Genomic DNA, 53,761 nt, shown 5'->3' with positions numbered 1-53,761 from the left:
AGAGTTGCGATCAAAAACCATTGTCACCTGTGGTGGCACATTGGATGGAAAGCAGGGATGAACGGCCGTGCGGGCGGACCCGGTTCAGCTGACAGACAAGGCGTTGAAAGCGTGGATGCAGCGACTGCTCAAACGGGCTGAGCGCGTGGGAGCGACTGGAGAGATTCCTGTCGCAGCTGTTCTTCTCGATGAAGCAGGACGGTGCATTGGCCACGGTTCCAATCGCAGAGAAACCCACATCGACCCCCTTGGTCATGCGGAATTGATGGCGTTACGTCAGGGCGCCTGGGTCCTCGGTGACTGGCGCATGAACCACTGCACCCTGTTAGTGACTCTGGAGCCATGCCCGATGTGTGCCGGTGCTCTCGTGCAAGCCAGAGTTGGACAGGTGATTTTCGCTGCCAAAGACCGCAAGCGCGGTGGGCTTGGCAGCACGATCAACCTCGCTGACCATGAAAGCGCCCACCACCACATGCACGTGATTGGGGGAGTCATGGAAGAGGAAGCCTCTGCGCTCTTGGCGGGCTGGTTCAGGCAGCGACGCAGGATCCTTCGCGGAAACGAGGAAGCTCAGACTCAAACAAATTGAGGAGCCGATCCACATTCTCTGGAGTGGAGTTGTAACCCATCAAACCGATTCTCCAGATCTTTCCTGCCAAAACACCAAGACCACCGCCAACTTCGATGCCATGGGTATTGAGCAGATGAGAGGAGAAAGCCTTTCCATCCACATCGTCGGGGATCTTCACGGTTGAGAGGGTAGGCAGCCGTAGTTCCTCAGGTACATGCATTTCAAGCCCAAGGGATTGCAGTCCATTCCAGAGCGCTTCGGCATTGCGGCGATGCCGTGACCAGGCATTCTCCAGCCCTTCCTCAGCCAGCAGGCGTAGGGCTTCACGCATTCCGAAGTTCATGTTCACTGGAGCTGTGTGGTGATAAACCCTGTCACTTCCCCAGTACTGATTCAGCAAGGAAACATCCAGATACCAATTGGGAACCTTGTCCTTGCGTGCAGCAAGTTTGGCTTCCGCGCGGGTGCCCATGGTGAAGGGTCCCAAACCAGGAGGGCAGCTCAGGCCTTTCTGACTGCAGCTGTAAGCCATATCAACCTTCCACTCATCCAGATAGAGGGGAACACCACCGAGTGAGGTGACTGTGTCGAGGAGAAGCAGACAGTCGTGCTGACGGCAGAGATCACCAACTCCATCCATGGGTTGGCAGACGCCTGTGGAGGTTTCGGCATGAACCATCGCCAGGATCGCAGGCTTGTGATGCTCCAGGGCGGCGGCCAACTCATCAAGAGTGAACGCCTCGCCCCATGGCTTTTCGATCACCCGAACATCGGCCCTGTAACGGCCTGCCATGTCGGCAAGACGATTTCCGAAATACCCCTTAACCGCTACTAAGACCCGATCTCCGGGCTCGACCGTGTTTGCCAGGGTGGCTTCCATCGCCGCGCTCCCCGTGCCACTCATGGGCAAGGTGAGCCGATTGTCCGTCTGCCAGGCGTAGCGGAGCAACTCCTGAACCTCACCCATCAGATCGACATAGAGAGGATCCAGATGACCGATCGGAGTTCTCGCCAGTGCAGATAGAACTGTTGGATGGGCGTTTGAGGGACCGGGACCCAGCAAGAGGCGGTCAGGGGTATTGATAGGGCCAACGGATCGGCGATGGCGCGATTCGACCTGGGGAAGAGAGTGCGTCATCGGCAGGCCGGAAACCATCATTCAATGGCGGAAGCCTACGCAGCGAGAGGGCCGATTTGAGCGAGAAAGCACCGTTCCGATGCCGCTTGAAACGAACGGAAATTCCTTGAAGGAATCAGCGTTGGCGAACGTCGCTTGCAGCCAGCCCTGCAGCCATGTGCTCAAAAGGCGAACGAGCCAATCCAAGGCAATTCGACGGAACTCCTTCCGAGAGGAGACGCTCACAGAGAACATCAGCGAGGAGAACCATGCTTCTCACCGTCGGACCGGTCGGTACTCCCAGACTTTTATAGGTATCGTCAAGCCCGTTTAGGACCCGCTCGTTCAGGATCGTGCTGTCGCCAGCGATCAAGGCATAACTGGCGTAACGCAGGAAATAATCCATGTCACGAAGACACGCCGCCAGACGCCGTGTGGTGTAAGCGTTTCCACCGGGGAGTAGCAATTCCGGATCCCCTTGAAACAGTCGCTGACTGGCTTCACGGACAAGATCTGCCGCTTCCCTGTTGATCAACTCAACAGCCTTCAGCCTGATGGTGGATTCATCGAGATAAGCCTCAATCCGGTCGATGGCAGAACGATCGAGGTAGCGGCCAAGCTGGTCGTAACGACCAATCAATCCGGTGATGGCATCGCGCATGCAGAACCCTGGCCACGTTGGCCGGAAGCTAACACCACCATCGACGCAAAACCCCTTCCAGCGCGTGGGATCCCGGGAACTTGACAGAAACGGTTACCAAGGGAGCACCAAGCCCTCATGAATAGTGACAAGAGAAAAAATGTACTGACGGATACAAAACGGGTGCACATCGATCCCTACGTTCAAATTGCTATCCAAAGAACCACTGACGCCAATGGCTACGACCGCCCAGGATGTGCTCCGTCAGATCAAGGATGAAGGCATTGAACTCATTGATCTCAAGTTCACCGACCTCCACGGCAAGTGGCAGCACCTGACCATCTGTTCCGATCTTCTGGAAGCTGAGTCCTTCAACGAGGGACTTGCCTTTGACGGATCCTCAATTCGCGGATGGAAGAGCATTGACGCGTCCGACATGGCGATGGTGCCAGACCCATCAACGGCCTGGATCGATCCGTTTTACAGCCACAAGACTCTCAGCTTGATCTGTTCGATTCAGGATCCGCGAACCGGCGACGCTTACGATCGCTGCCCGCGTGCTCTCGCTCAGAAGGCACTGGCCTACTTATCAGGCAGCGGTCTCGCTGACACGGCCTTTTTCGGACCTGAGCCTGAATTCTTCCTGTTCGATGACGTGCGATACAGCTCCAGCGAAGGAGGAAGCTTTTACAGCGTTGACACCATCGAAGCCGCCTGGAACTCCGGACGGCTCGAAGAAGGCGGAAACCTTGGCTACAAGATCCAGTTAAAAGAGGGATATTTCCCCGTTTCACCCAACGACACAGCGCAGGACATCCGTTCTGAAATGCTGCTCGTGATGGCCCAACTTGGGATCCCCATCGAAAAGCATCACCATGAAGTTGCCGGTGCAGGGCAGCACGAACTAGGCATGAAATTCGCCGAGCTGATCCAGGCGGCGGACAACACCATGACCTACAAATATGTCGTTCGCAATGTGGCGAAGAAGTACGGCAAAACCGCCACATTCATGCCCAAGCCAGTGTTCAACGACAACGGCAGTGGCATGCACGTGCACCAGAGCCTCTGGAAAGGAGGCCAACCGCTGTTCTTCGGCGAAGGCACTGAGGCCAACCTGTCCCAAACCGCCCGCTGGTATATCGGCGGGATCCTCAAACACGCGCCTTCATTCCTCGCATTCACCAACCCCACCACCAACAGCTACAAGCGCCTGGTGCCGGGCTTCGAAGCACCAGTCAATCTCGTGTACTCCGAAGGCAATCGCTCAGCTGCGGTGCGTATCCCTCTGACTGGACCCAATCCCAAGGCCAAGCGCCTTGAGTTCCGCTCCGGAGACGCACTGGCCAACCCTTATCTGGCTTTCGCCGCCATGATGATGGCCGGCATTGATGGCATCAAAAATCAGATTGATCCGGGCGCTCCCACGAATGTGGACCTCTTCGAGCTGTCCGCAGAACGCCTGAGTGAGATTGACACGGTTCCAGCCTCACTGAATGGTGCTTTGGAAGCGCTCAATGCTGATCATCACTACCTCATGGAAGGTGGTGTGTTCACCAAAGACTTCATTGATAACTGGATCGATTTGAAGTACGAGGAGGTGCAGCAGCTTCGCCAGCGTCCGCACCCCCACGAATTCACCATGTACTACGACGCCTGAATCCAGGCATCAGCGGTGTCGCAACTGAGCCATGGCGCTGTCGCGGAGATGCCTTTCGTGCATCCTGCGACGCGCCAACAGCTCTTGCTGAGCAGCGGCACTGCGCTGATCCAGCCCTTGGAGCCCCCCACGTTGCACATGGGCAGCTTCTTCACGGGCAATCACGTGAGCATGGTGATCGGCCCACGCCAAATACTCCGCAGCTGCTCGTTGACGACGCTCCAGCACATTGCCGGAGTACTGAATGACCGGAGATGTTGCTTGCGCTTGCTGCATCATCGCTAAGCCCCTTTGTGGATGATTCAATTCTGTAGCAACCGCTACTTATTTTCCTTCTTCTTCACAAATTGTTCTGTGGAAACGCAAGCCACGGCCACAGTGAGCTCAAGGATCGACTGGAATGATTCGGTTTGATCAGGCCAAGTCATGGCGCCCAGCATCACCGAAATCGCGTATCGGACCCTTCAGCAGGGACGAAGCCTCGCGGGGTTGGTGCATAAGGAACTGAGCACCAAGGTGATGGAGGCTGTGGCTCCGGATGTCGTGCCGCAGACCCAGCCGGTTCCAGCGGAGATGATGAATGCCCTGAGGAAGTCACTCGATGCCCTGCAGGACCGTGACTGGAAGGATGCTGAGGCAGGGATCTATCCACAATCCCTTCTCTTTGACATCCCCTGGTTGGAATGGGCTGAACGCTATCCCCGGGTGTGGCTAGACCTTCCTTCCAACTGGTCCAGACGTCGGGCCAGAGACGTGCAAGATCTTCCGGATCTTTCCAATCGCGAGCTCTATCCCGAGTACTACCTCCAGAACTTTCACCACCAAACCGATGGGTACCTTTCAGACCACTCGGCAGAGCTCTATGACCTCCAGGTCGACATCCTGTTCAATGGCGCCGCCGATGCGATGCGCCGCAGGATCATTCCTTTCCTTCAAGCCGGTCTGAAGCACTTTTCCAACCGCAACCCAGGGAGTCTGCGCATCCTCGATGTCGCCACCGGGACAGGACGAACCCTTCATCAGATCAGAGCGGCCCTCCCTGCATGCACGCTGATCGGGGTCGACCTCTCCGAGGCCTACCTGCGTCAGGCCAATCGTTGGTTGAATCAAAGCCGCAGCAGCCTTGTTCAGCTTGTGCAAGGGAATGCCGAACGCATGCCCTTCGATGAGGGCGGCTTTCAAGCCCTCACCTGTGTGTTTCTGATGCACGAACTGCCCGCTGAGGCCAGGCAGGCCGTCCTTCAAGACTGTTACAGGCTTCTAGAACCAGGAGGGGTCCTGGTACTCGCCGACTCGGTTCAGCTGAAAGATTCCCCCCAGTTCGACGTAGCCATGGACAATTTCCGTCGCGTGTTTCACGAGCCTTACTACCGCGATTACATCAGTGACGACATTGATCAGCGGCTTCTGGACGCAGGATTCTGCAATCTGCAGGCAGAGTCGCACTTCATGACGCGGGTGTGGTGCGCAACCAAGCCGGACTGCGGCACGAAGTGATTCCCTGACAGACAGTCTTGCAAGGGTGGTATGACCCCATAAGGTGCAATCAATTGTGTGACCACTGATGACGAATCCTTTCCGGATCCGCTGGTTGCAGGGCTGGACCTTTCAGTTGGTGTTGATGGAGGGCAAAGTTCAGGTAGAAGCGCATGGCTTCGGAATCTGTCTGCGTACTGCCGTTCACCCAGGCGAAAGTCCCCGTTCAGCGGCAGATCGACTAGTCCTCGCAGAAGATCGTCGTCGTCGGGCCCTTCACCAGGCCTGGATCAAGGGGAACACGCTCACGAACACCAGCGGCACTGATGTTCCTCCCCTGGATGGTGCAATCCCAGAACCCCCCGATTCCCTGGTTGTCGTGCAGCAGTCTCTCGTTGCTGTCTGAATCAACTTCGGCTTAACCACCATCCGACCAGGAGTCCAGGCCCACTCCATCGCAGGGCCTTCCAGAGGAGTTGACCTCGTTCTCGATCGACAAGCCAACGAAATCCCTCTGGGTCGGCGTCAACGCATTGCTGAATCAGTTGACGCTGCTGCCTCCGACGCCTGGATTTGAGATCTGAGCCTTCCCATTGTCTGGGCTGCAGACCTGCAAGCCGGCTCAAATGATGAAGAGCTCGTTGCTGAAACCGGTGAAGCTTGGTCACCGCTGTCACGCGTCGCCCATTCAGACTAGAAAGATCTCTACGCACGGATCGGCGTGACAGTGAATCCCTGGCCTGACGGTGCCGTGGAGCAAGCCAAGGCTCTGCATCAATCACTCAGCATTGGAGACCGCGATTGGCACCGGCTGAAATCCAATCCGGATCGACGGGGAGCAGAGCTGCTTGCTGCGGCACTGACTCAGCTCCTCCAGACAGGCGATCGCGGCGATGTGGAAGCACTGACCGAACAGGCGCTGGGATGGATCAGACGAGAACTGAAAGATCCCGGGTGCCCACACCGTTGACCACAGCAGATGATCGTCCAGGTCGACGACATGCGAGCTGAACACGGTTACCGCGCGAGCTCCAGCGGATGTCATCAAAACACTGATGCATCAGGAACAGTCCCCGACCATGATTCGCATCCAATTGCTCAGGCAGGCAGGCGATACGCGCGGGGCCTGGAAGCCCATCGCCCTCATCTTGGATCTGCCAGATCAACCAGTTGGGAGTGAGAATCCTGCGGATGCGCAGACATTTGTCAGGGTCACCTGCATTGCCATGACGCACGGCATTCACAATGGCCTCCTGCAATCCCAGCTGCAACCTGCAAGAGGTTTCCTGGCAATCAACAGGATCGAGAAGCAGCTCCAGCAGAGGGCTTAACTGCAGCGTTGAAGGGAGGATGAAATCAGCCCACCGAAAGACAGGCAGATAGCGGCTGAACATTCGGACTGATCCATCCTTCTTCGACCATAACGAGGGATGAAGACCATGCCAAACACCAAGGAGGCTGGAGGCCTCCCCAGAATTCAAACTCTGGGCTGAAGTCCAGGATGAGACAGCAATGCATCCATCAGACGGACACCGCGAAGCTGATTGATCAATGGCATGTGCCCTTCCGGTGCATCCATGGACCACTGGAAAGCGCCTGGATACCGGGTCCAGGTGCCGTCAAGTTTCCAGCCAATTCTCGGCCAAAGCCTGTCATATCGACCATCCAAAGCCTTCAGCAGTCGCGCCTGAACCGTGAATCCGAAGCGGCCCTGTGAGTAGGCGATCCAGAGCCGATCCAGAGTGGTCAGGTCGAGTCCTTCCATGGGTGGCACCTCGCTGAAATACACGTACCCCCGCTTCACGGCCTGATCTCCTGCAAGCTCACGCAGCACGCAACTGGTCAGACGATCGGCTTCTTCGAAGTCCTCATCAAGCAACGCTCGCTGCATTGGGCCGTAGTCGATTCCTCGAGCCGATGGGGCTTGAAACCAGCCACCCGATTCAACTCCGGGAATTCGGGCGAGAGCGTCAGGTTGGTGACGGCGAAGAACTTGGAGGATCCACCCGGCGGCCCAGTCATCCCCACTGGGTTCATAGGGCTTCAGAGCATCTGTTGCAACGTCAGCCAAGGCATCGGCAGCCTTCTCCAGCGCAGCAGCTGTCGCGCGACGCTGCCGGGCCGAGCCGTTCGCGAAGCGGTCGAGGAGCTTGTCGATGCTGAGATCTTGAGCTGGAGTTCTTCCGGAGAGCATGACGTCCTGCCGGCTCGGCAGGGTCGACGTTGGCCCACTATGTCAGGCATGGGCATCACGACAGCAGTCAGTGTCGAGGCATTCCGCGAAGCGGCAGGTCCGCTGGTCGACGTTCGCACCCCCAGGGAGTTCGCTCAAGGTCATTGGCCCGGAGCCATCAACATTCCTCTCTTCACGGATGAGCAGCGCCACGACGTCGGGCTCACGTACAAGCAGCAGGGTCGCCATGCTGCGATCCAACTCGGTTTAACCCTTTGCGGCCCTCGCCTAGGGGATCTGTCGGACTCCCTCACCCGAACCGCTGGGGGAGCAGCGCAACCCTTACGCCTCTACTGCTGGCGAGGCGGGATGCGATCCAACAGCATGGCCTGGCTGGCGGGCTTGAGTGATCATCCGGTCTGCCTGCTTGAAGGCGGATACAAACGTTATCGGCAGTGGGTGCTTCAGAGCTTTGATGCTCCCTGGCCCCTCAAGGTGCTCGGAGGACGCACAGGCACCGGCAAGACAGACCTGCTTCTGGAGCTGGAAGGTCAAAACGTGGCAGTGGTGGACCTGGAAGGCCTTGCCCATCACCGCGGAAGCAGTTTCGGCAATCTCGGACTGCCTGAGCAACCAAGCACGGAGCATTACGAGAATCAACTGGCCGAGACGCTTGAAGGACATGCGCGCCGGAGAGCCTCTGAAATCTGGCTCGAGGCCGAAAGTGCCCAGGTTGGCCGCTGCAGAATTCCTGGGGCCCTGTTTCAGCAAATGCAGTTAGCCCCTGTTCTTGAAATCCGCCGCAGTGATCAGGAGCGGATCAACCGTCTCGTGGATGTGTACGCCGTGCACGACGCAACCGCCTTGCGGGAAGCGACCGAACGAATCCAGCGGCGGTTGGGGCCTCAGCGCACACGGGTCGCCCTTGAAGCCATCGATCAGCAGCGCTGGGACGATGCCTGCTTGGCAATGCTCGCTTACTACGACGGTTGCTATGACCGGGAGCTGGAACGCAAGCCAGCATCTTCAACGATTGACCTTGAGGGAATCGATCCCAAAGAAGCAGCCGAACTACTGGTTGAACGAGGCGTCGTCACAGCAATGGTCTGCTCTTAAGATCGCGTCTTGCGCGGTAGTTCGATCCATGGCAGACGGCGACAAGGCAGCGATTCAGTTCTTCCGCGGTACAGATGAACCCGTTGTGCCTGATATCCGGCTCACCCGCAGCCGGGATGGACGGACCGGTCAGGCCACATTCATCTTTGAGCAACCTGAGGCTCTGGCTCCTGAAACTCTCGGCAATATTGCTGGAATGTGGATGGTGGATGAGGAAGGTGAGATGGTGACCCGAGAGGTCAATGGCAAATTCGTCAACGGCAAGCCATCGGCCTTGGAGGCCACTTACACCTGGAAAACGGAGCAGGATTTTGAACGCTTCATGCGTTTTGCTGAACGCTACGCCGAGACCAAAGGACTCGGTTATTCGCAAAACTCGAGTGACAATGAAGGCGCCGACGAAGAATCTGAAGTGTGAAGTTTCAGCATTGGCTTGGGTTAGCGGCATTGCTGATTTCCGGGCTACTGCTCTGGAGCCTGCGTGACGTTCTGATTCACCTCTTCGCAGGGGTTGTGTTGGCAATGGCTCTCTGCACCTTGGTGGGAGCCCTACGTGAGCGCTGGTCCCTGCCGAGGCCATTGGCACTTCTGGTGTGTTTGCTCGGGTTGGCGTCCGTGGTCGCCATCGCGGTGGCGGTGATTCTTCCTCCGTTCTTCAGCCAGTTTCAGCAGCTCCTGCTGCAACTTCCGGCTGCCGCCAGGGCACTGCAGCAGATCGTCACCGGATGGCTGAATTCTGCTTCATCCCTTGTTTACGGCCAGGACGCTCAACCTGCGTTCACCCCGTCGAATCTCTCCAACGGCCTCTCGGGACTCCCGAGCGGCTCGGCTCTTGCCTCTGGAGTGACCGGAAGCCTCAAAGGAGTTCTTGGGTTGGCAGGAAATGTCGGCAACGGTCTTGTTCAGCTGCTGTTCGTGATTGCCGTGACCTTGATGGTCAGCATCCAGCCGATGGCCTATCGGGAGGTGGGGATTCAGTTGGTTCCCTCGTTCTATCGACGCAGAGCGAGAAGCATCCTGCTCCAATGTGGTGAAGCGCTCAGCAGCTGGATGATCGGTGTGTTGATCAGCTCGTGCTGTGTGGCAGTGCTTGCCGGCATTGGCCTGACGCTACTCGGCGTCAAACTGGTTGTCGCGAACGCACTCCTGGCTGGTCTTCTCAACGTGATCCCAAACGTGGGACCAACTCTCAGCACGGTGTTTCCCATGTCGGTTGCCCTGGTGGATGCGCCTTGGAAAGCTCTTGCCGTCTTAGCTCTTTACGTGGTGGTTCAGAACGTCGAAAGCTACGTGATTACTCCTTCAGTGATGCAGCACCAGGTGAATCTGCTTCCGGGTCTCACGCTCACTGCCCAATTCATCTTCACGGTGCTTTTTGGCCCACTGGGTCTGCTGATGGCCCTGCCGCTCGCGGTTGTCCTTCAGGTGATCATCCGTGAAATCGTGATTCACGACCTTCTCGACCCCTGGAAAAAGAGACGGGTTAACGCATGAATCCTCGCAACCTGCTGGCTGCTCTCACCTTGGTGGTGCTGGCCCTGCTGGTGTGGCAGCTGCGTTGGGTTCTCCTCGTCCTGTTTGGTGCTGTCGTGCTTGCTGTCGCTCTGGATGTGCCGGTGCACATGTTGATCAAACGCTTCAGCATGCAACGTCCTCTGGCACTCCTTCTCGTGGTGGTGGTGCTGGCAATCGGTGGAATGGTGGTCATGCGCCTGCTTCTACCAGAGCTGATCACGCAGTTCGGGCAGCTCACGTCTCTTCTGCCAAGCCTTCTTGGGAAAGTACGCACCATCCTGTCAAGCCAGCCCCTGCTTGCGGAACTGAATCAATCCATTCCAGACCAGTTCAGCTGGGACAAGGTTCAACCCGTGGGGTTTCAGCTCCTGGGAGTCGCCGGTGGAGCTGCCAACGGCTTCATTCAGGTTTTGCTCATGAGCCTTCTTGCTGTTCTCCTCGCCCTTGATCCCGAAGCTCATCGCCGCATGGTGATCGCGGCGACTCCAAGGCCTGCACGGGACGCCATGGCTGAAGTGCTCAACCGTTGCAGGGCGGCTCTCGGAGGATGGTTGGCTGGAATGACACTTTCGGCAACAGCTGTCTTTCTTCTGACCTGGGCCGGTCTGGCCGCCCTGCAGGTTCCGCTTGCATTGTTGAGTGCCTTGGTCTGCGGCGTTCTCACTTTTGTCCCCACAATCGGCCCAACCGCTGCCACGGTTCTTCCCCTGGGAATCGCCCTGCTCATCTCTCCGACCCTGATGGTGCAGGTGCTGGTGCTGCGATTAGTGATTCAAAACCTCGAAGCCTTTCTTCTCACTCCCATCCTTTTGCGCAGAACCGTGAATCTGTTGCCCACGGTGGCACTCACGTCTCAACTCAGCCTGGGAGCACTGCTCGGACTTCCAGGCGTTCTCTTAGCGCTCCCTCTCGTCGTTGTACTTCAGGTGGGGATGGAGCAGATCGTGGTCAAACGCATCATGGACCGATGGACATAGCCATCAACAAGAGATGCCAGGGCGGAGCTACAGCTACTTCTCGCTGTAGTCCTCCAATTGGCGTTTTTGGTCGTTGAGCTGACGCAATCTCTCGACGTGTTGCTCATGCTCCCCGCTGCTCCAATGTTGAGGGAAAGCAACTCGGGCTTGAAGCTCCGAGATTTCGTTATTGAGTTCTCTCGCTGGGTCCTCTGACCATGGGGCTTCTTCACTGTGGTCCATCGCGAAGGGAAGGCCACAATCTTCATCACCCTCCGTACTGCCAGCCCGTTGCACTGAGCTCGAGTGCAGGAGCATCGCGATGGAGCAGGGAAGATTTCACTTCACCGATAAAAACCGTATGGTCGCCGTGGGCGAGCTGGCCTACCACTTGGCACTCCACTCCCCCAAGGCCATCTTTGAGAATTGGCAAACCGAGAGGCCCCAATTCATAGGGTGCTGCCTCGAAGCGTCCACCAACGGCGGATTGAGGCTTGAAGAAAACCGCAGCCAGGTCTTTCTGATCGCTGGCGAGCACGTTGAGCGAAAAACGACCTGTGCGCTGAATCATTCCGTTGCTGGTGCTGTCGGCTTTCACGGCCATCACCACGAGAGGTGGTTCAAAGGAACCCTGTGTCACCCAGCTCGCCGTGAATCCATTCACCGCATCACCCTCGGCAACGCCGCAGATAAACAGTCCATGGGGGATTTTCCGCAACAACGTTTTCTTCGCTTCAAGATCGAGAGTCATGACCGTCTCCTCGTTTTGACACCACATTAATGGGAGTATTTCTCAACTCGGAAATGGATGGGTGCACGCCTGTACCAAACTGCTAGCTTTCCGCTTCGTCTAGGAAAAATCGTTGGAGAAGCCCTCCTCGCTGATTGTATTCGCGACAGTGGCGGGAAGCGGCATGATTGGACTTCTCCTGTACGCCGGCCTTTTTTATGCCAATGCCCGGCGCTCAACGTCTGCGCCGGAGGCAAAAAAAATCCTTCCCAACTACCCCTCCAGAGAGGCGGCACAGGCCGAGTCCGAACGGTGGGTGCAAGAGGGTGGAGAATTCGTCGTAAGAACAACGCGGCGAGTTCGCCGATCCGTACCCCTGAGCAAGCAAGAACGTCTCAAGCTGACAATGCTTGCCGACGAACGCCTGCGCGCCCGGATCGAAGCGGACTACGCCAAGTGCCTGGAGAGAGCAGACAACAACCTGGCCAAAGAACTCTGCTCGTTCCAACAGACCAGCGAACAATCACAGGAGCAAGCATCCCGGGGCTATGAAGCCAAAATTCCCAACACAAAAGTGATCGAGGATGTCGATGTTGCAGAGAGCAAAGAACCTCGTCGAACGTGCACATTCGCTGAAAATTACCGTCGCTTCAATTGCATTGAACTGGACATTAAACGCAATGCAGTGATTGATGCAGCTCCGCGAAAGTCTTTAGCTACCAAAACCTATAAACAGTTTAGATACTGATGATTGAGAACACTGCATGTAGACATCAAGCGCTCTAATCAGCAGATCGTTCTTTAATGCGACCGCGTCGGTAATGGGACCAGAGAGAAGGCTGGAGCATCAGCACGATCACGGCCAGAGTGTGCTGTCGAAAGGCAAACATCAGCGCTGTCAACGTGATGTGATCCAGAAGAAGGCGGAGTTCTGTGCGTAAATCCAGGAACGCAAGGATCAATAGCAACAGCGGAACCCACTGTTGAGAGCGCTCCCTCTGGCCTGTCTTCACCTCAGGCACTGGCCTGGGCACTCGTGCGACTCGGCCAAAGGCTAAGCAACGAGGGTGCCAATGCAATGCTGGACCAGCTCCCCACCACAACGCCAAGGGCCAGAGCGACAGCAAACCAGTACAGCGTTGATCCACCAAAAAGAATCAGGGCAATCAAGGGGAGCAACGTGGTGCCACTTGTGTAGAGCGTGCGCGTCAACGTTGCGGAAACCGCTCTGTCGACTTGCACCGTGAGGTGAAGATCGCCGTCCTCCCGTTGGCGTTCACGGATGCGGTCGAACACCACCACCGTGTCGTTGACGGAATACCCAGCAATCGTGAGGAGAGCAACGGCAAACAGGCTGTCAACCTCAAGACCCGTGATCAAGCCGAGCCAGGCAAAGACACCACAAACAATCACGATGTCGTGAGCCAATGCCACCAGAGCCAAAAAGGCAAAGCGCCGGTCGTAGCGGATTGTGATGTAGATAGCAATTCCGGTGAAAGCAACCAAAAGAGAGATCAAGCTGCTGCGCAGCAACTGAACGCCGAGGCTGGGACCAATCGTGTCAACCGACTGACCTCCAGCGACAAAGGGGCCGGCAACGGGCTCCAGGGCCTGGATCACAGCCTGCCCCTGCGATGCCGTCAGAGCTGGCATACGCAGAACAACCGACTGCCCCCGATCGAGAAGCTGAACCCTGGCTGTGTCCAGATTGGGAGCCCTTCGGCCTGGTTCAACGGGGAGAGGGATGGCCGTCAGGGTGTTTTCGATGGTGCTAACGCTTAGATCAGAGCAGGCCTCTGCAGCACAACGACGTTCCAACTGAATCTTGGTCCCTCCAGTGAAATCAAGCCCAGGCCTTAACGGAGACCGAATCTGAGGGTTGGTCCAGCTCAGGACAAGACCAGCCACGCTGATCAGAAGCACCACAGCAGAGATCAACCACACCTGACGCCTGCGGCTCGTCAAAGGAAACCGAAGTGAACGGTCTTTGGGATCAGGATTAGAAATGGGCATAGCTCAGGCAGCCGACGAGGGAAGTTGCCCGGCGGGCAGAAAATTAGTGGGTCTGCGCAGACCCTGGTAACTCATCAGAAAACGCAGCAGGGTGCGTGTGCAGGTGAGGGCAGTGAACAAACTGAGAATCACACCGATGCCAAGGGTCGCCGCAAAACCTTTCACCAGTCCTGTTCCCAGGAAAAAGAGGGCACCACAGCTGATCAGGGTGGTGAGATGGCCATCAAGAATCGAAGAGATGGCTTCCTGAAAACCGGTTTCGATGGATCGAATCAGCGTGTTGCCACGGCGCAGTTCATCCTTCACCCGCTCAAAGATCAACACGTTGGCATCCACAGCCATGCCGATACTGAGGATGAAGCCAGCGATCCCCGGCAGCGTGAGGGTGACGGGGATAAGGGCATACACCGCAAGATTGAACAGGGCGTAGAGGCTCAAAGCCATCACCGCCACAACCCCGGCCAAGCGATAGGTCAACACCATGAAGAGGCCTACAAGCACAAGGCCGGACAAGGCAGCGATCAGGCTGCGACGCACGTTGTCTGCACCAAGCGTGGGACCGATGGTGCGAACTTCGAGGATCTCAACGGGAAGAGGCAAGGATCCGCCCCGAAGCTGAACCTCGAGATCTCTGGCCTCTTCAGCGGTGAAATTGCCGGTGATCGTCGCGGCTCCACCGGCGATACCAGCCGCCTTGAATTCAGGTCCAACACTGGCTTCACTGATCGGCCTTCCATCGAGAACGATGCCCAGAAGCCGATCAGTTCCGGCGATGGATTGGGTGAGCTTGGCGAAGCGATCACCTCCCTCAGCATTGAAACCGAGGGTGACCTCCCAACCTGAAGAATTCTGTCGTTGCTGACGTCCGGCAGTCACCAGATCCTTGCCGGTGAGAGCCGCTGGTTCGAAACGATCAACGATCTCAGCATTGGTGCGCTCGAGGAGCTGCTGAAGCTGCTCCTCCTCACTGTTGGCGTTACCGTCCAAGCCGAGGGCTTCCTGGACCTTGGCCAGTTCCTCGGGATTGATGGACGCGTCATCCGCTTCGGAGGCGTCCGCTTTGACAGCTAAAACACTTTTCAACTGAGCACGGAGCTGCAGAAGGCTGCGCATCTCCTCTTCAGTCCCGGGTTTCTGCGCCCTGAATTCCAGCAGAGCTGTGCTGCCGAGAACACGGGCGGCACGGCTTGGATCCGTCACCCCAGGCAGCTGCAGAAGCAGTTGGTCATTCCCGACGGTCTGGAGGGTGGATTCTGCAACACCCAGACCATTCACCCGTCGTTCCAGCACGAGCTTCACCGCATCAAGCTGTTCCGGCTTGATCGCAGTGATGGAACCGGCTGGCTGGACTTCCAGGGTGAGTTGACTGCCGCCGCGCAAATCGAGTCCGAGCTGCAGAGGAAAGCTGGAAAGAACAGACGCTGCCGCGATCGTCAGCGCAAGGATGAGGGCAAACCAGCCCTGTTGACGGGCCATCGATCAGAGCCCCTGGCGAACAATGGTCTGTGCTGCTTCAACAATCTGGTGCGGCTGAATGATCGTGAGATTTTCAAGATTGCCGTTGTAAGGCGTTGGGATGTCCTGGCTCGAAAGGCGGATCGGTCGGGCGTCAAGATCATCGAAACAATGCTCGGTGATCAGAGCGATTAACTCGGCTCCGATGCCGCCGGTCTTCATGCATTCCTCCACCACGATCACGCGATGGGTCTTGCGAATCGATCGGGCGATCGTTTCCATATCGAAGGGCTTCAGACTGATCAGGTCGATCAGCTCCACATCGATACCGTCCTCCTCAAGCTGCTCCACCGCCTTCAGGCAGTGGTGGCGCATGCGTGAGTAAGTGAGGATCGTGACATCAGCCCCTTCCTTAACAAGGTCAGCCTGATCAAGAGCGCAGGTGAAGTCTCCTTCCGGTAGTTCCTCGCTGAGGTTGTAGAGCAACACATGCTCGAAAAACAGCACGGGATTGTTGTCGCGAATCGCGGCCTTCATGAGCCCCTTGGCATTGGTCGGGGTGCTGCAGGCCACAATCTTGATGCCGGGCACGGCGTGGAAATAGGCCTCAAGACGCTGGCTGTGTTCAGCGCCAAGCTGGCGACCGACACCTCCAGGCCCCCGAACGACTGTGGGGATCGTGAAATTGCCACCGCTGGTGTAGCGAAGCATCCCCATGTTGTTGGAGATCTGATTGAAGGCCAGCAGGAGAAAACCCATGTTCATGCCTTCCACAATTGGCCGAAGCCCCGTCATGGCAGCACCGACGGCCATTCCTGTGAAACTGTTCTCGGCGATCGGTGTGTCCAACACCCGCAGTTCGCCGTACTTCTCGTAGAGATCCTTGGTGACTTTGTAGGAGCCGCCGTACTGGCCCACGTCCTCACCCATCACGCAGACATGAGGATCCCGAGCCATTTCTTCATCGATGGCTTCGCGAAGAGCGTTGAAGAGGAGCGTCCCTGCCACGGCGTTGCTGCAATCCCGGCCATGCCGGCGTCAGCGGCCAAGCTATCTCAGCCCAGGCAACTTCAGCCTCCAGCGGCAAAAGTAGCCAGCAGAAGTACGGAAAGAAGCAGTCCGGGGGACAGCAGCAAAATCAGCTGGCCAAGATCATGAAGGGTCATCAACAGACCATTTCTCTTTCGACGCTAGGCAGCGTCACCATCCGGTCTTGTGAAAAGACTGCGAAGAAAGACAAGAAGCAGGCCCAGGCCGATGAACGCGAAGCTGAAGGTGGCCAGGAAGCACATCCCTGTGAACAAGGTCTTCAATGCCGAAGCAATGCTCTGGGCGATGGCATTGCTGAACGAGGGGGGATGGGCAGCGAAATAAGCCACCATCCCTTTACTAAGTCCGAGGCTCAACCAAGCCAGCATGAGGCTGGTCAGAGAGCCTGAGAGAAAACTCAGTGGTCCCTTGCGGGGCCGGGAATCAACGGCCTGCTCGGGACTGATGGAGGGATTGGCCTGATCGGCCTTCTGGCTCTCGGTCATGACATCAGCTTGACCCCGTGGGGGATTAACGAGCAACTCCAACTCCGCAAACCCAATCCATCAAGTTGAGCCTCCACAGCCTCCTTGGCCCGATCGGCCCCACTCCGGTCGAGAAAGAGTCCGAAACTGCTCGGGCCCGAACCACTCATCGCCACCTGCAAACAGCCTTGCTGGGGTCGCAGACACTTCATCGCGTTCCGCACAGACGGCGTTAGAGGCGCAACGACGGTTTGGAGATCGTTGCGTAACGGCGGGATGTCCTGGCCAAGGGGGTGCAGCCATCGGGCGGAGCGGAGGTCCTGACGACGGCGTTCAAACGAGGCCTCGTCTTGGAGGTACTGATGGCCACGCTGGCGCCGGTACTCGCCGTAGGCCCAGGGCGTGGACACACTGACCTCGGGATCTTTCACCAGAAGAAGTCCAAGCTCGGCCTCCACAGGCGGCAGAGGCTCCAGTCGTTCGCCACGTCCAAAGCACAATTGAGTCCCACCGGCAACGCAGAACGGCATATCCGATCCCAGGTCGGCAGCCAAGCGCTCCACTTGGCTCTCAACCAGGCCCAATCCCCAGAGTTCGTTGAGTGCAACCAGCGCAGCGGCACCATCGCTCGACCCACCCGCCAAGCCAGCGCCGATGGGAATGCGTTTGCTCAGATGCATCCGCGCACCAAGTTCACTGAAGCCGGAGCGTTCCCTGAGCAGTCGAGCAGCCCGGAGGATCAGATTGTCATCACCACAGCTGAGATCTGGCTCGTCACAGGTCAGAGAGAGAGTCCCGTCCGCCGTGTTCTCGCAACGAAGCTCATCCTTGAGATCGATGCTCTGCATCACCATGGCCAGCTCATGAAAACCGTCGGCACGCAGGCCAAGCACCTCGAGGTGCAGGTTGATCTTGGCGGGCGCAGTGACGCAAACCGAAGCCGTCATGGCGAGGACGCAGCGGAGTCGGCCTGATTCAAACCCCTGGCGAGCTTCACCCAGGCGTTGGGAGCCACCTCTTGGGGACGTTGGCGTAGATCAATACCGGCCTTCAGCGTGATCTCCTCCAGTTCGCAGAGGGGCTGGGACACGCTGAGGGTGTTGCGCAGCATTTTCCTCCGCGCCAGGAATGCCTGCTTGAGCAGACATTCCACGCGACGGCACGTGACTGGGTCTGGACGCTGCTCCTGGGGAAGGGGGTCAAGGCGGATCACTTCCGAGTGCACTTTCGGAGGAGGCTGAAAACAACGTGGCGGAACTGAACACACGCTGCTGCAATGGGCAAGCAGCTGCATACGAACGCTCAGGGCGCTGAAGCTGCTCGCTCCAGGCCTCGCACGGATGCGTTCAGCCACTTCCTTTTGCACAAGCAGCACCAGGCGTTGGTAGGGAGGATCAATCGGCTGATCCAGCCGACCGATCAGGCGCTCCAGAAGGGGGCCGGTGATGTTGTAAGGGATGTTGGCCACGACCTTGGTGGCCCGCTGACCATCGGGAAGGGTCAGCGGCACCTCGAGGACATCGCCTTCGCGCAGGGAAAACTGCGGGGAGTCAGCAAAACGATCTTGGAGTCCTGCAACGAGATCTCGATCCAGCTCCACGGCGTGCACCGCAGCAGCAGTGGATGCCAGAAGCCTTTGTGTGAGTGCACCTCGCCCAGGCCCCACCTCCAGAACCCGGTCATCGCTGCCAAGCTCGGATGCGTCAAGAATTTGATCCAGCACCCGTTCATCGCGCAACCAGTGCTGCCCGAAACGCTTGCGTGGCGAGTGGCCTCCGAAGCTCATCACATCGACGTCATCCGTTCACTGTGCATCAGCAGGTCTGCGCCTCCTGACTGATCCTGGTCGGGCCTTCACAATGAACTTCTGCCGAAGGTCGACTTCTGGAAGGCTCTCAGACGCCTTTGATCTGTATCTGCGGTCCTTCTGCAGCAGGGAAAACGGTGTTTTCTGGTTTGCTGGCTGCGGCACTCCAGAACGAAGGCATTCAAGCGGTCGTGATTGGTTGCGACGACTATTACAGCGAGCATTGGATCCCAGACCCGTTGTACGGCTTCGACACGGTGGATGCCATCGACGTCGACAGCCTGATCAACGATTTGAACGCGCTGCGCTTAGGACAACTGAAACATCGCCGTCGGTACGACATGGGCACCCGTGCCGTGCTTTGGACCCCAGTCGAAGACAAGGTCGATGATGCAGTCGACGTGGTGCTTCTAGAAGGAGCCTTCGGACCTCAGCTGCTTTTTGAGGAAGTGCCCCCTGATCTGTTGATCTATGTGGAGGAATCACTTCCGATGAGAGTGCTGCGCCGTCTGCGACGGGACACCCGAGAGCGACAGAGAACGGTGATCTCTGTGCTGAGGCAAGTGCTCAGGCAGATGATTCCTGGTGAACAACGCTTCATCAAACCTCTCAAGGAAGAGGCGGATGTGGTGGTGAATCGAAGCGATGAGGGATTGGCAGAGGTGCTGACGCGGATCAGGGTCCTCTGCGCAGACAGGCGGAAGGATTGAAGCCTTGCTGCTGGGATTTCGTTGTCTCTTGGCGTTTCAACCCGTTGCACTGAGATCCGTAACACTGAGCCAACGCACCGCCCGATGGCTCGGGGGCAGTGGAACCAATGCAAGAACCACTTCCAGCTGACTCGTTGCGTATTCAGGGTTGAAGGCGAACCAACAGTTCAGGGTTCGGGCCAGGCGACGTCGCTTCTGCGTATTCAAAGCCGCTTGTCCCCAGCCATCTGGTCCGCAGCGCCGGCGCCCCTTCACCTCAACCGCCAACAAGCGGGATGTCTTCCCACTGTGTTTGCACATGAGCAGATCAATTTCCCCGTAACGGCAGCACCAACGCTGATGCAGCAGGACCCAACCACGGGTTTGCAGAAGATCCAGTGCCCGTGCCTCAGCCCAGAGGCCCGACGATGCAGTGCTCAACCTTGCCTTCATGCAATCAGGAGAGATCTGATCTGAAGCATTCCCCGCAATGTTGCAGCGCTAGAACAGCTCAGAGGCGCCAGATGCTCGTGCGAATCGCCATCAGCGGAGCCCATTCCCAGGGGAAAAGCACATTGGTCTGGGACTGGGTGAAACGCAATCCTCATTACATTCGCGAAGAAGAACCGTTTCGAGCCCTTCACAACGAGGGCTATGACATTCAATTTCGCCAGGAATGCAATCGTTTGCATAACGGCATTCAGTTGTATTACAACGCCAGCCGAGTCAATGCCTATGGATCCAGAAACGAATGCGTGATTTTCGATCGCGCACCAGTGGATTACATCGCTTACTCGCAGTACACAGCGGACTACGGCACGACTGATATCAACAATGAATTCGTTGAAGCCATGGTTCCCAGGGTGAGAGACACACTTCAAAACCTTGACCTGATCGTTTTCATACCCATCAGCGAGCGATGGCCGGTGGAGATGGAAGACGATGGCATTCGCCCTATTGATCTCCCTTACCGCAGTGAAGTTGATGCCATTTTCAAACAGATTTATCGCGACAAGCGATTCAATGTGATGCCAACGCAGAACGCTCCACAACTGATCGAACTTTGGGGGTCCCGCGAGGAGCGGCTTGAACGGCTTGAAGACGCCATCAGAAGACAGCGCGGATCGTTCACGCCTGAGGGATGACGGTCTCGATATGGGCTCCCAGGCGTGAATGTCCAAGGCCCATCCCGCTTAGTCTGGTTTTACGCCTTGATTTCAATGATGCAACGCTGTCTGCTGGCTCCAGTGCTTGCCTTGTTGCTGGTGTTCGGCCTGCTGCTTCCCTCCGCTGAGGCAGCGATGGATTACGCCAAACAGGTGCTGATCGGAGCTGATTTCGCCAACCGGGAGATGCAGGGGGTGACCTTCAACCTCACCAACCTGCGCGAGGCTGATCTCTCGGGTAGTGACCTGCAAGGAGCCAGCTTGTACGGCGCCAAGCTGCAGGACGCCAACCTCAGCCGCACCAATCTCCGCGACGCCACGCTGGATTCCGCCGTGCTCAACGGCACGGATCTCACCGATGCCGTTCTGGAAGACGCCTTCGCGTTCAACACCCGTTTCATCGATGTGACGATCAGCGGCGCTGATTTCACCAATGTGCCCCTAAGAGGGGATGTGCTCAAAACCCTCTGCGCAGCGGCTGAGGGCACCAACCCCGTGACCGGACGGGACACCCGCGACACCCTGGGCTGCTGATGAGCTTTGACCCTCGCAGCCTCGAACGACTGAAGAAACTGGGCCGGGAATTGCCGCAATCGCTGCCGACCCCCGCTGACAAGCCCAGTGAGGCCCCTCGCGCCAGCGAGCGGCTCCACAAGGTGGAAACAGAAGAGAATCCCCAGGCTCTCTTCCATGAACTGATGAACGTCAGCGGCGATGGAACCGTTCCAGAGCACCTCTTGGATCGTCTTCGCCAAGCGGAGACCAAAGCCGAGGCGGAATCCCGGCAACAGACGCGGGGAGCAGCACACAACTCACCCCAAGAGGGGGGTCTCTCTTCGGCCCCAACGCCAGCCCGCAACGCCGGCCCGGGAAAAAACACCCGTCCTCGACGCCCGGCCGTGACGCCCGGCAGCGAAGAGGAAAGCCTGTATGTGGCGTTCGGACAGCTCTTGCTCGAAGACGATGACGCCGGCTGAGGCCATGGCTACGCCGTCCGTATCCGAGAAGCCTCCTTGGCGGCCGGACTGCCCCAGAACTCAGCCCATTCACCTCGGCCCGTTCAGCAGGGTCTGCAGCTGCTTCGCAATGCTCTGCATCAGCTCTGCCCCCATCAGGATGATCCACTGATCGTGTTGCTCACCCCCAGCGCCGTCAGTACCGAGATCAGTGAGCACCGCTTTCTGGCTGAATCCATGGGAATTTCACTGGCCTCTCCAGAGGATCTGCATGGCGATCAGAACCGGCTGTTTCTCCTACAAAACGGACAAAATCTGCCCGTGCGTCCAGGAGCGCTCACTCGCGTGGCGCCCCCTGGCTCCTCGATCGTGAATCTGAACCGCGGCGGCAGCCTCAAGGACACCTGGATTCTCGACGACGCGGCATGAACATCTCCCGCTGCCGGATCATCGCTGTTGGGAAGGTGCGCAAGGGCTGGGTCCAAGAAGGGGTGGCCCTCTACCTCAAACGCCTCCAGGGCCTCCAGGTGGTGGAACTCAAAGACAGCACACCCGAGAAGGAAGCGGAGGCGATCCGCTCCACGCTGCGAGCAGATGAATGGCCGGTGATGTTGATGGAGCAAGGCACACCACTGGCTTCGATCCCTTTCGCTCAACGGCTCGAGCGTCTGGGCAATGAACGCCTGGCTTTTGTGATCGGCGGCGCCGATGGACTCACCGATGAGCTCAAAGCTGCAGCCCGCTGGCAGCTGAGCCTCTCACCAATGACTTTCCCCCATGAACTCGCTCGGCTGCTGTTGCTCGAGCAGCTGTTCCGGGCGCAGGCCATTCTTCAAGGGAGCCCATACCACCGGGCATGAGTAGTCATGAACGGTCCCCAGCAGATCCCTGGCAACTAAACAGTCCAGGGCGTCAGGGTTACCGGCTGGAATTTGGCGATACTCATCGTCCAGGCACGTCCACCCATCGCCCGTAGGCCGGCGTGGAACGCCGCGGTATCGCCACTGTTCAACCAGGCTGCTTTCAACGCTGGAAGGTCCTCGGGCAAACGCTCCATCGCCAGCTCCACCAGCAGCAGGCTCTCCACCCCGCAGGCTCGCTTCAAGGGGCCGTTTTCACTGCGTTGCCAGACGCGCAGCAACAGCTCCAGAGCCAGGCCGTGGGCCGCTTGTGTTGGCTGATCGGCAACGGCTTCATCGGCCTTGAGTGAACGACCCGCAAGGGGGAGAGCTCGGGCCCCTCCCTGTTCAATCAGGGCCAGAGCTATGAGATAGGGAGACTCAGCCATGGGTGTGTCCGCAATCCGGGCATCCTCACTGATCGGAACCGCATTGGCACCGCCTACCGGGTGTCGCTGAACTGAAGCAACGCGTGTCCTCGCCCTCCATGACAGCAACCATCCAGGATCCTCGAACCATTCTCTGTTTCGGCGATTCCAACACCTGGGGATTCAACCCGGACGGCAGCGGACGCTTTCCGCAGCCAACACGGTGGCCGAATCAGCTGGAGCGTGCTCTCAACCAAACCAGGCCCGACCTGCCTTGGCGGACCGTCGAGGAAGGACTCAATTCCCGTACATGGCTGCACGACGATGCCATCGGTACCGCGAACTACGGCGGCGACTACAGCTGCAGCGGCCGATCAGGCCTCATGACCGCTCTCCACAGCCACAAACCGATTGATGTGGTGATCCTTGCGCTGGGTTGCAATGACTGCAAGGGCTATCTCAATCTCTCCGCCGAGCAGATCACGGCAGGCGCTCGCATCCTGATCCATGACACCCGCAGAGCCCTGAACTGCGGCCCCCGCCTTGATCCGCCTACGTCTCCGCGGATCATTTTGATGACACCACCGGCCATCCGGATCACTCCCCAGTCGCTGACCTGGGGGTTCGAGGGCGCTGAGCTCAAATCCCAGGCACTGGCAGAGCACTACTGCCAACTGGCCGCTGAACTCGACGTGGCCTGTTTCGACGTGCAGCCCGTCGCCAATCCCTCCACCCTGGACGGCGTTCACTTCGATGCCCAGGCTCAGGCGCTGATTGCCGCCGGGCTTGCTGCATGCATCTGCCAGACCCTGGGGCAACACCCAAGCGCAGACAATTAGAACGCCTGTACTAACCTAGAAGTCTGATTTGCTCGTTTCGTCTCTGTGGCGTTCGATCGCTCCTTCGGCCAGTTGCCACAGCCCCTGTGTTCCCAGCGGCGTCCGCTCCACCTGCCCCTGGCCTGCGAACGGGTGGCTGCGGGCTTTCCCTCCCCCGCGGACGATTACGTGGAGGTGGGAATCGATCTCAACGACCAGCTGATCCGCCATCCCAGCAGCACATTTTTTCTGAGAGTGAGCGGTGATTCCATGACCGGCGCCGGCATTCATGACGGCGATCTGTTGGTGGTGGACCGCAGCCTCGACCCCAGGCCGGGTCGAGTGGTCGTGGCGGTGCTCGATGGCGGTTTCACACTCAAGCGACTGGCACGCCATCGCGGTCGACTACGGCTGGAGGCCGCCAATCCCGACTATCCCCCCCTGGAACTGGAGGACTGCGGCGACATGCAGATCTGGGGCGTCGCCATCCATGTGATTCACCCCCTCTAAGCACCATGAGCCGGGTCACCGCCCTGATCGATGCCAACAATTTCTATGCCTCCTGCGAACAGAGCCTCGATCCGGCCCTGCTGGGACGCCCCGTCGTGGTGCTGTCGAACAACGACGGCTGCATCGTGGCCCGCAGCGCCGAAGCCCGGGCCCTCGGCATCGCTATGGGCACCCCCTATTTCAAGGCGAAGCAGGACCTGGAAGCCCAGGGAGTGGTGGTGCGAAGCTCCAACTACGCCCTCTACGCCGACATGAGCCAGCGGCTGATGAGTCTGCTGGAAAGCCAGGTGGAAGAGCTCGAGGTGTATTCCATCGATGAAGCCTTCGCCCGCATCAGCCGTCCTGCTGATGGCGATCTACGACCCTGGGGCCGACGCATGCGGGCCCTGGCACGGCGCAATCTGGGGCTGCCGATCGCCATCGGACTGGGAGCGAGCAAAGGCCAGGCGAAGCTCGCGAACCGACTGGCGAAGGTGGAGGCCAGCCATGCCGGCCTGTTCGATCTCGGAGACTGCGGCGACGGGGATCGCTGGCTGGAGACGATCGCCATCGAGGATGTGTGGGGAATCGGCCGCAAGCTGGCCCACTGGTGCCGACTGCGAGGCGTGCGCAATGCCCGCGAGCTGCGCGACATGGCCAGCGGTCCGCTGCGGGCCAAGGCAGGCGTCGTGGGAGTACGCCTGCAACGCGAGCTGCAGGGTCACGCCTGTCTCCCCCTCGATCTCATCCCGGCACCCAAACAGGAAACCTGCGTCAGCCGCAGCTTCAGTCGGCCGGTCACCTGTGTGGAGGAGCTGCGTGAAGCCGTAGCCACCTATGTGGTGCGAGCGGCCGAGAAATTACGCCGACAGAATCAACGGGCCGCGGCCCTGAGTGTGTACACCCGCACCAGCCCGTTCGTGCCCGCCTTCTACAGCCGGAGCGCCAGCACCTCTCTCGACCTGCCAAGCAACGACACCCAGGTGCTGCTGCAGGCAGCCCTTCCCCTGGTGGAGCGCATCTTTCAACCCCATCGGCAATTGGCGAAGGCCGGAGTCCTCATGCAGCACCTGCAGGGCACCGAGCAACTGCAGCACCATCTGCTGGTGCCCTGCAGCGCTGTGGACCAGGCACGCCGGGAGGTGCTGATGCGCACCATCGACCAGCTCAACCAGCGGCATGGGCGGGGAACCATTCAGTGGGCCGCCTGCGGCCTGCATCCGGGCTGGGCGATGCGGCGTGGGCAGCTCGGCCGCGCCGCCACCACGCGCCTGAGCGATGTGCCGGTGGTCCAAGCCTGAACCTGGCGTCACCCACGGGAGAGGAACGCGCAATCACCGAGGGAGGCGACCACCTGACTGACTCCGTCTTGAAAATGACGCGCATCAATCGCACCAGTTCGGGAGAAACTGGTCTTCAACGTCTTGAGTTGTTCCACCGCTGCATCAGGGGACAGCACCTTGTCGTCTCTGACCAGCGAACAGAACGTGGCCGCCGCTCCGTAGCCAAAGCCGCTGGAGAACGCACGACGCCCGAACCAGGCAGCTGAAAACGGCAGGATCACTCCGCCGCAAAGGAGCACAGCCAGGATCACGATCCAGAATCGTCCGCCTTGCACCCAGTAGGGGACCAAATAGAGGCCATCATCAGCTGGAGAACGGTCATGGCGGGAATGATCAGGCATCAGGGAACACAGCGAACCAGGAGTGTTGTGACAAGATCTGCAGTCGCCAAAGTGATTTGAAAGTGCTGCGCAGACTTCCCATCACAGCAGCGCTTGTGCTGTTCGGACATTCAGCACTGGCTGCTCCAGTGGCAAAGAAAGAACAGGTCACGCTCAAACTGAAGAACGGAGACACGCTGAAGGGCGTGCTGGTTCCGGAGGAGACCACAGAAACCATCACCATTCTTCTGCATCCAGTGCTCGGTCGGCTGCGCATTCCGGCCACGGCTCTGATCGTCGAACCACCAGCAAAGCCATGGAGTCTGAGTGTGTCCGGAGGACTCTCTGCGAACAACACAGACAACGATCTCTCCGCAGGTGGAACCTTTCAGCTCAACACCAGCTACAGCAAAGGCGCCGACCGTGTGAGCGTGAGAGGACGTGCCACCTACGAGGTCACACGCGACAAGGGAGAGACAGCGAACACAACGGACACCAATGAAGGCGAAGGCGAACTGCGTTACACGCGAGCGTTGGGGAATCGCCTGAACGCTTATGCAACTACCACCTTCAATTACGACACGCTCAACACGATCGGAACCGACGTGTTTGTGGGATCCGCTGGCCTGGGCTACGACCTGATCAAAAACAAAACAACAACATTGAATGTGTCTGTGGGCCCCTCGGTTCAGCAGATCTGGGGAGGCCGTGGATGTGATGCAGATCCAATCTGCGGACAGACCTTTGCCGCCAGCACCGCGAGAGCGCAGCTGGAGTGGAAACCCAGTTCCATCGCGAGCGTCACTGTCACCAACAGCTACACAGGCGCCTATGTCAACGGCATCGCCACAAACAACACCTTTTCAGTGGCACTCAAGATCTTTCCGATGGGGAATCAAAGACTGTTCACGTCACTGAACGGACAGACAATCTTCAACGAACTGCAGAGCCCGAAAATCAACAACAGCGTCTCCATGCAGCTGGGGGTCAAGCTGGATTGAACTCAAGCGTGCTGCAGCAGCTGCACTTCCTGGGCACGGCTGCTGTACAGAAGCACCATGTGCTCCCCATGGCCATTGAGCCCTGTCTGCTCCCGCAGCGAATCGGTACTGGCCAACGCCAGTCCACAGGTTTCGCAGAACAGCACCGGAAGCGTGCCGCCATGGCCCGACATCCGTTGCAGATCGAGGGCCTGACGGGCAGCCCGTTGTGCCTTCTCGAGACCCAAGCGCTCCACCAGGGAAGGCCAGAGACCATTGACGGGCTCACAGGTACTGAAATCAATTGAGGATCCCGTCATCAGACCGGTAATTGCTCAATGGCCACCACAATCATCTGCGGCGTCACCGGAATGGTTTCCAGGGCATCGTCGTTGTCGAGGTAGGCATCGAAAGACGCGAAACGATCGATGCGGGGGTCAGCGCCTTCGGCTGCGCAGGCCTTGATCCAGTCGTTGTCGTCGGGCTTCACCGCCACGTAAGCCTGAAGGGCTTCCTCCAGGTCACCGCCATCGCCGATGCCCTCCCCGTGCCAGATCGCCTCGAAAAATTCAGACATCTCAAACAGGAAACAGACGACGGTTGCGGTTGGCGATCGCCACCAACGAGAGCATGACCGGCACTTCCACCAGAACTCCCACCACAGTGGCTAAGGCAGCACCGGACTGCAAACCGAACAGACTGATCGCCACGGCAACAGCCAGCTCAAAGAAATTCGAAGCCCCGATCATGGCTCCCGGTGCAGCAATGGCATGCGGCTGACCCCAGAGCCGCATCCACTGCGCCGTGATCCAGAAGATCAGATAGGTCTGCAAAATCAGAGGCACGGCGATCAGCACGATGGCCAGAGGGTCCGCAAGGATCGATCCTGCCTGCACCATGAACAGGAGCAACACGGTGCCGATGAGGCACACCACGGTGAGCGGTTTAAGGCGATGCTCAAGCCTGCTGATGCGAGTCGAAGACTGCAGAAAGACCCGGGTCAGCCAACCGGCCGCCAGCGGAACCACAACAAACAATCCGACAGCCGCGATCAGGGTGTCCCAAGGGACCAGAACCTCACTCACGCCGAGCAGCAGGGCTGCAATCGGACCGAAGGCAAACACCATGATCAGGTCGTTCACCGCCACCTGCACCAGGGTGTAATTGGCGTCTCCATCGCTGAGACGGCTCCAGACGAACACCATGGCGGTGCAGGGGGCCACGCCAAGCAGGATCATGCCGGCCACGTACTGATCACCGAGTTCAGCGGGAATCCAGGGGGAGAACAGGCCGCGGATGAACAGCCAGGCCAGCGCTGTCATCGTGAGCGGCTTGATCAGCCAGTTCACCGCAACGGTGATGAGCAGACCGCGCGGTTGACGGCTGAGACCTCCGATCGCGGAGAAATCAACCGCCAGCATCATCGGGTAGATCATTCCCCAGATCAGCAGAGCGATCGGGAGGTTGATCCCTGCCACTTCAAGGGATGCGATCACCTCCGGCAGGGCAGGAACCGCTGCACCGAGTGCCACGCCCGCGCTGATCGCCAAAGCGACCCACAGACTGAGAAAGCGCTCGAAAACACCCATCAGGCTTTCAGGAGTTCGTTGAGATTGTCGCTGACGCAAGGATCTGACACTGACTCTCCCCGGCCTGCGACGCCAGCGGAACTCCGACCATGCCGACGCATGGCAGATCACACGGTTGACTCAGGCGCTCATGGCCGATGCATCCGAGTCCGCAGGAGAGATGCCGTCGCCGTAGCCAGCGCAGCGCTGTTGATCCAGATGCAGGATGTGGCGGCGTTCGCTGTAGTACAGCTCCTGAAAACGCAGGGCTTCGGCATTGAGATCGTCGAACATTGCTTGAATCCGCTGCTCCATGTCGACGGTTTGGGGCTGTTGCTGCTCACGCTCCTCATCGATCAGCACGGCAATGCAACGCTCAAGCGTCTGAAGCCGCTGCCCGGCCCAGGCCTCAAGCAGGTGGCGGCAGCGCTTGTGGCTTTTCTGACGCTCGAGCATGGCGGCCGTTCCTCGCAGCTGTTCCATCGGCCGGGACAAGGCGACCTTCTGAAGCTCGCCAGGCTCCAGCAGGGGTGTGAGGCGTGTCACAAGGCTGCTGTTTTCCAGAAGCAGTTGATCGGTGAGCAGGCGGGGCAGATCCAGATCAGCCAAGTCATCGCCTCGATCCTCACCGCGACTGATGGATTCCAAGCGCACACTGCCAAGATTTCCTTCCTCCAGCTCCGTGAGGCACGACCAGAGCAGACGGTGGTGCTGCAAGGCGAAGTCCTCGAGTTCACGCCTGCGCAGCTCCTGCCGGATCGAGCCACGGTGTGAGGGGCAATGAAGGTACAGGCGCAGGATCTCCGCTTCACAACGCTCTCGCTGACTCGCTTCCCCCGATTTCTCATGACGGGCTGAGCGTCCATGCCAGCGCTGTCCCTGAACCTGCTGACGCAGGTCTTCCTCCAGCTGAAGAGCCAAGCGCCCCTGACCGCCGCTGAGGCGCTCGGACACTTGCTGGATGTAATGGGTGCGAATCGCCGACTGAGGAAGCTTGCCCAGCAGTTCCACTAGGGCGGAAACGGAACGCTGGAACTGGTCGGCCTTGCTGAGATCTCGTCCCTCCAGCACCTGCTCGATCTGCCAGTCGAGCCAGAGAGGCGCCTGATCCAGAAGGGCCCTGTAGTCACCGGCGCCATGGTCCTTGAGGAATTCATCGGGATCCTTTCCAGAAGGAAGGTGAAGAACACGCAGCTCAAGTTGTCCCTGAAGGGCCAGCTGTTCCACCTCGCCGATGGCGCGATTGGCGGCGCGAACGCCGGCACCATCAGCATCGAAGTTCAGCACGATGCGCTTGCCATCGCAGCAGCGGCACAACTGGGTGATCTGCTGGCTGCTCAAGGCCGTCCCCAGGGAAGCCACGGCGTTGGTCACGCCCGCAGCATGCAGGGCGATCACGTCGAAGTAACCCTCCACCACAACGGCACGGTCGTCTTTGCGGATTGCGGATGCCGCCCGATCAAGGCCATACAAGTGCTTGCCCTTCTCAAACACCTCGGTTTCCGGAGAGTTGAGGTATTTGGGTTCGGTGCCATCAAGACTGCGGCCGCCGAAACCGATCACCCGGCCCTGACGGTCCTTGATCGGCACCATCACTCGATGCCTGAAACGGTCATAGAAGCCATTGCCGCCCTTTCTCGGCACCACCAGACCTGCGGCTTCGAGATGCTCAGGATCCAGACCCTCAATCTGCTGGAGGTGCTTCAGCAGACCATCCCACTGATCCGGCGCATAACCCAGTTCAAACTGCTCAAGAGTGGCGTCACTGAGTCCACGCTTGTCTTGCAAGTAGCGCAGCGCATCAGCACCGGATGCAACCTTCAGCTGGCTCCGAAACCAACCAGCGGCCAACGCCAGCACCCGATGCAACGTGTCCCGACGCGACAGCTGCTGCTTCAACCGCTCCTGCTGGGGACCATCGACGGTCTCCACAGGCAATTGATAACGACGGGCCAGATCCAGCACCACATCGCTGAAGCTCTGGCGCTGAAACTCCATCAGAAACTTGATGGAGTTTCCTCCCGCACCGCAAGAGAAGCAGTAGTAAAACTGCTTCGCCGGCGACACCGTCATCGACGGCTTGCTGTCGTCGTGGAAGGGGCAGATCCCAACAAACTCTCTGCCCTTCTTTTTGAGCACGACGTGCTCACCCACCACATCAACGATGTCGGCACGCTCCTTGACGGCCTCAATGGTTCGGGGATGCAGACGGGCACTCACCATCACCCCATTGTGGAAGACCCAGGCGCTTGCGACGAGAAATCCGCCGAGGGAAACCGTTCGTCCCTACGGGTGGCAAGGTTGTTGGAGTGGTTGCGGACGTGTTGATGCGGAGCCTGCTGGCAGCGATCCGCGGAACGCAGTCACCCCAAGAGTGGAGAGCCTGCACCTCTTTGCTGGGTGCAGCAATGGCTTTCAGCCTGATGACGGTCTGCGTGAAACACCTCGGGGGCCGTTTGCCTGTGGCGGAGATCGTGTTGATCCGATCACTGATCAGCATTGCGATCACCCTGACGATGCTTGCGCAGGTGAACGTCTCGCCCTGGGGGCATCAGAAAGGACTCCTGCTGATGCGCGGGGCGCTCGGCACCATCGCGCTGCTGCTCTTCTTCCAGGCCTTGGCGAGTTTGCCCCTCGCGGCAGCGACCCTGATTCAGTACACCTATCCCACGCTGACGGCGCTCTCAGCCTGGGCTCTGCTCAAGGAACCGATCCGCAAACGCATCGGACTGGCCATCGTGCTCGGCCTGATCGGAGTGATCCTGGTGGTCCAGCCCGAATGGATGGGTCAGTCCGTGGCAGGACTCCCGACCGTGGCAGCGCTGATCGGACTCGGTGGAGCCCTGATGACAGCCCTGGCCTATGTGAGCGTGCGTCAGCTGTCCGGGAGGGAACATCCGCTGGTGATCGTGTTTTATTTCCCGTTGGTCTCTGTGCCCGCCACACTGCCGCTGCTCGTGGGCAGGTTCGTTCTCCCGACCGGCATGGACTGGGTCTGGCTTGTCGGGGTCGGTCTCATGACCCAGATGGGGCAGATCTGGCTCACCCAGGGGCTGGCAGCCATGCCAGCGGCCCGAGCCACATCAATCAACTATGTCCAAGTCGTGTTCGCGACCCTCTGGGGTGTGCTCTTCTTCGCAGAGCCGGTTACTGGGAGCGTGATTGTTGGAGCACTGTGTGTTCTTGGAGCCACGCTGATCAGCTTGAGCGCCCGTCAGTCGATGGCGAGGGGGTAGGTGATCCAGGCCTGCGATGCGCCGTCATCAGAGCCGCTTGGAATCGCCAAACGCCAGCTTTCACCGCGTTCACCCCGTTCGAGGTACAGCTCAAAGGCGCTATCCACCTTGACAGCGTCACCGGGCAGACGCCAGTCAAAGCGACCGGTGAGATGCACGCCTTTCTGCTCACCGATGCGGATCGCGTCCTGATCTTCCAGCCGCACCCTGCTCACCTCGGGAACACCGCCAGCGTCCAGATCAAGGGAACGGGCGATGGAGGTCTGCGTGAGCTGGATCTGCTGGCCCAACGCACTCAGCAGAACGGAGCGAGGAGGTTGATCGGATGCCACGCATGCAGAGAGCCCAATGCTCATTACCAAATAAAGCAGGCCTGTTACCGCGATCCGGAGCCAGCGACGAAACGGAACGGGCATGGAGAACGGGCTGGACAGATCAGGCAGCATGGCTTCAACAGACACTCTCCCATGATCGGCTGGCTGCAGGGAGAAAGAATCCAGAGCTGGGAGCAAGGTGGTCGTCGTGGGGTGGTGATCGCCTGCGGCGGAGTCGGTTACGAGGTGCAGCTCACCTCCAGGGATCAGAGCCGACAGATGGATGGCACCTCCTGCACGTTCTGGGTGCACCAAGTGCAGCGGGAGGATGGATCCACCTTGTACGGATTCTGCGAGCAACAGGAACGCGATCTGTTCCGAACCCTTGTTGGCGTCAATGGGGTTGGTCCGCAGATGGCCCTGGCGTTACTCGATTGTTGCCGAGTTGAAGAGCTCGTGGCTGCCATCGTTGATGGCGACCTGAAACGCCTCACGCAGGCGCAAGGTGTTGGCAAACGCACCGCTGAGCGGATCGCGGTGGAACTGCGTGATCGCCTCGGTGCCTGGGCACCGTTGCAGGAACCAAGCCTGTCCCTCGTGGATCGCAGTGATGTGAAGGAGATTCCCCTCGGGGAGACATCCTTAAGGGAGCTTCAGATCACCCTCGAAACCCTTGGCTACGAAGATCTGGAAATCCGCAGAGCCATGCGTGCCGTGGCAACAGGGACCGACGTGCCCGCAGAGGATGACGGCGACGCCTGGTTACGGGCAAGCCTGAAGTGGTTAAGCCAATCGGCCTAGGGGCCCACGGCAGAGTAAATTGTTTGTTTGCACTGTCAGGGCCAGACGCCGCGCATGTCGCTCGATACCACCGAAAAGCAAGAACTGATCAACGCTCATCAGACCCACGCCACCGACACCGGATCGGCTGAGGTTCAGGTGGCCATGCTCACAGAGCGCATCTCGAAGCTGAGCAGCCACCTGCAGCAGAACATTCACGACTTCTCCTCTCGTCAGGGTCTTCTGAAGATGATCGGCCGTCGCAAGCGCCTGCTCGGCTATGTGCGTAACAAGAGCGAGAAGCGGTACACGGATCTGATCGCCAAACTGGGCATCCGCGGCTAATCCGCGGTTCCAGTTTCTTCGTGAGCCATGGCCGAACGACGCGATCCCCTGCCGTTTGAACCGCGCCGATCGGCACCCACTCCTTCGGTCAACCAGCCGATTCCCAAAGATGTGGCCAATCGGATGGCTCGGAGGGTGGCCATCGCGACCGGACTCCCTTCCTTGATGGGAATGGGCGTGTTTGTCGGAAGCTACGTGCTGGTGAGCCGAGGCATCCTTGACATCCCGCCTGGAATCACGCTGGTCACGTCCGGCTTGTTTTTTCTGCTTGGCCTTGTTGGACTGAGTTACGGCGTTTTGTCAGCGAGCTGGGAACCCCAACCCGGAACTCTGCTTGGAATCGAGCACATCAAACCCAACCTGCAGAGACTGCGCAGTTCGATCCGAGCCCAGAAGCAGAGCTGAAATCGTTCGCTTCAATCCCTCGTCTTCAGACCCAATCTCAAACCAACAGGGGGTCACTGCAACTGACCCTGAAGGAGCTGTCCAGCAGATGCTTTTGCGCAGCAGCAACATCTCGGACGCAGAATTGGGGACCTAACCGCACGTAGCGAACATCCGATCCCCGTCGGACGGCGGCGACCACCGGAACGCGCACCCCGAGTTCATCCTGATCGGGGCGGTACGCCTGCAGGCACTCCCTCAGCTTGTGCTGAACAGCCACATCACTGGCCTGATCGGCATCCAGCTCCACCATGAGGAGGCGCAAATCATCGATGGCACGGCAGTCATCCACAATCAGCTGAACACGCTCATCGCGGCGATCAACAGCAGCCCAAACCAGTAGGCGGGCTTCGACAAGCAGATGATCCGCAAGCCGCGCATAGCTCTTGGGAAAGACCACTGCCTCACAGGAGCCCGTCAGATCTTCCAGCTGAAGCACAGCCATGCGGTCACCCTTTCGCGTCGTCACCTGACGCATTTCGCTCACCATGGCAATGGCGCTCACCTTGGCCTTGTCCGCTTGCTCCTCCAGACCAGCAAGCCCGATCGGTGCCAGCAGTCGGGCCGGAGGGGTGAGCTGCTTGAGCGGATGGTCTGAAAGGTAGAAACCCACCAGATCTTTCTCGAGCTTGAGCTTTTCGCTGGGGTGATAGTCCTTCACCGGCGCAGCCTTGGGCGCCAGGCTCAGGTCAGATGGAGCATCGGAATCCCCGTCTGCAGAGCCTGCCATCAGATCGAAGAGATTGCCCTGACCACTGGCACGATCCCGGGCACGGGAATTCGCCCAGTCGAGCAGCAGATCGAGATCGGCGATCAACTGGGCACGGTTGGCCTCTGGCTCAAGGGCATCCATCGCACCGCAATGAATCAGTGATTCGAGGCTGCGGCGATTGATCACGCTGGAAGGCACGCGATCGCACAGATCAGCGAGGGATTCAAAGGGTCCATCCGCTTCTCGGGAACGAATCAGAGCACGGATCGCTCCGTCGCCGAGATTGCGTACCGCGGAGAGGCCGAACAGGATGCGTTGATCGCGGGGGGTGAAGTCGGTGCCCGATGCGTTGACATCCGGAGGCATCACCTCAATGCCCATGGCGTTGCAGTTGGAGATATAACGCTGCACCTTGTCACTGGCACCGGCATTCACGGACAGCAGCGCAGCCATGTACGCCACCGGATAGTGCGCTTTGAGATAAGCGGTCTGATAGGTCACCGCCCCATACGCCGTGGAATGACTCTTGTTGAAGCAGTATTCGGCGAAGAGCACCATCTGGTCGAAGAGTTCATCGGCCACCTTGTCGTCGACACCGCGCTCGGAGGCGCCCTTCACAAAGATGCCCCGATGTTTCTGCATCTCAGACACCTTTTTCTTGCCCATGGCCCGGCGCAGCAGGTCAGCTTCCCCCAGGGAGTAACCCGCAAGATCCTGGGCGATGCGCATGATCTGCTCCTGATACACCATGATTCCGTAGGTTTCGCTGAGAATCGGCTCCAGGGTGCTGTGAGCGAAGTCGATCGCCTCACGTCCATGCTTCCGGTTGATGAACTTGGGAATCAGTCCGGCATCGAGAGGGCCAGGGCGATACAGCGCCAGGATTGAAGAAATATCCTCCAGTGACGACGGTTTGAGATCGCGCACGATCTGACGCATCCCGGTCGACTCAAGCTGGAAAATGCCCTCCAGGTCACCGCGGGCCAGAAGATCAAAGGTCCCCTGATCCTGAGGGGGGAGCTTGTCGGGATCAATCCGTTCCCCACTGCTCTGAGCAACAAGCTCAAGGGTCTTGTCGATCATCGTGAGATTTTTGAGCCCCAGGAAATCCATTTTGAGGAGCCCCATGGACTCCACGTCTTCCATGAAGTACTGGGTGATCACCTGACCGTCGTTGTTGCGTTGCAGGGGGACCAACTCATCAAGGGGATCCGCGGCAATCACCACACCGGCAGCGTGCACACCAAAGGTCTTGTTGGTGCCCTCAATGCGCATGGCCATATCAACCCAGCGTTGAACCACAGGGTCCTTGTCGTATTTCTCCTTGAATTCGGGGTTCGGCGACTCATCGCCGATCATTGCCTTGAGCTTGGCTGGCTTTCCGCGTACCACCGGGATGAGCTTCGCGAGCCGGTCGGCGTCGCCATAGGGAATATCCAGCACCCTGGCCACATCCTTGAGCACAGCCTTCGACGTCATCCGGTTGAAGGTGATGATCTGCGCCACTTTCTCCTCGCCGTAACGGCGCGTGACGTAGTCGATCACCTCGCCCCGGCGTTCAATGCAGAAGTCGGTGTCGATATCAGGCATCGACTTGCGTTCTGGGTTCAGGAAGCGCTCAAACAGCAAGCCATTGCTCACCGGGTCGATATTGGTGATTCCAAGGGCGTAGGCCACGAGCGAGCCAGCCGCCGAGCCGCGGCCAGGACCGACTGGAATACCTTGCTCTCTGGCGAAACGGATGTAGTCCCACACCACAAGGAAGTAGGTGGGAAATCCCATCTGCTCCATGATCTGAAGTTCATGGGCGAGACGATCGGCGTAGGTCTCCTCGATCGTGTCGTTGCTGGATAATCCAAGCCGATCACGCAGACCTTGCTCGGTGACCTCATGCAGGTAGGTGACCGGCGTATGCCCCTCAGGGATTGGGAAGCGGGGCATCTGATAGCGGCCGAGGATGTCATAGTCCTCAACTTTCTCCGCCACAGACACAGTATTGGCAATGGCCTCCTGCACCACAGCAGGGTCAAGGTGATCGGCAAACAACCGGCCCATCTCCTCTTCACTCTTGAGATATTCAGTGCCTGTGTAACGAAGGCGTTTCTCGTCGCTGATCAGCTTGCCCGTGAGCACGCAGAGGAGGGCGTCATGGGCTTCCACGTCATGACGGGTCAGGTAGTGGGCATCGTTGGTGGCCACCACCTGAATACCGAGCTCCTGCGCGATCTTGACGATCTCCACATTCACAATGCGATCTTCGGGAGAGCCGTGATCCTGGATCTCAAGATAAAAATCCTCTCCGAACACCTCCTGGTACCACCGGGCCACGTCCCTGGCCACATCGGGTCTCTCACGCATGATGGCCTGAGGAATCTCTCCGCCTAGACAGGCGGTTGCCACGATCAGACCCTCGCTGTACTGCTTGAGGAGGTGCTTGTCGATGCAGGCTCGGGAGAAAATTCCCCGACCGCGCATGCCGCGCAGGTGACTGATGCTGGTCAGCTTGACGAGATTTCGATAGCCGACAGCATTTTTCGCCAACACAACCAGGTGATAACGCCGCTCCTTCTTGGGCTGTGGGTCATCAATGGACCCATTGATGACGTACATCTCATTGCCGATGATCGGCTTGATCCCCGCCCCCTTGCAGAGCTTCAGCAGCTCCACGGCTCCATACATCACACCATGGTCCGTCAGAGCCAGTGCCGGCATTCCCAGCTCTTTGGCACGCTCAACCATCTGGGGCAGCTGAGATGCGCCATCCAGGAGGCTGTAATCGCTGTGGTTGTGAAGGGGAACGAATGCCATAGGCATAGCCTAAGCGCCGGCGCAAGATGCAGGGGCAGGACCGAGTCGCCAACACCGCATCTAGCGTGAATGGATCCAATCGAACCAGCTGGCAACGTTCAGCCTGGGATGAACGCCCCCTCTGGACGGGATTTCATGACATCGGCTGCCTGTTCGTACTGGTGAGCAACCTGCAAGAGGCGCGGCTCCTCGAGCACGTTTCCAATCAGCTGCACTCCGATCGGCAGTCCTCCGTTATCAAAGCCGCAGGGGAGGCTGATCGCCGGAAGACCCGCCAGATTGGCCGGAATCGTCAGCAAATCAGATAAGTACATCGCCAGCGGATCATCCGCGTGGGCGCCGTTCTTAAAGGCCGTACCGGGAGCAGTTGGCGTCAGCAGCACATCCACTGACTGGAATGCGGCATCGAAGTCACGCCGGATCAGCGTGCGCACCTGTTGGGCCTTCTTGTAGTAAGCATCCACATAGCCCGCCGACAGCGCATAGGTGCCGATCAGGATGCGGCGCTGTACCTCACTGCCGAATCCTTCGGCACGGCTACGTGCGGTCATCGCGGCCAGCGAGGCTGCATCCTCAGCCCGGTATCCATACTTCACACCGTCGTAACGGGCGAGGTTGGCCGATGCCTCAGACGGTGCAATCACGTAGTAGGTGGCGATCCCGTCGTTGAACCGGGGACAGCTCACATCCACCAAATCCGCCCCAAGGGCCTGCAGCTGCTGCGCAGCAGCAAGAACGGATGCTTTCACCTGAGGATCCAGACCCTCCTGTTCGAAGCATTCCCTCACAAGTCCAACTTTCAGGCCTTCCACGGGACGCCCCAGTGCCGCGCAGTAATCCGGAACGGGAGCATTGAGACAGGTGGAATCGCGGGGATCCGCACCCGCCATCACCTGAAGCAGCTCCGCGGCATCGGCCACGGAATGGCTGAAGGGACCGACCTGGTCGAGGGAACTGGCGAAGGCAACGAGTCCATAGCGACTGACACGCCCATACGTCGGCTTAAGACCGACCACGCCGCAGAACGAGGCCGGCTGACGAATCGAACCGCCGGTATCGGAACCGATGGAGGCCAGACACTCGCCGGCCGCCATCGCCGCAGCGCTTCCACCGGAGCTGCCGCCAGGGACATAGTCAGGATTCCAGGGGTTCGCCGTGGGCCCGAAGGCGGATGTCTCCGTGGATCCACCCATGGCGAACTCATCGAGATTCGTCTTACCGAGCAGAACGGCTCCAGCAGCCCAGAGGCGCTCGGTCACCGTGGACTCATAGGGGGGAACGAACTGCTCCAGCATCCGACTGGAGCAAGTGGTACGAACACCACGTGTACAGAGGTTGTCCTTGATGGCCAAAGGAACCCCGGCGAGACGAGGCAAGTCCTCACCGGCGGCACGGGCTTCATCAACGCGATCGGCATCGGCCCTGGCCCGCTCCGCGGTGACCTCAAGGAAGGCATGGATTCCAGGTTCAACCGCTTCGATCCTGGCCAGATGGTGGTCGGTGAGCTCCCGTGCTGAAACCTCTCCGTTCGCCAATTGCTGACGCCATTCGGCGATCGCCATGGTCAGAACTTTCGTGCAGCTGAGACGCTATCAGCCAGTCGAAATGCCAGAGAGCCTCTCAGGACGCAGACTCAATCGTGAACGGCTCCGTACGACGACAGCGGATCAGGGATTGCTCGATGGAATCGGGTGACTCAGATTCGAGGTCTGCGAGAAATCCTGGGAGAGCTTTCTCAAGACCGGAGCGGCGGACATAAGGTCCGAACCAGTAAGTCACACTCGGATTACGGGTGTGAACTTTGGCCCACCATGCGAGTCCAAGGCCGTTGGCAAGGGAGCGCATCGGCCAAATCAGCGGGCTCATGGCGGAGCTGTGAAGACTCCGTCATTGTGCCTTGATTTAGCACGCTCGGCTTTCAAAGTTCGACACTTCCATCGAAACTGGGTGTTGGAATCTCGGTCGAGCGTTCAAGCTGAAGATCCAGCACTGTTTCGTGAGGCTTCACGACGCTGCGGGTCTTCGGTGCCGCTGGCAATCTTGGGCGCACGATCTGCGGCGAAGGGTTCTGACCACGCAGGCCTTTCATCCAGCCACGACGGGCCACCTCGTAGAGGCAAAGAGCGGTGGCAACCGACGCATTGAGACTCGGAGTGATGCCTCTGAGGGGAATGCGGATCAAGTGATCGCAATGGCGGCGCGTCAACATCGACAGTCCCTGGTCCTCCGAACCGGTCACCACCACCAATGGACCATCAAGGTCGACTTCTTCCAGCGTCTGGTCACCCTCCTCAGCCAGGCCCACCACCCGATACCCGGCATCTTTGAGAGTTTCCAACGAACGGTTGAGATTCACCACTCTCGCAACCGGGAGGTGTTCGAGGGCACCAGCTGCCACTTTGGCCACAGATCCTGTCAATCCAGCGCTTCGGCGTTGGGGAAGCACAACGCCATGAGCGCCGAGAGCTTCCGCAGAGCGGACGATGGCGCCCAGATTATGAGGATCGGTCAGACCATCCAGTGCCAGCAGCAGGGGGGCTTCTTGGAGTGCGGCACAGCCCTCGATGAGATCGGAAAGATCAAGGGTCTCAGCAGCAGCGGTCTGCAGGGCGATGCCTTGGTGGACAGCCCCTCCGGTCATCTGGGCCAGCCGGGCCCAGGTCACCTCCTCCACCAGAACACCTGAGGCTTTGGCGTCTCGAAGGAGCTGCATGAAACGCGGTGCACTCCGCATCTCACTGGTGCACCAGATCCGGTGAATGGGGCGACCGGCTTCCAGAGCTGCCTGGGTGGCATGACGGCCCCAGAGAAGATCATCAGCAACGGAATCTGCGGAGTGGGACTTGGCCTCGCCCCGGGGCTTCTCATCAAAACGACGGTCTTGGCGGTCTGATCGCAGCGATCGACTGTCTTGCGAACGGCTTCCCCTGGCTTCACCATCACGGGACCGCAGAGGCACCTCACGATTGCGTTCAGAGAGGCGACGCTCAGAGCTGCGTTGATCCCGACGCCCGCGTGCTGCAACGTCCACAGATCGGACGCCAGCTCTACTGACTGATCGCGCGTAATCACTAGACCCACCTCTGGCGGGGACGCGTCGCTTGGTATCGCCACTCCGCTCGACTCGCCAAGGAGACTCCCTTCGCTCGTCGCTGCCATCACGGCGATCACGGCGATCACGGCCCGGTCCTCGTTCATCCATCCGAGCCGAACTTCCGCGAGGACCTCCTCTGGACGGACGACCTCCCCCGGGATCTCCACCGCGTGGGGGACGGGACGGGCGGCGTTCAAAACGGGAGCTCATGGGATCGATGGTTATGACAGGGCTGATTCGGTCTCCTCAAGGCGATCCAGAAGCTGGGCAAGCCGCGTCGGATTGTGAAGATAGAGCCAGCCAACCATTGTCTCAAATCCTGTGGCCTTCCCATAGGCAGCGGGGTCGCCACCGCGCGGCCCCCTCCCGGCGCGGTTGCGGCCGCGACGGACCAGATCGCTTTCAAACTCAGTCAGCATGGGCCGAAGTCGCTCCAAGGCGAGAGCTTGCGCATCCGCCCGGACCTCGGCGACAACCGACCGGTGCAGATCAGACGCCCGTCCTGGACGTCGGCAATGGCGAAGTCGTTGATGCAGTTCCCAGACGGCATCACCGAGCCAGGCAAGCTGGAGGGGACCAAGATCAACGGATTGCGAAGGCAGAGCCTGCTGAATCCGGACCCAGTCGCTCAAGCGGCCAGCTGGGTGAAAGCCGACTCCAGATCGTTCACGAGGTGAAGGAACGCCTCAAGCCTGACCAGTTTCACAGTCTGGCTGACGCGAGCATTACCCACCACCACAAAGCTGCGTTTGGAGTCGTTGCACTGTTTGGCGAGTTGCACCAGAGCGCCCAAACCGGATGAATCAAGAAAGTCGATCTTGCTCAAATCGAGAACCGTTGAGGAAGCATTGGCCTTGAGCACATCAGCCACGTAGCTGAGGAACTGCTTCTCGGAGAAGGCATCCAGCTGTCCGGTGAAGTGAAAAACCAGACACCCACCCTTCTGTTCGAATCCGCCGCGTAGCGAAACCGTCAGTCGCTGGAGTTCAGTGATGGGAACAGACCCCCCTGGATGCATCGTGCGAAGTGTAGGGATCAACACCGGAACAGACCACGGTTCAGCGGCGATCCGACATCAGTGTCACGAATCGGGAAAAATGATGATCCGCATCATGGGGTCCAGGACTGGCTTCTGGGTGGTACTGAACACTGAAGACCGGCTGATGACGATGGGCAATCGCCGCAACTGTGCGGTCGTTGAGATTCAGATGAGTGATCTCCACCTTGTCCTGGGGAAGGCTTGAGGCATCCAGAGCGAAGCCATGGTTCTGGCTGGTGATCTCCACCTGACCGGATGTACCGCAGGGATGGTTGAGTCCGCGATGGCCGTACCCGAGCTTGAACGTCTCACCACCGAGCGCCAAGCCGAGAATCTGATGACCGAGGCAGATTCCAAACAAAGGCAGGGCTTGATGCTCAAGAAGGCCACGGGCCAGATCGATGCCATGGGTCACGGCCGCGGGGTCACCGGGCCCGTTGGACAGGAAGACCCCCTCCGGCTCATGGGCGAGCACGGTGTTCAAATCCACCGAGGCCGGGACCACCGTGACAGCGCAACCATGACTCACAAGGCGGTCGAGGATGGCCCGTTTGATCCCGAAATCAATCGCCACGACGCGATAAGGCCGTTCAGATCGGCTGGATTGCAGACGACGGTCGAACGCAACGCTGCAGGGCTTTTCCCAGGTGTAGGGGGTCTGCGTTGTCACCCGATCAGCAAGATTGAGCCCCTCCATTGAAGGAGCAGCACGAAGCTCCTCCCTCAGATCGGCTGGAGAACGTCCGGAGGAACTGATGATTCCATTCATCGCTCCTGTTTCACGCAGGTGGCGCACCAGGGCACGCGTGTCGATCCCCTGAATACCAACGACACCTTGCTGTTCCAGCCAGGCCTGCAGGCTCTGAGTGGATCGCCAGCTGCTGGAGACCGGAGAGAGCTGACGGGCGATCAACCCACGCACGTGGGCATGGTCTGCCTCCTGATCGTGATCATTCACACCGGTGTTGCCCAGCTCGGGATAGGTGAATGTGACCAGCTGTCCGGAATAGCTGGGATCCGTCATCACTTCCTGATAACCGGTCATCCCCGTGTTGAAGACCACCTCACCCACGGCACTGCCAACCGCTCCACAGGCCAGACCTTGAAACACGGTTCCATCAGCGAGCATCAGCATCGCCGGGTTCACGGATGAGGCTGTCATCATTGTTGAACCGATCCCTTCAGCAAGTCGGACACGTTCATTCTTCCTTGGCGGGGGTCAGGGCATCGCGAAGTTGTTCAAGACGACGCCAAGGGGAGCCCTGGGCAAGGGCATCGAGAGCCTGCTGGGCAGCGCGGCTGAGATCGGACTCAACACCCGCGACCCAGAGCACAAGCGCCGCATTGAACGCCACCACCTCATTCTGGGCCTGACTGCCGCGTCCCTTTAGCAGTTCCTCAAGAATGGTCTGATTGCAGAGCAGATCACCACCACGCAGGTCGTCGAGCGGTGTCTGCTGCAGACCCAGATCCTCTGGAGCAATCCATTCGGAGCGCACATGGCCGTTTTCCAGAATGCGCACAGGATTGGGACCGGCCAGGGAGGCTTCGTCCAAACCACCGGATCCGTGAACCACCACAGCCCGGTCCTGCCCCAACGAACGCAGAGCCTCAGCCATCGGGTCAAGCAGGTCATCGGTCGCAACGCCGAGCACCTGGCCATCGGGCCGCAGGGGATTCACGAGAGGACCAAGCAGGTTGAAAACCGTTCGCACGCCGAGGCTCTTGCGCAGAGGAGCGAGATTCACCAGTGCGGGATGCCAGGCAGGTGCGAACAAAAAGGTCACCCCGGTGGCTGGCAAGGCCTTCACCACTTGGTCAGCAGGAGCCTTGAGATGAAGACCCAACCCTTCGAGAACATCGGCAGAACCGACCTTGCCGCTGGCACTTCGGTTTCCGTGTTTCGCCACCGTGGCTCCGCAGGCGGCAGCTGTGAACGCCACGGCCGTGGAAATGTTGAAGGTGTCAGCACCATCGCCTCCGGTGCCGCAGGTATCGACCATGCGCAGGGATGGTCTGTCACAGGGAAGAGGACTGGCCTGGCGCAGCACGGCCGCCATGGCTCCCAGTTCGGTTCCGTCCACCCCCCTAGAGCGAAAGGCTGCGAGGAAGGCGCCGGTCTGAACGGGTGTCAGTGCTTCGGCAAGCCAGGCCTCCATCAACTCTGTCGCTTCGGCATGACCAAACACACCGCCGTCAAGCAGATGATCCAGGCGCTTGGACCAGGGATTAGGCAAAGAAACCATGAGGCAGAGCCTTCAAAACTTCAAACGATGAGCAGTGAACAGAAAAAAACCCGGGTGCAAAAGCACGCCGGGCCGGATGATGGGGATGTTTCTACTATTACTCAGGATTGAATTTGTGACCAGTTCTGCTGGCGTCTGCTCGTCGCAGCGTCACGGGCTGTCGGATTGCTGAGCATCGAATCCGGATCCCACATCCTCTGCACCCGATTGACCAGGACGGAAGCCTGAGGACCAGAGTTTGCGAGCTCGGCTGTTGAGTTCATCACGAGTGATCGCCCAGAAGGTCAGGACCCGATCGAGATCGTTGCGAAGGGAAGCGGCGCCTGGAAACATCTCGTACCGCGTGAAAAGCCGAGCCAGATCTGTGATGTCTTGAGGACCAGGGCGTTCACAGGCCAGGAGGCGATCCACCGTGTCGCGATCAATTGCTTCCAGAGGATGGTTCTGATCATCGGAATCGGAATTGGACACACCTGGCATGCGGATCGCTGCAGCCTGCCTCATGCCACTGCCTAAGTTGTTGCTTGTTCAGGATCTCCGATGGCCGCCTTCCGCCTCGATCTGATCGGCCGCTATCTGAAACCCCACCGTCGAACGGTGATTCTGGGTGCCATCGCGCTGGTGGTGGTGAACATTCTCAGTGTCACCATCCCACTGGAAGTACGTCGCGTGGTTGACGACCTTCAGAGCGACTTTGCGCTGTCGGATGTGCTGACCCAGGCCGGCTGGATCGTTCTGCTGGCGAGCTCGATGGCCGTGGTGCGGCTGTACTCCCGACAACTCGTCTTCGGGGTGGGAAGGCAGGTGGAAGTGGAGCTGCGCCAGAAGCTCTTTGACCAGATGTTGCAACAGGAGCCCGGTTGGGTTCAGAAGACCGGCAGCGGTGAGGTCATCAGCAGGGCCACGAGTGATGTGGAGAACGTTCGCCGGCTGCTTGGTTTCGCAGTGCTCAGCCTTACAAACACGGCCCTGGCGTATGCCTTCACCTTGCCGGCGATGCTGGCGATCGACCCGGGGCTCACCGTTGCTGCCATTGCTCTGTACCCCGTGATGCTGGGGTCCGTTCGTCTTTTCGGGCGGCGGATGATGCATCAGCAGCGACGACAGCAGGAGGCCCTGGCTGGGCTGAGCGAACTGATTCAGGAGGACCTTTCGGGCATCGCCGCCATCAAGATCTACAACCAGGAGGATCAGGAACTGGATGCATTCAGTTCCAGGAATCGTCGCTATCGAGATTCCGCCATCCAACTGGCCAAAACTCGCAGCACATTGTTTCCTCTGCTCGAGGGGATTTCCTCGATGTCCCTCCTCCTGCTTCTGGCTCTCGGCAGTGGCCAGCTGCAACAGGGCACCCTGTCAATCGGAGGACTCGTGGCGCTGATCCTTTACGTGGAAAGGCTCGTGTTCCCGACCGCTCTGCTGGGCTTCACCTTGAACACCTTTCAGACGGGTCAGGTGAGTCTGGAACGAGTGGAGGAACTGCTGTCGCGCAGACCCCTGATCCGCGACAGTCGCCATCCCATCACTCTTCAACAACCAGTGCGCGGCGAACTTGAGGCCCGCAACCTGCACATTCGTTACGAGGACAGCGCAAAGGACACGTTGAACGGACTCAGCTTCAGCATCAGCGCAGGAGAACTCGTGGCTGTCGTAGGGCCAGTTGGATGTGGCAAGACCACCCTGGCGAGAGCTCTGGGCCGAATGGTGGATGTGCCGGCAGGAGAACTTTTTCTCGATGGCCAAGACGTGACCAGGCTTCGCCTCGACGATCTACGCGCTCAGATCGCTCTGGTTCCCCAGGAGGGCTATCTCTTCACGAACACGTTGGCGGACAATCTCCGCTACGGGGACCCTCAGGCGTCCTTGGACAGGGTGGAATCCGCTGCAGAACAGGCGCGATTACTCGGTGATGTGAAGGGTTTCCCTGACGGCATGAATACGCTCGTCGGCGAACGGGGAATCACTCTCAGCGGCGGCCAGCGTCAGCGCACGGCCCTCGGCCGGGCCTTGCTGATGCGATGTCCTGTTCTGGTGCTGGATGACGCCCTGGCCAGCGTGGACAACAACACGGCCGCAGAGATCCTCACGTCGGTGCGACGTCAGACCCAGCGAACCGTGGTGATGATCAGCCATCAGCTCTCTGCCGCTGCCGCGTGCGATCGCATCCTCGTGCTGGAGGAGGGCCGTCTCGTTCAGGAAGGTCATCACAACCAATTGATCAAGGAACAAGGCCTCTACCGCAGTCTCTGGGAGAGGGAACAGGCCGAAGAACGACTGGAATCGGTGGCCTGACGCAAAGCTTGCGCAATGAACGGCGGACAAAGCTCCCGACCTCGGCTTAGCTGAGTTCACTGCCCTGGAATCATGACGTCAGGCACCGAAACCCCATTTCACGTTCGCTGTACCCTCACGTTTGGTGATATCTACGGCCAAATCCTGGCCTGGATGGCTGTGATCTTTGTGAGCCTCGCCTCAGGCTTAGCGCTCATGGGGTCGTCCAGACCGCTCTTTGCCTTGGTGGGTGTGGGGCTGATTCTCGTTCTAAGCCTTCCATTCCTGCTCTTCGCCTTTGTCACGACCCTGTTGAATCACATCCGCCTGGATCCAGGGACAACGACCTAATTTGGAACCTGAAACGTCGTTGCCATGCTCCCCAACTGGTTGACAGGTTCCACAGGGACTCGTGAGCAGGGCGACGGAGTTGAGCGCCACGTCGTGCTCGGGTCGCCGCTTAAAGCTCCTCTGATGGAGGATCAGGAAGAGATCATTTTCGGTTGTGGCTGTTTCTGGGGCGCCGAAAAAGGGTTCTGGAGACTTCCTGGTGTGATTTCAACCTCCGTTGGATACGCCGGCGGAGAGACGGATCATCCGAGCTATGACCAGGTTTGCAGCGGACGCACAGGACATACAGAAGTGGTGCGCGTGGTGTGGAGCTCACCCGCCATCGATGTGAGTGATCTGCTCAAGCTCTTCTGGGAATGTCATGACCCAACCCAGGGAGATCGCCAGGGCAATGACTGCGGCAGCCAGTACCGATCAGCGATCTACACCACGAATGCCCGACAGATCGAACGGGTCCAGGCAAGCCGAGAGTGGTATCAGAACGCTCTGTCGGCGGCAGGCCGCGGTGCAATCACCACGGAGATCGCCGCAGATCGTCCTTACTATTTCGCCGAGTCTTATCACCAGCAGTACCTGGCAAGGCCAGGCAGCAGGCCCTACTGCTCAGCAATGCCGACAGGCGTGACTCTGGGGGCCTTTGAAGGCGCCGAGTACCGATTACCAGCGAAGGTTTGGACGCATTACGACTGGTCGATCAGCCACTGCGTGCTGCGTGGAGACAACAGTCCAATCAACCTGAACCCGTGAACAGATCCCTTCCGGACCGCTGGGTGATCGCCATCTTGGCCGCAACGATGCTCATGGTGTTCGCCCTGGCGTTTTCGCTCCGAGCACCGTCCACGGACAGGCAGCCCTTCCTCTGGCGGGACCCTGGTCCTGGGCTCGATCGCAGTCCTAACCAGACTGGAACCCTCGCGCTCTGACGACTGAAGTCCTGTGTCTAAGCCTCCCAAACCAACAGAGAGGAGACGCCTCCATCCGCTCCCGAAGGGACTGGTTGAGCTCTACGGACTGATTGCCGTGCTGGTGGTGCTGATCCCGGAATGGATCGCTGACGGCACGATCAACCTGGGGGGACGGGGAGCAAGAGCTCCCCTGCCGATGACCTCACGAGCCTGGAGAACCTTGCCGGAATTGCAGCTCGCCTCGATGTCGCTACGGGAGCTGCGTCAACTCTCCCGAGAATTGCGCATCTGGGGGTACACGGGCGAATCAAGAGACAAGCTCAGCGCCCGTCTTCTCGCCCGCATCCGTAGGAGGATCAAAGCCGTGGATGCCTTGTGATAACTTGAATCTGACGGGGCGTAGCGCAGCTTGGTAGCGCACCACTTTGGGGTAGTGGGGGTCGTGGGTTCAAATCCCGCCGCTCCGATTTCACCGTCGAGTTGAAAGCATCGAATCCCTCTGAGGAGGGATTTTTTTATGCTCAAGCGTGGGCCATCCACCTGCAAGCGGGCATCACGCAACCGACGTTGATTGGAGACGTGCGCGGAATTGGCTTTGAGTTCAGTGTGCTGACGTTTCCCTTGACCGGCAGGCATGGCCAAGAACACCCCTCCATCGGTGAACTGGATCACTCCTTGCATCACATCAAACAGGCGAGCATTGGCTGTGATCGTGACCAGTGGCTGAAGAGACGCATAGGGATGCCGACTGACAAAGGGTCGGCTGCTGGCATGACCCCTATGTGATGGGACCGGATCATGGCCGCGATGCAAGGCAATGGGCATTGCGCTCCCGCAGCGGCCCCTGCCGACGCACCCTGCGCAGGAGCAGAAGCGGCAAGCACAGTGACAAGCCAGGGATAATCCCACCCCCTGGCAGCGGAATCAATCAACTGCACCCCGAAGAGTGCAAAGACAAAGGAGAACACCAATCCAGCCAACCAGTCAGTAGCCCTGCTCTGCATGAAGCAGCAACATCAGCAGTGGGAAAGAAGGTCCAGCCACAAACTTGAGCGATCAAATCCGTTCCAGCTAAACCGCTAAGCACTGACAAGCGCGTTGACTTATTTCTTGGGAAGGTGGGTAATCACAAGATGACGCTGGGAATCAATCTTCAGCCAACCCTCATCCTTGAGAAGGCCGATCACTCTGGTCACCGTCACGCGCGTGGTGCTTAAAGCGCTCGCCATCTCCTGATGGGTTAAACGAAGATTCAGGCGCAATCCTTCATCACAGGGCTGACCATAATCCTGGGCAAGCAGTTCCAGAAAGCTCCGAACCCGTTCCTCCACGCGACGCAAACCGAGAAGTGAGAGGAGATATTCAGATTGGCGGTATCGCAGAACAACAGCATCAAGCAGTGCCCTAGCCAACTCCGCCGATTCATGCACCTCTGCAAGGGTCACGCAAAGGAGATCACAATCCGTGAGGGTGACGGCTTCATAGGCCTCCACGGTGCTCAGAGGCTCACCAAACGGCTCATTGGGACCAGCCAGTCCGAGCAGAAGCTCGTCGCCATGAACAGAAACAGCACCCAACTTCACCATGCCTCTCACCACAAGCCAAAGGCTGTTTTTCAGCAGAGGCACCACGCTTCCAGAGGAGAGATGCACAAGGTTGCGCTTCTGAAAACTGTTTTCTAAAAGCTCACGGAAACCTTCTCGACGGCTGGAAACGGACTGAGGAGAAGAGACCATTGTTGAAGCTCTCGATACAACGAAGTGTATGGAGCACAACATCCCTAGCAGGCAAAGGGATGGGGATCAGCGCTTTAAGACTCTCCTAAAAAATCAGAAAGATAAAGGAAACATAAAAAGGAGGGGTTGCCCCCTCCTCGTTCATGCGATCAGTGAAGTTGATTCAGAGAATCAATTACCGATCTTGTTCACAGCAGCCTTGGCCTTGCTGAGGATGCCGCCCTTCAGGGGAACGAAACCGAGGCTGGGAGCCTGGTCCTGAGCCTTGTTGCTCAGCATGAAGTTGAAGGCTTCCTTGATGGCAGCGGTGTTCTTGCCGTTGCCGGTCTTGTAAGCCAGCACCCAGGTGAGGGTGGCGATGGGGTAAGCACCCTTGGCGGTGGGGTTGGGGTTCTTGCCAGCCAGGTTGGAATCCAGCTTGATGCCGTTCAGTGCAGTGGCACCGGCCTTCACAGAAGGCTTGAGGAATTCACCGGACTTGTTCTGCAGGGCTGCAGCCACAACCTTGCCCTTGATGTAGGACTGGTTGACGTAACCGATGGCGCCAACTTTGTTCTGAATGGTGCCAGCGACGCCGGAGTTGCCCTTGGCACCAACAGCGTTCTTACCGGGCCACTTGACGGACTTACCGGTGCCCAGAGTCCACTCGGAGGAGAAGGCCTGCATGGAGTTGGTGAAGGCCTTGGTGGTGCCGGAACCGTCAGAACGGTGCACCCAGGTGATGTTGCCGGGAGCACAGCCAAGCTGCTTCCAATCGGTGATCTTGCCGATCGCCACCTGAACTGCCTGCTTCTGGGTCAGCTTGAGGTTGCAACCAGGCTTGTTGTAACCGAAAGCGATGGTGCCACCCACCATGGGGATCTGCACAACACCACGCTTCACCTTGGCCATGTCCTTGGGCTTCATCGGATCGTCAGAAGCGCCGAAGTTCACGGTCTGGTCGATGAAAGCCTTACGACCGGAACCGGATCCAACCGCCTGATAATTAACCTGAGGACCACCGGCCTTGGCCAGCTCAGCGAACCAGCGCTGATAGATCTTGGCGGGGAATGATGCACCTGCACCGTTCAGACGATCAGCGGCGGATGCGGAAACGCCGGCTCCGAGAGCCAGCAAAGAGGAAACAATGAGAGCCTTCTTGGCGAAGCTCATGAGAAGCCTGGGAGAAATCGGCGTCCTAGGAGTAGCCTTCCAATACGGATTTGGTCGTTAGCAGTAGGTTAAGGGTGATCGCAAAGCCTGTTCAGGGCCGACGAGACTCATCTTTGGTCCAAGACGAGCTGCAAGAACGCGAACGGGTTGCACTCGTTTCAAAGGGGAGACGGGTCGAAACGCTGTAGCGGGTCAGCCAACGGTTCACCCGACTGCGCTGACACGAGGGAACTTCGTTCAGGAGCTGGGAAAGTTCCAAGGCTCCTAATCGTTTGAGCTCCCGTACATCAACATGCCAAAGACTTTCAGCTTCTCGAATCAGACGCGCCCAAGTTCGAACCTGCTGCCAGCGCTGCAGGCGTAAACGAACAGATTGGCGATGCGTCGACGATTTCATGCCATCAGGGTGGCCGAGGCAGCGCAACCATCGGTCAAAAAACCCGTGAGACTTCGGACTGCTGAAGCAAATCAGGATGCCCGTGGCAACGCAGCGTCCACCGGCACCACGGTGAAGGGAAGCTCCCGCTCCTCCCGCTCCGAAAGCCGCCGGGCCCAGGCCCCCTTGACGGGTTCATTCCAGCGGAACCCTGCTTCGCGGGCGAGATGGCGTTGGTCGTAGGACACCTGGGCACGCACAAGTCGACGCGGTTCCAAGGCATGGGTGATCAGCTCCTCCAGGTCGTCGCAGCGCTGAAACACCTCAGCCAAATAAATGCAATCCGTGAGAGCCCGATGCGCTGACCACACAGGAATTCCGTAGGCCAGGGCCAGGTCAATCACCGAAGGCCTGGCTTTCAGATTGCGCGCTTCAGGCCAACGGATGTCTTCAAGGGTGCAAAGCCAGGGACGCTTCGCCTCTGGCAAAGCACCGCGACCGAACCACTGGCGATCAAAGGCTGCGTTGTGAGCCACCAAATAATCCGCGCTCATCATCATTCGCTCAAACCAAGCAAGCCCATCACCCCAAGGCTGCTCAACGCGGCTGACCTCAGCTGGGATTCGATTGATCGACTCAGCAGGATTGCTGTCGACAGGCAACAGACATGACATCTGCGCCAGCACCTGACGATGGGGGACGGAAAACAGAATCGCTCCAACTTCAAGGCACTGATCACGATCGGCATCGAGCCCTGTCGTTTCCGTATCAACAATCAGCAAACGGGACGGTTGCACGTCTGGAGAGGGTTCAGTGATGGACGGCTGCTCGATTGATCGCGAAGCAGAGGAAGGTGATTGAAAACCCTGCAGCAGATCCAATTGACCGGACTCCAGAGCACTGTCAGTCATGGGAAGGGGCCGTGAGATCTCAGCGGATCCATTCTCTCGTCATCAACCCCAGCTTCCTAGGGTGAATCGAGCGCTGAACACCCATGGCTCTGCAGACCGGCGATGTGGCCCCGAGCTTTGCTCTCGAAGACCAAGACGGTCAGATGCGCCGTCTGGATGACGTGAAGGATCGGATTCTTGTGCTGTTCTTCTATCCGAAGGACGACACTCCAGGTTGTACAGCGGAAGCCTGCACGTTCCGGGATCACCACGCCAATCTCACGGCACTGGGAGCAGAAGTCTGGGGAGTGAGCGGGGATGACGCAGTGAGCCACAGGCGTTTCGCTGAACGCTACCAATTGCCGTATCCGCTTTTGAGCGACAAGACTGGAAGCCTGAAAAGGTCATTTGGTGTGCCCAAAACCTTCGGACTCCTCCCCGCAAGGGTGACCTACGTGATTGATCAGAAGGGCGTGATCAAACTCGTTTTCAACAACCTCCTCGATGGACCAGCCCATGTGAAGGAGGCGGAGTCGGTTGTGCGCACTCTGGCCGCAGGGTGAACCGTTGGCAGCGTCGTGAACAGTGTTGGTGTCTGTGGCCGAAGGACTCCGTTCGAGGTCTCGTGGACTTCATTGGTGGCAGTTATCTCGCCACCAGTCCCCAGATCAGCTACCGACGCCTCCTGGAATGGTTGGCGGATGAGGGCTATGCCATTCACGCCTGGAGTTACGTTCCGGGATTCGACCACCAGCTTCAGGCCCGCGAAGGCTGGCAGCAACTGAGGCAGTGCCGCCGGCTCCTAGAGGAGCGGCTGAACAGACCGATCACGCCGATGCGGCTGGGTCACAGTCTCGGTTGCAAACTCCATCTCCTGGCTCCGGATGATGGGCGCGGCTGCAGTGGTCTGGCAGCACTCAGTTTCAACAACTTCACAGCCGAACGGTCCATTCCCCTGCTCGGGACCCTCGCTCCAAAACTCGGTGTGGTCACCGAGTTCAGCCCAGGGCCTGTAGAAACACTCAACATGATCGAGCGTTTCTACAGGCAGGAGCGCAATCTGGTCGTGCGTTTCGGAGACGATGCCCTCGATCAAAGTGACGATCTGATTCAGGCACTCCAGCGCAGACCTGGAGACCAAAGCCGCTTTGTGCAGACCACAGGCGACCACCTCACCCCAGCGAGTGCGGGACTGCGGCAGGGACTTCTCGGCGGCTGGGCGGATGACCAAGGCCGCAGTCGACGCATCCGCCGCTTAGTCGACCTTCTGCTTACCTGGGCCTGAAATCAGGCCCGCAAACGATCCAGCACGGAGCGATCTTCCAGGGTGCTGGTGTCACCTGTCACATCCTCTCCGGCAGCCAGTGCCCTGAGAATCCGGCGCATGATCTTGCCGCTGCGCGTTTTAGGAAGGGCATCGCTGCAGCGGATTTCATCAGGGCGAGCGATCGGACCGATTTCGGTGCCCACATGAGCCCGCAACTCAGCGATCAGGGCGTCATTGGATTCGCGATCGGCCTCAAGGGTGACGAACGCCACGATGCCCTCGCCTTTCAGCTCATCAGGACGACCGACCACAGCGGCCTCCGCCACCGCAGGGTGACTAACCAGGGCTGATTCGATTTCCATGGTGCCAAGGCGATGGCCAGACACGTTGATGACATCGTCCACGCGTCCCATCACCCAGAAGTAACCATCCGCATCCCGTCGAGCACCATCACCGGCGAAGTAGATGTAGCTGCCATCCTCAGGACGGATGTACTCCCAATAGCTCTGGCGGAAGCGCTCCGGATTGCCATGCACCGTTCGCATCATCCCCGGCCAGGGACGACGCACGACCAGATATCCCCCTTCATTGGCCCCCACACTGTTGCCATCGGCGTCCACCACATCGGCCTCGATCCCGGGCAGCGGCAGGGTGGCTGAACCCGGCTTGGTGGGTGTGGCCCCAGGGAGCGGGCTGATCATCACGCCGCCTGTTTCGGTCTGCCACCAGGTGTCGATGATCGGGCAGCGACCACCACCAATCACATCTTGATACCAGATCCAGGCTTCGGGATTGATGGGTTCGCCAACGGTTCCGAGCAGTCGCAAGCTACTCATATCGAACTGGTCAGGCACGGTCCGACCGTTCTTCATGAAGGCCCGGATCGCGGTGGGAGCGGTGTAGAAAATCGTCACCCTGTGCTTCTGGATCAACTCCCAGAAAGCTCCCGGGTTGGAAGGTCGTGGCGCTCCCTCATACATCACCGTGGTGGCCCCATTCGACAGCGGGCCATACACGATGTAGCTGTGACCGGTGATCCAGCCCACATCCGCTGTGCACCAGAACACGTCGTCATCACGGAGATCAAAGATCCACTGAAACGTGAGATGAGCCCAGAGGTTGTAACCCGCCGTGGTGTGCACCACACCTTTGGGTTTGCCGGTGGATCCAGAGGTGTAAAGCACGAAGAGCCGGTCTTCACTCTCCATGGGCTCAGCCGGGCAGTCGCTGGACTGACCATCCACCAGCTCATGCCACCACTGATCACGGCCCTGCACCATGTCCACCGGCTGCTCGGTGCGCTGCACCACCAGCACGGAGGTCACCGATGGACAGGCACCATCAGCGAGAGCAGCATCAACGGCAGGTTTCAGAGAAACGGGCTTGTCCTTGCGAAAGCCACCGTCGGCGGTAATCACAGCTTTGGCCTCACCATCGATCAACCGGTCCCGAAGCGCTT

General features: G+C 58.9%; 67 protein-coding genes, 1 tRNA gene and 1 pseudogene (2 of these 69 cut by a window edge). 32 read left to right on the top strand and 37 right to left on the bottom strand.

All coding sequences use genetic code 11. The annotated features are described in order from the left end of the window. Positions 1-21, bottom strand: the 5' portion of a protein-coding gene (locus WH7805_RS02040) for an aminotransferase class V-fold PLP-dependent enzyme (protein ID WP_006041274.1). It extends 1,425 nt beyond the left edge of the window; the window shows 21 of its 1,446 coding nt (coding positions 1-21); it begins with the start codon at positions 19-21; its stop codon lies off the left edge, out of view. Between the two features lie 94 nt (positions 22-115). Here WH7805_RS02040 and WH7805_RS13700 point away from each other — a divergent pair, with 94 nt between their 5' ends. Then, positions 116-589 carry a nucleoside deaminase gene (locus WH7805_RS13700; RefSeq protein ID WP_071933723.1) on the top strand — a complete coding sequence of 158 codons (474 nt, stop codon included), beginning with the start codon at positions 116-118 and terminating at the stop codon, positions 587-589. On the opposite strand, the gene WH7805_RS02030 is transcribed toward WH7805_RS13700, so the two are convergent. Further along, entirely contained in the window at positions 531-1,727 is a 1,197-nt protein-coding gene (locus WH7805_RS02030) for an alanine--glyoxylate aminotransferase family protein (RefSeq protein ID WP_006041271.1), read from the bottom strand. The two genes, WH7805_RS13700 and WH7805_RS02030, sit on opposite strands and share 59 nt — an antisense overlap. A gap of 97 nt (positions 1,728-1,824) precedes the next feature. Beyond that, entirely contained in the window at positions 1,825-2,349 is a 525-nt protein-coding gene (locus WH7805_RS02025; protein ID WP_006041270.1) for an allophycocyanin subunit beta-18, read from the bottom strand. A gap of 214 nt (positions 2,350-2,563) precedes the next feature. On the opposite strand from WH7805_RS02025, the gene glnA reads away from it, so the two are divergent. Beyond that, complete coding sequence (gene glnA, locus WH7805_RS02020) at positions 2,564-3,985, top strand: type I glutamate--ammonia ligase (protein WP_006041269.1); 1,422 nt, start codon at positions 2,564-2,566, stop codon at positions 3,983-3,985. A gap of 9 nt (positions 3,986-3,994) precedes the next feature. Here the strand turns inward: glnA and WH7805_RS02015 are convergent, their stop codons facing one another. Beyond that, positions 3,995-4,264, bottom strand: coding sequence for a hypothetical protein (locus WH7805_RS02015; RefSeq protein WP_006041268.1), 270 nt, complete (start codon positions 4,262-4,264; stop codon positions 3,995-3,997). 147 nt (positions 4,265-4,411) lie between these two features. On the opposite strand from WH7805_RS02015, the gene WH7805_RS02010 reads away from it, so the two are divergent. From WH7805_RS02010 to WH7805_RS01995, 3 genes are all read left to right on the top strand, one after another. After that, positions 4,412-5,482: a class I SAM-dependent methyltransferase gene (locus WH7805_RS02010; protein WP_006041266.1), complete on the top strand. Its 1,071-nt coding sequence runs from the start codon at positions 4,412-4,414 to the stop codon at positions 5,480-5,482. 67 nt (positions 5,483-5,549) lie between these two features. Then, positions 5,550-5,867, top strand: coding sequence for a hypothetical protein (locus tag WH7805_RS02005; RefSeq protein WP_006041265.1), 318 nt, complete (start codon positions 5,550-5,552; stop codon positions 5,865-5,867). 315 nt (positions 5,868-6,182) lie between these two features. Continuing rightward, complete coding sequence (locus WH7805_RS01995) at positions 6,183-6,431, top strand: DUF6439 family protein (protein WP_006041263.1); 249 nt, start codon at positions 6,183-6,185, stop codon at positions 6,429-6,431. On the opposite strand, the gene WH7805_RS01990 is transcribed toward WH7805_RS01995, so the two are convergent. After that, on the bottom strand, positions 6,391-6,855 hold the full coding sequence (locus WH7805_RS01990) for an ATP-binding protein (protein ID WP_006041262.1): 465 nt from the start codon (positions 6,853-6,855) through the stop codon (positions 6,391-6,393). The genes WH7805_RS01995 and WH7805_RS01990 overlap by 41 nt on opposite strands. An 83-nt stretch (positions 6,856-6,938) precedes the next feature. After that, complete coding sequence (locus tag WH7805_RS01985) at positions 6,939-7,655, bottom strand: GUN4 domain-containing protein (protein ID WP_006041261.1); 717 nt, start codon at positions 7,653-7,655, stop codon at positions 6,939-6,941. Between the two features lie 39 nt (positions 7,656-7,694). On the opposite strand from WH7805_RS01985, the gene mnmH reads away from it, so the two are divergent. The 4 genes from mnmH to WH7805_RS01965 are packed head-to-tail and all read left to right on the top strand — an operon-like array spanning position 7,695 to position 11,242. Then, positions 7,695-8,750 carry a tRNA 2-selenouridine(34) synthase MnmH gene (gene mnmH / locus WH7805_RS01980; RefSeq protein ID WP_006041260.1) on the top strand — a complete coding sequence of 352 codons (1,056 nt, stop codon included), beginning with the start codon at positions 7,695-7,697 and terminating at the stop codon, positions 8,748-8,750. A 28-nt stretch (positions 8,751-8,778) separates the two neighbouring features. Beyond that, positions 8,779-9,168 carry a photosystem II reaction center protein Psb28 gene (psb28, locus tag WH7805_RS01975; RefSeq protein WP_006041259.1) on the top strand — a complete coding sequence of 130 codons (390 nt, stop codon included), beginning with the start codon at positions 8,779-8,781 and terminating at the stop codon, positions 9,166-9,168. After that, entirely contained in the window at positions 9,165-10,244 is a 1,080-nt protein-coding gene (locus tag WH7805_RS01970) for an AI-2E family transporter (RefSeq protein ID WP_006041258.1), read from the top strand. Before psb28 ends, WH7805_RS01970 begins: the two co-directional genes overlap by 4 nt. After that, positions 10,241-11,242: an AI-2E family transporter gene (locus tag WH7805_RS01965; protein ID WP_006041257.1), complete on the top strand. Its 1,002-nt coding sequence runs from the start codon at positions 10,241-10,243 to the stop codon at positions 11,240-11,242. Before WH7805_RS01970 ends, WH7805_RS01965 begins: the two co-directional genes overlap by 4 nt. 247 nt (positions 11,243-11,489) lie before the next feature. Here the strand turns inward: WH7805_RS01965 and WH7805_RS01955 are convergent, their stop codons facing one another. Further along, the gene (locus WH7805_RS01955; RefSeq protein WP_006041255.1) at positions 11,490-11,972 is read right to left on the bottom strand and encodes a flavin reductase family protein; all 483 of its coding nucleotides are present in this window, start codon (positions 11,970-11,972) and stop codon (positions 11,490-11,492) included. 112 nt (positions 11,973-12,084) lie between these two features. Between WH7805_RS01955 and WH7805_RS01950 the strand changes: the two genes are divergently transcribed. After that, on the top strand, positions 12,085-12,699 hold the full coding sequence (locus WH7805_RS01950) for a hypothetical protein (RefSeq protein ID WP_038004264.1): 615 nt from the start codon (positions 12,085-12,087) through the stop codon (positions 12,697-12,699). A 34-nt stretch (positions 12,700-12,733) separates the two neighbouring features. Here WH7805_RS01950 and WH7805_RS01945 read toward each other — a convergent pair whose 3' ends face one another. From WH7805_RS01945 to rsmA, 7 genes are all read right to left on the bottom strand, one after another. Continuing rightward, positions 12,734-12,985, bottom strand: a complete 252-nt coding sequence (locus tag WH7805_RS01945) for a hypothetical protein (protein ID WP_156783580.1) — start codon at positions 12,983-12,985, stop codon at positions 12,734-12,736. Beyond that, positions 12,966-13,964 carry a protein translocase subunit SecF gene (secF, locus tag WH7805_RS01940; protein ID WP_038004261.1) on the bottom strand — a complete coding sequence of 333 codons (999 nt, stop codon included), beginning with the start codon at positions 13,962-13,964 and terminating at the stop codon, positions 12,966-12,968. Before secF ends, WH7805_RS01945 begins: the two co-directional genes overlap by 20 nt. A gap of 3 nt (positions 13,965-13,967) precedes the next feature. Continuing rightward, positions 13,968-15,440, bottom strand: a complete 1,473-nt coding sequence (gene secD / locus WH7805_RS01935; RefSeq protein WP_006041251.1) for a protein translocase subunit SecD — start codon at positions 15,438-15,440, stop codon at positions 13,968-13,970. 3 nt (positions 15,441-15,443) lie between these two features. Next, positions 15,444-16,427 carry a pyruvate dehydrogenase complex E1 component subunit beta gene (locus tag WH7805_RS01930; protein ID WP_006041250.1) on the bottom strand — a complete coding sequence of 328 codons (984 nt, stop codon included), beginning with the start codon at positions 16,425-16,427 and terminating at the stop codon, positions 15,444-15,446. Between the two features lie 182 nt (positions 16,428-16,609). Then, complete coding sequence (locus tag WH7805_RS01925) at positions 16,610-16,954, bottom strand: DUF3082 domain-containing protein (RefSeq protein ID WP_006041248.1); 345 nt, start codon at positions 16,952-16,954, stop codon at positions 16,610-16,612. Then, the gene (ispE, locus tag WH7805_RS01920) at positions 16,951-17,880 is read right to left on the bottom strand and encodes a 4-(cytidine 5'-diphospho)-2-C-methyl-D-erythritol kinase (RefSeq protein ID WP_006041247.1); all 930 of its coding nucleotides are present in this window, start codon (positions 17,878-17,880) and stop codon (positions 16,951-16,953) included. Before ispE ends, WH7805_RS01925 begins: the two co-directional genes overlap by 4 nt. Then, positions 17,877-18,719 (bottom strand): 16S rRNA (adenine(1518)-N(6)/adenine(1519)-N(6))-dimethyltransferase RsmA, encoded by an 843-nt coding sequence (gene rsmA / locus WH7805_RS01915; RefSeq protein WP_006041246.1) that lies wholly within the window; start codon positions 18,717-18,719, stop codon positions 17,877-17,879. Before rsmA ends, ispE begins: the two co-directional genes overlap by 4 nt. Before the next feature lie 119 nt (positions 18,720-18,838). Between rsmA and WH7805_RS01910 the strand changes: the two genes are divergently transcribed. Beyond that, complete coding sequence (locus WH7805_RS01910) at positions 18,839-19,450, top strand: nucleoside kinase (protein ID WP_071933666.1); 612 nt, start codon at positions 18,839-18,841, stop codon at positions 19,448-19,450. A 36-nt stretch (positions 19,451-19,486) separates the two neighbouring features. On the opposite strand, the gene WH7805_RS01905 is transcribed toward WH7805_RS01910, so the two are convergent. Then, a complete protein-coding gene (locus WH7805_RS01905; protein ID WP_006041244.1) occupies positions 19,487-19,882 on the bottom strand; it encodes a YraN family protein in 396 nt (131 codons plus the stop codon). A 71-nt stretch (positions 19,883-19,953) separates the two neighbouring features. On the opposite strand from WH7805_RS01905, the gene WH7805_RS01900 reads away from it, so the two are divergent. From WH7805_RS01900 to WH7805_RS01880, 5 genes and pseudogenes are all read left to right on the top strand, one after another. Continuing rightward, complete coding sequence (locus WH7805_RS01900; RefSeq protein WP_006041243.1) at positions 19,954-20,574, top strand: AAA family ATPase; 621 nt, start codon at positions 19,954-19,956, stop codon at positions 20,572-20,574. A gap of 78 nt (positions 20,575-20,652) precedes the next feature. Next, complete coding sequence (locus tag WH7805_RS01895) at positions 20,653-21,129, top strand: pentapeptide repeat-containing protein (protein WP_038004901.1); 477 nt, start codon at positions 20,653-20,655, stop codon at positions 21,127-21,129. Beyond that, on the top strand, positions 21,129-21,572 hold the full coding sequence (locus WH7805_RS01890) for a hypothetical protein (RefSeq protein WP_006041241.1): 444 nt from the start codon (positions 21,129-21,131) through the stop codon (positions 21,570-21,572). Before WH7805_RS01895 ends, WH7805_RS01890 begins: the two co-directional genes overlap by 1 nt. Positions 21,573-21,584: 12 nt before the next feature. Then, a pseudogene (locus tag WH7805_RS01885) lies at positions 21,585-21,980 on the top strand (circularly permuted type 2 ATP-grasp protein); the annotation flags it as partial. After that, the gene (locus tag WH7805_RS01880) at positions 21,977-22,411 is read left to right on the top strand and encodes a 23S rRNA (pseudouridine(1915)-N(3))-methyltransferase RlmH (protein ID WP_006041239.1); all 435 of its coding nucleotides are present in this window, start codon (positions 21,977-21,979) and stop codon (positions 22,409-22,411) included. The pseudogene WH7805_RS01885 and the gene WH7805_RS01880, both read left to right, overlap by 4 nt. A gap of 35 nt (positions 22,412-22,446) precedes the next feature. Here the strand turns inward: WH7805_RS01880 and WH7805_RS01875 are convergent, their stop codons facing one another. Next, positions 22,447-22,839, bottom strand: a complete 393-nt coding sequence (locus tag WH7805_RS01875; protein WP_006041238.1) for a hypothetical protein — start codon at positions 22,837-22,839, stop codon at positions 22,447-22,449. A 98-nt stretch (positions 22,840-22,937) separates the two neighbouring features. Between WH7805_RS01875 and WH7805_RS01870 the strand changes: the two genes are divergently transcribed. The 3 genes from WH7805_RS01870 to WH7805_RS01860 are packed head-to-tail and all read left to right on the top strand — an operon-like array spanning position 22,938 to position 25,426. After that, positions 22,938-23,657: an SGNH/GDSL hydrolase family protein gene (locus tag WH7805_RS01870; protein WP_006041237.1), complete on the top strand. Its 720-nt coding sequence runs from the start codon at positions 22,938-22,940 to the stop codon at positions 23,655-23,657. A gap of 45 nt (positions 23,658-23,702) precedes the next feature. Next, a complete protein-coding gene (locus WH7805_RS01865) occupies positions 23,703-24,146 on the top strand; it encodes a LexA family transcriptional regulator (RefSeq protein WP_006041236.1) in 444 nt (147 codons plus the stop codon). A 5-nt stretch (positions 24,147-24,151) separates the two neighbouring features. Next, positions 24,152-25,426 (top strand): Y-family DNA polymerase, encoded by a 1,275-nt coding sequence (locus WH7805_RS01860; protein ID WP_006041235.1) that lies wholly within the window; start codon positions 24,152-24,154, stop codon positions 25,424-25,426. Positions 25,427-25,434: 8 nt separating this feature from the next. Here WH7805_RS01860 and WH7805_RS01855 read toward each other — a convergent pair whose 3' ends face one another. After that, positions 25,435-25,809, bottom strand: coding sequence for a hypothetical protein (locus WH7805_RS01855; protein ID WP_006041234.1), 375 nt, complete (start codon positions 25,807-25,809; stop codon positions 25,435-25,437). Between the two features lie 62 nt (positions 25,810-25,871). On the opposite strand from WH7805_RS01855, the gene WH7805_RS01850 reads away from it, so the two are divergent. Beyond that, complete coding sequence (locus tag WH7805_RS01850; protein ID WP_006041233.1) at positions 25,872-26,789, top strand: DUF481 domain-containing protein; 918 nt, start codon at positions 25,872-25,874, stop codon at positions 26,787-26,789. Positions 26,790-26,791: 2 nt separating this feature from the next. On the opposite strand, the gene WH7805_RS01845 is transcribed toward WH7805_RS01850, so the two are convergent. The 4 genes from WH7805_RS01845 to dnaG all read right to left on the bottom strand — a co-directional run bounded on the left by WH7805_RS01845 (position 26,792) and on the right by dnaG (position 30,559). Continuing rightward, positions 26,792-27,088 carry a hypothetical protein gene (locus WH7805_RS01845; RefSeq protein ID WP_006041232.1) on the bottom strand — a complete coding sequence of 99 codons (297 nt, stop codon included), beginning with the start codon at positions 27,086-27,088 and terminating at the stop codon, positions 26,792-26,794. Then, positions 27,088-27,345: a hypothetical protein gene (locus WH7805_RS01840; RefSeq protein WP_006041231.1), complete on the bottom strand. Its 258-nt coding sequence runs from the start codon at positions 27,343-27,345 to the stop codon at positions 27,088-27,090. The genes WH7805_RS01845 and WH7805_RS01840 overlap by 1 nt, the downstream gene beginning before the upstream one ends. Before the next feature lies 1 nt (position 27,346). Next, the gene (arsB, locus tag WH7805_RS01835; protein WP_006041230.1) at positions 27,347-28,357 is read right to left on the bottom strand and encodes an ACR3 family arsenite efflux transporter; all 1,011 of its coding nucleotides are present in this window, start codon (positions 28,355-28,357) and stop codon (positions 27,347-27,349) included. 120 nt (positions 28,358-28,477) lie between these two features. Continuing rightward, entirely contained in the window at positions 28,478-30,559 is a 2,082-nt protein-coding gene (gene dnaG / locus WH7805_RS01830; protein WP_006041229.1) for a DNA primase, read from the bottom strand. A 104-nt stretch (positions 30,560-30,663) separates the two neighbouring features. On the opposite strand from dnaG, the gene WH7805_RS01825 reads away from it, so the two are divergent. After that, on the top strand, positions 30,664-31,572 hold the full coding sequence (locus WH7805_RS01825; protein WP_038004258.1) for a DMT family transporter: 909 nt from the start codon (positions 30,664-30,666) through the stop codon (positions 31,570-31,572). Here WH7805_RS01825 and WH7805_RS01820 read toward each other — a convergent pair. Next, positions 31,551-32,018 (bottom strand): hypothetical protein, encoded by a 468-nt coding sequence (locus WH7805_RS01820; protein ID WP_006041227.1) that lies wholly within the window; start codon positions 32,016-32,018, stop codon positions 31,551-31,553. The genes WH7805_RS01825 and WH7805_RS01820 overlap by 22 nt on opposite strands. A 21-nt stretch (positions 32,019-32,039) precedes the next feature. Between WH7805_RS01820 and ruvA the strand changes: the two genes are divergently transcribed. Genes ruvA through WH7805_RS01805 form a run of 3 tightly spaced genes read left to right on the top strand, consistent with a single transcriptional unit; the run spans position 32,040 to position 33,416 of the window. After that, complete coding sequence (gene ruvA / locus WH7805_RS01815; RefSeq protein WP_006041226.1) at positions 32,040-32,687, top strand: Holliday junction branch migration protein RuvA; 648 nt, start codon at positions 32,040-32,042, stop codon at positions 32,685-32,687. A 54-nt stretch (positions 32,688-32,741) separates the two neighbouring features. Continuing rightward, positions 32,742-33,011, top strand: a complete 270-nt coding sequence (gene rpsO / locus WH7805_RS01810; protein ID WP_006041225.1) for a 30S ribosomal protein S15 — start codon at positions 32,742-32,744, stop codon at positions 33,009-33,011. 27 nt (positions 33,012-33,038) lie between these two features. Continuing rightward, positions 33,039-33,416, top strand: a complete 378-nt coding sequence (locus WH7805_RS01805) for a PAM68 family protein (RefSeq protein ID WP_006041224.1) — start codon at positions 33,039-33,041, stop codon at positions 33,414-33,416. 37 nt (positions 33,417-33,453) lie between these two features. Here WH7805_RS01805 and WH7805_RS01800 read toward each other — a convergent pair whose 3' ends face one another. The 9 genes from WH7805_RS01800 to WH7805_RS01760 form a co-directional block, all read right to left on the bottom strand. Beyond that, positions 33,454-36,975, bottom strand: a complete 3,522-nt coding sequence (locus WH7805_RS01800) for a DNA polymerase III subunit alpha (protein ID WP_006041223.1) — start codon at positions 36,973-36,975, stop codon at positions 33,454-33,456. A 98-nt stretch (positions 36,976-37,073) separates the two neighbouring features. Continuing rightward, positions 37,074-38,537 (bottom strand): Asp-tRNA(Asn)/Glu-tRNA(Gln) amidotransferase subunit GatA, encoded by a 1,464-nt coding sequence (gene gatA, locus WH7805_RS01795; RefSeq protein ID WP_006041222.1) that lies wholly within the window; start codon positions 38,535-38,537, stop codon positions 37,074-37,076. A 58-nt stretch (positions 38,538-38,595) separates the two neighbouring features. Further along, positions 38,596-38,841 (bottom strand): DUF1816 domain-containing protein, encoded by a 246-nt coding sequence (locus WH7805_RS01790; protein ID WP_038004256.1) that lies wholly within the window; start codon positions 38,839-38,841, stop codon positions 38,596-38,598. A 52-nt stretch (positions 38,842-38,893) separates the two neighbouring features. Beyond that, positions 38,894-40,279, bottom strand: coding sequence for a 23S rRNA (guanosine(2251)-2'-O)-methyltransferase RlmB (rlmB, locus tag WH7805_RS01785; RefSeq protein ID WP_038004253.1), 1,386 nt, complete (start codon positions 40,277-40,279; stop codon positions 38,894-38,896). Between the two features lie 11 nt (positions 40,280-40,290). Next, positions 40,291-40,701, bottom strand: a complete 411-nt coding sequence (locus tag WH7805_RS01780; RefSeq protein WP_006041219.1) for a ribonuclease III domain-containing protein — start codon at positions 40,699-40,701, stop codon at positions 40,291-40,293. Further along, entirely contained in the window at positions 40,698-41,087 is a 390-nt protein-coding gene (locus WH7805_RS01775) for an STAS domain-containing protein (RefSeq protein ID WP_006041218.1), read from the bottom strand. The genes WH7805_RS01780 and WH7805_RS01775 overlap by 4 nt, the downstream gene beginning before the upstream one ends. Positions 41,088-41,127: 40 nt before the next feature. After that, positions 41,128-42,270, bottom strand: coding sequence for a glutamine-hydrolyzing carbamoyl-phosphate synthase small subunit (carA, locus tag WH7805_RS01770; protein ID WP_038004900.1), 1,143 nt, complete (start codon positions 42,268-42,270; stop codon positions 41,128-41,130). A gap of 37 nt (positions 42,271-42,307) precedes the next feature. Beyond that, positions 42,308-43,354: an anthranilate phosphoribosyltransferase gene (gene trpD, locus WH7805_RS01765; protein WP_006041216.1), complete on the bottom strand. Its 1,047-nt coding sequence runs from the start codon at positions 43,352-43,354 to the stop codon at positions 42,308-42,310. Between the two features lie 150 nt (positions 43,355-43,504). Continuing rightward, positions 43,505-43,834, bottom strand: a complete 330-nt coding sequence (locus WH7805_RS01760; protein ID WP_038004898.1) for a DUF3288 family protein — start codon at positions 43,832-43,834, stop codon at positions 43,505-43,507. A 60-nt stretch (positions 43,835-43,894) separates the two neighbouring features. Here WH7805_RS01760 and WH7805_RS01755 point away from each other — a divergent pair, with 60 nt between their 5' ends. The 6 genes from WH7805_RS01755 (at position 43,895) to WH7805_RS01730 (ending at position 47,348) form a co-directional block, all read left to right on the top strand. Further along, positions 43,895-45,646, top strand: a complete 1,752-nt coding sequence (locus tag WH7805_RS01755; RefSeq protein WP_006041214.1) for an ABC transporter ATP-binding protein — start codon at positions 43,895-43,897, stop codon at positions 45,644-45,646. A gap of 72 nt (positions 45,647-45,718) precedes the next feature. Beyond that, on the top strand, positions 45,719-45,976 hold the full coding sequence (locus WH7805_RS01750; RefSeq protein ID WP_006041213.1) for a hypothetical protein: 258 nt from the start codon (positions 45,719-45,721) through the stop codon (positions 45,974-45,976). 24 nt (positions 45,977-46,000) lie between these two features. Continuing rightward, on the top strand, positions 46,001-46,723 hold the full coding sequence (gene msrA, locus WH7805_RS01745; RefSeq protein ID WP_006041212.1) for a peptide-methionine (S)-S-oxide reductase MsrA: 723 nt from the start codon (positions 46,001-46,003) through the stop codon (positions 46,721-46,723). Then, positions 46,720-46,899: a hypothetical protein gene (locus WH7805_RS01740; RefSeq protein ID WP_006041211.1), complete on the top strand. Its 180-nt coding sequence runs from the start codon at positions 46,720-46,722 to the stop codon at positions 46,897-46,899. The genes msrA and WH7805_RS01740 overlap by 4 nt, the downstream gene beginning before the upstream one ends. 13 nt (positions 46,900-46,912) lie before the next feature. Continuing rightward, complete coding sequence (locus WH7805_RS01735) at positions 46,913-47,260, top strand: hypothetical protein (RefSeq protein WP_006041210.1); 348 nt, start codon at positions 46,913-46,915, stop codon at positions 47,258-47,260. Positions 47,261-47,274: 14 nt separating this feature from the next. After that, positions 47,275-47,348: transfer RNA gene (locus tag WH7805_RS01730), tRNA-Pro, on the top strand. Between the two features lie 213 nt (positions 47,349-47,561). Here WH7805_RS01730 and WH7805_RS14260 read toward each other — a convergent pair. The 5 genes from WH7805_RS14260 to WH7805_RS01705 all read right to left on the bottom strand — a co-directional run bounded on the left by WH7805_RS14260 (position 47,562) and on the right by WH7805_RS01705 (position 51,056). After that, on the bottom strand, positions 47,562-47,885 hold the full coding sequence (locus tag WH7805_RS14260) for a hypothetical protein (RefSeq protein WP_156783579.1): 324 nt from the start codon (positions 47,883-47,885) through the stop codon (positions 47,562-47,564). Between the two features lie 99 nt (positions 47,886-47,984). Next, entirely contained in the window at positions 47,985-48,617 is a 633-nt protein-coding gene (locus WH7805_RS01720) for a Crp/Fnr family transcriptional regulator (RefSeq protein WP_006041208.1), read from the bottom strand. Between the two features lie 171 nt (positions 48,618-48,788). Next, positions 48,789-49,769, bottom strand: coding sequence for a phosphate ABC transporter substrate-binding protein PstS (gene pstS / locus WH7805_RS01715; protein ID WP_006041207.1), 981 nt, complete (start codon positions 49,767-49,769; stop codon positions 48,789-48,791). Positions 49,770-49,860: 91 nt separating this feature from the next. Then, positions 49,861-50,166: a hypothetical protein gene (locus WH7805_RS14880; RefSeq protein ID WP_038004248.1), complete on the bottom strand. Its 306-nt coding sequence runs from the start codon at positions 50,164-50,166 to the stop codon at positions 49,861-49,863. A 71-nt stretch (positions 50,167-50,237) separates the two neighbouring features. Further along, positions 50,238-51,056: a 3'-5' exonuclease gene (locus WH7805_RS01705; RefSeq protein WP_006041205.1), complete on the bottom strand. Its 819-nt coding sequence runs from the start codon at positions 51,054-51,056 to the stop codon at positions 50,238-50,240. An 83-nt stretch (positions 51,057-51,139) separates the two neighbouring features. Between WH7805_RS01705 and WH7805_RS01700 the strand changes: the two genes are divergently transcribed. Both WH7805_RS01700 and WH7805_RS01695 read left to right on the top strand, forming a co-directional pair. Next, positions 51,140-51,598 carry a peroxiredoxin gene (locus WH7805_RS01700; RefSeq protein ID WP_006041204.1) on the top strand — a complete coding sequence of 153 codons (459 nt, stop codon included), beginning with the start codon at positions 51,140-51,142 and terminating at the stop codon, positions 51,596-51,598. Next, a complete protein-coding gene (locus WH7805_RS01695) occupies positions 51,595-52,320 on the top strand; it encodes a DUF1350 family protein (protein WP_038004245.1) in 726 nt (241 codons plus the stop codon). Before WH7805_RS01700 ends, WH7805_RS01695 begins: the two co-directional genes overlap by 4 nt. Positions 52,321-52,322: 2 nt before the next feature. Here WH7805_RS01695 and acs read toward each other — a convergent pair whose 3' ends face one another. Next, positions 52,323-53,761, bottom strand: the 3' portion of a protein-coding gene (acs, locus tag WH7805_RS01690; RefSeq protein WP_006041202.1) for an acetate--CoA ligase. The gene runs 532 nt beyond the window's last position; 1,439 of the gene's 1,971 nt are visible here — the last part of the coding sequence; its start codon lies beyond the right edge, outside the window; its stop codon occupies positions 52,323-52,325.

It is taken from the genome of Synechococcus sp. WH 7805 (assembly GCF_000153285.1).
GTDB lineage: Bacteria > Cyanobacteriota > Cyanobacteriia > PCC-6307 > Cyanobiaceae > Synechococcus_C.
The sequence above is the reverse complement of the archived record's forward strand: the minus strand, read 5'-3'. Positions and strand labels throughout refer to the sequence as shown.

Coding starts and splice junctions, on each gene's coding strand:
- WH7805_RS01955 (WP_006041255.1), bottom strand. CDS start 11,972: ATGACTCTCGATCTTGAAGCGAAGAAAACGTTGTTGCGGAAAATCCCC.
- WH7805_RS13700 (WP_071933723.1), top strand. CDS start 116: ATGCAGCGACTGCTCAAACGGGCTGAGCGCGTGGGAGCGACTGGAGAG.
- WH7805_RS01755 (WP_006041214.1), top strand. CDS start 43,895: ATGGCCGCCTTCCGCCTCGATCTGATCGGCCGCTATCTGAAACCCCAC.
- WH7805_RS01705 (WP_006041205.1), bottom strand. CDS start 51,056: ATGACTGACAGTGCTCTGGAGTCCGGTCAATTGGATCTGCTGCAGGGT.
- WH7805_RS02005 (WP_006041265.1), top strand. CDS start 5,550: ATGACGAATCCTTTCCGGATCCGCTGGTTGCAGGGCTGGACCTTTCAG.
- WH7805_RS01820 (WP_006041227.1), bottom strand. CDS start 32,018: ATGCTGCCTGATCTGTCCAGCCCGTTCTCCATGCCCGTTCCGTTTCGT.
- WH7805_RS01840 (WP_006041231.1), bottom strand. CDS start 27,345: ATGTCTGAATTTTTCGAGGCGATCTGGCACGGGGAGGGCATCGGCGAT.
- trpD (WP_006041216.1), bottom strand. CDS start 43,354: ATGGTTTCTTTGCCTAATCCCTGGTCCAAGCGCCTGGATCATCTGCTT.
- arsB (WP_006041230.1), bottom strand. CDS start 28,357: ATGGGTGTTTTCGAGCGCTTTCTCAGTCTGTGGGTCGCTTTGGCGATC.
- WH7805_RS01775 (WP_006041218.1), bottom strand. CDS start 41,087: ATGCATCCAGGGGGGTCTGTTCCCATCACTGAACTCCAGCGACTGACG.
- secD (WP_006041251.1), bottom strand. CDS start 15,440: ATGGCCCGTCAACAGGGCTGGTTTGCCCTCATCCTTGCGCTGACGATC.
- rlmB (WP_038004253.1), bottom strand. CDS start 40,279: ATGAGCTCCCGTTTTGAACGCCGCCCGTCCCGTCCCCCACGCGGTGGA.
- ispE (WP_006041247.1), bottom strand. CDS start 17,880: ATGACGGCTTCGGTTTGCGTCACTGCGCCCGCCAAGATCAACCTGCAC.
- WH7805_RS01880 (WP_006041239.1), top strand. CDS start 21,977: ATGAACATCTCCCGCTGCCGGATCATCGCTGTTGGGAAGGTGCGCAAG.
- WH7805_RS01760 (WP_038004898.1), bottom strand. CDS start 43,834: ATGCCAGGTGTGTCCAATTCCGATTCCGATGATCAGAACCATCCTCTG.
- rpsO (WP_006041225.1), top strand. CDS start 32,742: ATGTCGCTCGATACCACCGAAAAGCAAGAACTGATCAACGCTCATCAG.
- WH7805_RS01825 (WP_038004258.1), top strand. CDS start 30,664: ATGCGGAGCCTGCTGGCAGCGATCCGCGGAACGCAGTCACCCCAAGAG.
- WH7805_RS01900 (WP_006041243.1), top strand. CDS start 19,954: ATGCTCGTGCGAATCGCCATCAGCGGAGCCCATTCCCAGGGGAAAAGC.
- gatA (WP_006041222.1), bottom strand. CDS start 38,537: ATGGCGATCGCCGAATGGCGTCAGCAATTGGCGAACGGAGAGGTTTCA.
- WH7805_RS01890 (WP_006041241.1), top strand. CDS start 21,129: ATGAGCTTTGACCCTCGCAGCCTCGAACGACTGAAGAAACTGGGCCGG.
- ruvA (WP_006041226.1), top strand. CDS start 32,040: ATGATCGGCTGGCTGCAGGGAGAAAGAATCCAGAGCTGGGAGCAAGGT.
- WH7805_RS01700 (WP_006041204.1), top strand. CDS start 51,140: ATGGCTCTGCAGACCGGCGATGTGGCCCCGAGCTTTGCTCTCGAAGAC.
- glnA (WP_006041269.1), top strand. CDS start 2,564: ATGGCTACGACCGCCCAGGATGTGCTCCGTCAGATCAAGGATGAAGGC.
- WH7805_RS02030 (WP_006041271.1), bottom strand. CDS start 1,727: ATGGTTTCCGGCCTGCCGATGACGCACTCTCTTCCCCAGGTCGAATCG.
- WH7805_RS01985 (WP_006041261.1), bottom strand. CDS start 7,655: ATGCTCTCCGGAAGAACTCCAGCTCAAGATCTCAGCATCGACAAGCTC.
- WH7805_RS02015 (WP_006041268.1), bottom strand. CDS start 4,264: ATGATGCAGCAAGCGCAAGCAACATCTCCGGTCATTCAGTACTCCGGC.
- WH7805_RS01875 (WP_006041238.1), bottom strand. CDS start 22,839: ATGGCTGAGTCTCCCTATCTCATAGCTCTGGCCCTGATTGAACAGGGA.
- WH7805_RS01845 (WP_006041232.1), bottom strand. CDS start 27,088: ATGACGGGATCCTCAATTGATTTCAGTACCTGTGAGCCCGTCAATGGT.
- carA (WP_038004900.1), bottom strand. CDS start 42,270: ATGACAGCCTCATCCGTGAACCCGGCGATGCTGATGCTCGCTGATGGA.
- WH7805_RS01750 (WP_006041213.1), top strand. CDS start 45,719: ATGACGTCAGGCACCGAAACCCCATTTCACGTTCGCTGTACCCTCACG.
- WH7805_RS14880 (WP_038004248.1), bottom strand. CDS start 50,166: ATGAAATCGTCGACGCATCGCCAATCTGTTCGTTTACGCCTGCAGCGC.
- WH7805_RS01895 (WP_038004901.1), top strand. CDS start 20,653: ATGCAACGCTGTCTGCTGGCTCCAGTGCTTGCCTTGTTGCTGGTGTTC.
- WH7805_RS01805 (WP_006041224.1), top strand. CDS start 33,039: ATGGCCGAACGACGCGATCCCCTGCCGTTTGAACCGCGCCGATCGGCA.
- WH7805_RS01965 (WP_006041257.1), top strand. CDS start 10,241: ATGAATCCTCGCAACCTGCTGGCTGCTCTCACCTTGGTGGTGCTGGCC.
- rsmA (WP_006041246.1), bottom strand. CDS start 18,719: ATGAGCTTCGGAGGCCACTCGCCACGCAAGCGTTTCGGGCAGCACTGG.
- msrA (WP_006041212.1), top strand. CDS start 46,001: ATGCTCCCCAACTGGTTGACAGGTTCCACAGGGACTCGTGAGCAGGGC.
- WH7805_RS01790 (WP_038004256.1), bottom strand. CDS start 38,841: ATGAGCCCGCTGATTTGGCCGATGCGCTCCCTTGCCAACGGCCTTGGA.
- WH7805_RS02025 (WP_006041270.1), bottom strand. CDS start 2,349: ATGCGCGATGCCATCACCGGATTGATTGGTCGTTACGACCAGCTTGGC.
- psb28 (WP_006041259.1), top strand. CDS start 8,779: ATGGCAGACGGCGACAAGGCAGCGATTCAGTTCTTCCGCGGTACAGAT.
- mnmH (WP_006041260.1), top strand. CDS start 7,695: ATGTCAGGCATGGGCATCACGACAGCAGTCAGTGTCGAGGCATTCCGC.
- WH7805_RS01855 (WP_006041234.1), bottom strand. CDS start 25,809: ATGCCTGATCATTCCCGCCATGACCGTTCTCCAGCTGATGATGGCCTC.
- WH7805_RS01925 (WP_006041248.1), bottom strand. CDS start 16,954: ATGACCGAGAGCCAGAAGGCCGATCAGGCCAATCCCTCCATCAGTCCC.
- WH7805_RS02010 (WP_006041266.1), top strand. CDS start 4,412: ATGGCGCCCAGCATCACCGAAATCGCGTATCGGACCCTTCAGCAGGGA.
- secF (WP_038004261.1), bottom strand. CDS start 13,964: ATGCCCATTTCTAATCCTGATCCCAAAGACCGTTCACTTCGGTTTCCT.
- WH7805_RS01800 (WP_006041223.1), bottom strand. CDS start 36,975: ATGGCATTCGTTCCCCTTCACAACCACAGCGATTACAGCCTCCTGGAT.
- WH7805_RS14260 (WP_156783579.1), bottom strand. CDS start 47,885: ATGCAGAGCAGGGCTACTGACTGGTTGGCTGGATTGGTGTTCTCCTTT.
- dnaG (WP_006041229.1), bottom strand. CDS start 30,559: ATGGTGAGTGCCCGTCTGCATCCCCGAACCATTGAGGCCGTCAAGGAG.
- WH7805_RS01720 (WP_006041208.1), bottom strand. CDS start 48,617: ATGGTCTCTTCTCCTCAGTCCGTTTCCAGCCGTCGAGAAGGTTTCCGT.
- WH7805_RS01860 (WP_006041235.1), top strand. CDS start 24,152: ATGAGCCGGGTCACCGCCCTGATCGATGCCAACAATTTCTATGCCTCC.
- pstS (WP_006041207.1), bottom strand. CDS start 49,769: ATGAGCTTCGCCAAGAAGGCTCTCATTGTTTCCTCTTTGCTGGCTCTC.
- WH7805_RS01870 (WP_006041237.1), top strand. CDS start 22,938: ATGACAGCAACCATCCAGGATCCTCGAACCATTCTCTGTTTCGGCGAT.
- WH7805_RS01990 (WP_006041262.1), bottom strand. CDS start 6,855: ATGTTCAGCCGCTATCTGCCTGTCTTTCGGTGGGCTGATTTCATCCTC.
- WH7805_RS01905 (WP_006041244.1), bottom strand. CDS start 19,882: ATGAAGGCAAGGTTGAGCACTGCATCGTCGGGCCTCTGGGCTGAGGCA.